The sequence below is a fragment of the Kitasatospora sp. NBC_00070 genome (assembly GCF_045041205.1).
Taxonomy (GTDB): Bacteria; Actinomycetota; Actinomycetes; order Streptomycetales; family Streptomycetaceae; genus Kitasatospora.
Window position 1 is genome coordinate 5356096 of the sequence record NZ_CP108247.1, and the last position, 52332, is coordinate 5408427.

At 71.3% G+C, this 52332-nt stretch carries 73 protein-coding genes (2 of these 73 cut by a window edge); 4 read left to right on the top strand and 69 right to left on the bottom strand.

Going from position 1 to position 52332, the window contains the following annotated elements:
• From OHV05_RS24455 to OHV05_RS24745, 59 genes are all read right to left on the bottom strand, one after another.
• Window positions 1-40, bottom strand: the beginning of a protein-coding gene (locus tag OHV05_RS24455) for a hypothetical protein (RefSeq protein ID WP_405019543.1). It extends 425 nt beyond the left edge of the window; the window shows 40 of its 465 coding nt (coding positions 1-40); its start codon is at window positions 38-40; its stop codon lies off the left edge, out of view.
• Window positions 37-1119 carry a hypothetical protein gene (locus tag OHV05_RS24460; RefSeq protein ID WP_405019544.1) on the bottom strand — a complete coding sequence of 361 codons (1083 nt, stop codon included), beginning with the start codon at window positions 1117-1119 and terminating at the stop codon, window positions 37-39. The genes OHV05_RS24455 and OHV05_RS24460 overlap by 4 nt, the downstream gene beginning before the upstream one ends.
• Complete coding sequence (locus tag OHV05_RS24465; RefSeq protein ID WP_405019545.1) at window positions 1116-2156, bottom strand: hypothetical protein; 1041 nt, start codon at window positions 2154-2156, stop codon at window positions 1116-1118. The genes OHV05_RS24460 and OHV05_RS24465 overlap by 4 nt, the downstream gene beginning before the upstream one ends.
• Before the next feature lie 12 nt (window positions 2157-2168).
• A complete protein-coding gene (locus OHV05_RS24470) occupies window positions 2169-3041 on the bottom strand; it encodes a phage distal tail protein (RefSeq protein ID WP_405019546.1) in 873 nt (290 codons plus the stop codon).
• A gap of 13 nt (window positions 3042-3054) precedes the next feature.
• Window positions 3055-6510, bottom strand: a complete 3456-nt coding sequence (locus OHV05_RS24475) for a phage tail tape measure protein (RefSeq protein WP_405019547.1) — start codon at window positions 6508-6510, stop codon at window positions 3055-3057.
• The gene (locus OHV05_RS24480) at window positions 6480-6773 is read right to left on the bottom strand and encodes a hypothetical protein (protein WP_405019548.1); all 294 of its coding nucleotides are present in this window, start codon (window positions 6771-6773) and stop codon (window positions 6480-6482) included. The genes OHV05_RS24475 and OHV05_RS24480 overlap by 31 nt, the downstream gene beginning before the upstream one ends.
• Window positions 6774-6823: 50 nt before the next feature.
• Entirely contained in the window at window positions 6824-7351 is a 528-nt protein-coding gene (locus tag OHV05_RS24485) for a hypothetical protein (protein ID WP_405019549.1), read from the bottom strand.
• Window positions 7351-7830: a hypothetical protein gene (locus OHV05_RS24490; RefSeq protein WP_405019550.1), complete on the bottom strand. Its 480-nt coding sequence runs from the start codon at window positions 7828-7830 to the stop codon at window positions 7351-7353. The genes OHV05_RS24485 and OHV05_RS24490 overlap by 1 nt, the downstream gene beginning before the upstream one ends.
• 67 nt (window positions 7831-7897) lie before the next feature.
• A complete protein-coding gene (locus tag OHV05_RS24495; RefSeq protein WP_405019551.1) occupies window positions 7898-8227 on the bottom strand; it encodes a hypothetical protein in 330 nt (109 codons plus the stop codon).
• Between the two features lie 14 nt (window positions 8228-8241).
• A complete protein-coding gene (locus OHV05_RS24500) occupies window positions 8242-8646 on the bottom strand; it encodes a hypothetical protein (protein WP_405019552.1) in 405 nt (134 codons plus the stop codon).
• Complete coding sequence (locus OHV05_RS24505) at window positions 8643-9026, bottom strand: hypothetical protein (RefSeq protein ID WP_405019553.1); 384 nt, start codon at window positions 9024-9026, stop codon at window positions 8643-8645. Before OHV05_RS24505 ends, OHV05_RS24500 begins: the two co-directional genes overlap by 4 nt.
• Window positions 9023-9433 carry a DUF6093 family protein gene (locus OHV05_RS24510; RefSeq protein WP_405019554.1) on the bottom strand — a complete coding sequence of 137 codons (411 nt, stop codon included), beginning with the start codon at window positions 9431-9433 and terminating at the stop codon, window positions 9023-9025. The genes OHV05_RS24505 and OHV05_RS24510 overlap by 4 nt, the downstream gene beginning before the upstream one ends.
• Window positions 9430-9999: a hypothetical protein gene (locus tag OHV05_RS24515; RefSeq protein WP_405019555.1), complete on the bottom strand. Its 570-nt coding sequence runs from the start codon at window positions 9997-9999 to the stop codon at window positions 9430-9432. Before OHV05_RS24515 ends, OHV05_RS24510 begins: the two co-directional genes overlap by 4 nt.
• Before the next feature lie 9 nt (window positions 10000-10008).
• Window positions 10009-10317, bottom strand: coding sequence for a hypothetical protein (locus tag OHV05_RS24520; protein WP_405019556.1), 309 nt, complete (start codon window positions 10315-10317; stop codon window positions 10009-10011).
• Complete coding sequence (locus OHV05_RS24525) at window positions 10317-10676, bottom strand: hypothetical protein (protein ID WP_405019557.1); 360 nt, start codon at window positions 10674-10676, stop codon at window positions 10317-10319. Before OHV05_RS24525 ends, OHV05_RS24520 begins: the two co-directional genes overlap by 1 nt.
• Window positions 10677-10691: 15 nt before the next feature.
• Window positions 10692-11552, bottom strand: a complete 861-nt coding sequence (locus OHV05_RS24530) for a P22 coat protein - protein 5 domain protein (RefSeq protein ID WP_405019558.1) — start codon at window positions 11550-11552, stop codon at window positions 10692-10694.
• A 22-nt stretch (window positions 11553-11574) separates the two neighbouring features.
• Window positions 11575-12330 (bottom strand): hypothetical protein, encoded by a 756-nt coding sequence (locus tag OHV05_RS24535; RefSeq protein ID WP_405019559.1) that lies wholly within the window; start codon window positions 12328-12330, stop codon window positions 11575-11577.
• Window positions 12331-12379: 49 nt separating this feature from the next.
• Window positions 12380-13351 carry a hypothetical protein gene (locus tag OHV05_RS24540; protein WP_405019560.1) on the bottom strand — a complete coding sequence of 324 codons (972 nt, stop codon included), beginning with the start codon at window positions 13349-13351 and terminating at the stop codon, window positions 12380-12382.
• Window positions 13352-14809: a phage portal protein gene (locus tag OHV05_RS24545; protein ID WP_405019561.1), complete on the bottom strand. Its 1458-nt coding sequence runs from the start codon at window positions 14807-14809 to the stop codon at window positions 13352-13354.
• 11 nt (window positions 14810-14820) lie between these two features.
• Window positions 14821-16392, bottom strand: coding sequence for a hypothetical protein (locus tag OHV05_RS24550; protein ID WP_405019562.1), 1572 nt, complete (start codon window positions 16390-16392; stop codon window positions 14821-14823).
• Entirely contained in the window at window positions 16373-16987 is a 615-nt protein-coding gene (locus OHV05_RS24555) for a hypothetical protein (protein WP_405019563.1), read from the bottom strand. The genes OHV05_RS24550 and OHV05_RS24555 overlap by 20 nt, the downstream gene beginning before the upstream one ends.
• Before the next feature lie 161 nt (window positions 16988-17148).
• On the bottom strand, window positions 17149-17328 hold the full coding sequence (locus OHV05_RS24560) for a hypothetical protein (protein ID WP_405019564.1): 180 nt from the start codon (window positions 17326-17328) through the stop codon (window positions 17149-17151).
• The gene (locus OHV05_RS24565; RefSeq protein ID WP_405019565.1) at window positions 17325-17633 is read right to left on the bottom strand and encodes a hypothetical protein; all 309 of its coding nucleotides are present in this window, start codon (window positions 17631-17633) and stop codon (window positions 17325-17327) included. The genes OHV05_RS24560 and OHV05_RS24565 overlap by 4 nt, the downstream gene beginning before the upstream one ends.
• Entirely contained in the window at window positions 17630-17986 is a 357-nt protein-coding gene (locus OHV05_RS24570) for a holin (RefSeq protein ID WP_405019566.1), read from the bottom strand. The genes OHV05_RS24565 and OHV05_RS24570 overlap by 4 nt, the downstream gene beginning before the upstream one ends.
• Before the next feature lie 305 nt (window positions 17987-18291).
• Entirely contained in the window at window positions 18292-18960 is a 669-nt protein-coding gene (locus tag OHV05_RS24575) for a DUF4082 domain-containing protein (RefSeq protein ID WP_405019567.1), read from the bottom strand.
• 10 nt (window positions 18961-18970) lie between these two features.
• Window positions 18971-19807: a hypothetical protein gene (locus OHV05_RS24580; protein ID WP_405019568.1), complete on the bottom strand. Its 837-nt coding sequence runs from the start codon at window positions 19805-19807 to the stop codon at window positions 18971-18973.
• A 17-nt stretch (window positions 19808-19824) separates the two neighbouring features.
• Window positions 19825-20592 carry an SGNH/GDSL hydrolase family protein gene (locus tag OHV05_RS24585; protein WP_405019569.1) on the bottom strand — a complete coding sequence of 256 codons (768 nt, stop codon included), beginning with the start codon at window positions 20590-20592 and terminating at the stop codon, window positions 19825-19827.
• Between the two features lie 14 nt (window positions 20593-20606).
• The gene (locus OHV05_RS24590) at window positions 20607-20813 is read right to left on the bottom strand and encodes a MerR family DNA-binding transcriptional regulator (protein ID WP_405019570.1); all 207 of its coding nucleotides are present in this window, start codon (window positions 20811-20813) and stop codon (window positions 20607-20609) included.
• A gap of 763 nt (window positions 20814-21576) precedes the next feature.
• Complete coding sequence (locus OHV05_RS24595; protein ID WP_405019571.1) at window positions 21577-22179, bottom strand: hypothetical protein; 603 nt, start codon at window positions 22177-22179, stop codon at window positions 21577-21579.
• Window positions 22180-22202: 23 nt separating this feature from the next.
• On the bottom strand, window positions 22203-22691 hold the full coding sequence (locus OHV05_RS24600; protein WP_405019572.1) for a hypothetical protein: 489 nt from the start codon (window positions 22689-22691) through the stop codon (window positions 22203-22205).
• A gap of 8 nt (window positions 22692-22699) precedes the next feature.
• A complete protein-coding gene (locus OHV05_RS24605; RefSeq protein ID WP_405019573.1) occupies window positions 22700-22852 on the bottom strand; it encodes a hypothetical protein in 153 nt (50 codons plus the stop codon).
• A gap of 6 nt (window positions 22853-22858) precedes the next feature.
• Window positions 22859-23521 carry a MerR family transcriptional regulator gene (locus OHV05_RS24610; protein ID WP_405019574.1) on the bottom strand — a complete coding sequence of 221 codons (663 nt, stop codon included), beginning with the start codon at window positions 23519-23521 and terminating at the stop codon, window positions 22859-22861.
• Between the two features lie 308 nt (window positions 23522-23829).
• Window positions 23830-24438, bottom strand: a complete 609-nt coding sequence (locus OHV05_RS24615; RefSeq protein ID WP_405019575.1) for a hypothetical protein — start codon at window positions 24436-24438, stop codon at window positions 23830-23832.
• A gap of 23 nt (window positions 24439-24461) precedes the next feature.
• The gene (locus OHV05_RS24620; RefSeq protein ID WP_405019576.1) at window positions 24462-24656 is read right to left on the bottom strand and encodes a hypothetical protein; all 195 of its coding nucleotides are present in this window, start codon (window positions 24654-24656) and stop codon (window positions 24462-24464) included.
• Window positions 24653-25072 (bottom strand): hypothetical protein, encoded by a 420-nt coding sequence (locus tag OHV05_RS24625; RefSeq protein WP_405019577.1) that lies wholly within the window; start codon window positions 25070-25072, stop codon window positions 24653-24655. Before OHV05_RS24625 ends, OHV05_RS24620 begins: the two co-directional genes overlap by 4 nt.
• Window positions 25069-25329, bottom strand: coding sequence for a helix-turn-helix transcriptional regulator (locus tag OHV05_RS24630; RefSeq protein WP_405019578.1), 261 nt, complete (start codon window positions 25327-25329; stop codon window positions 25069-25071). Before OHV05_RS24630 ends, OHV05_RS24625 begins: the two co-directional genes overlap by 4 nt.
• Window positions 25330-25332: 3 nt before the next feature.
• Window positions 25333-25503, bottom strand: a complete 171-nt coding sequence (locus OHV05_RS24635; RefSeq protein WP_405019579.1) for a hypothetical protein — start codon at window positions 25501-25503, stop codon at window positions 25333-25335.
• Window positions 25500-25796, bottom strand: coding sequence for a hypothetical protein (locus tag OHV05_RS24640; protein WP_405019580.1), 297 nt, complete (start codon window positions 25794-25796; stop codon window positions 25500-25502). Before OHV05_RS24640 ends, OHV05_RS24635 begins: the two co-directional genes overlap by 4 nt.
• Window positions 25793-26128 (bottom strand): hypothetical protein, encoded by a 336-nt coding sequence (locus OHV05_RS24645; RefSeq protein WP_405019581.1) that lies wholly within the window; start codon window positions 26126-26128, stop codon window positions 25793-25795. The genes OHV05_RS24640 and OHV05_RS24645 overlap by 4 nt, the downstream gene beginning before the upstream one ends.
• Window positions 26128-26451, bottom strand: a complete 324-nt coding sequence (locus tag OHV05_RS24650) for a hypothetical protein (protein WP_405019582.1) — start codon at window positions 26449-26451, stop codon at window positions 26128-26130. The genes OHV05_RS24645 and OHV05_RS24650 overlap by 1 nt, the downstream gene beginning before the upstream one ends.
• Window positions 26448-26624, bottom strand: a complete 177-nt coding sequence (locus OHV05_RS24655) for a hypothetical protein (protein ID WP_405019583.1) — start codon at window positions 26622-26624, stop codon at window positions 26448-26450. Before OHV05_RS24655 ends, OHV05_RS24650 begins: the two co-directional genes overlap by 4 nt.
• Window positions 26621-26911 (bottom strand): hypothetical protein, encoded by a 291-nt coding sequence (locus OHV05_RS24660; RefSeq protein ID WP_405019584.1) that lies wholly within the window; start codon window positions 26909-26911, stop codon window positions 26621-26623. The genes OHV05_RS24655 and OHV05_RS24660 overlap by 4 nt, the downstream gene beginning before the upstream one ends.
• 73 nt (window positions 26912-26984) lie before the next feature.
• Complete coding sequence (locus tag OHV05_RS24665; RefSeq protein WP_405019585.1) at window positions 26985-27368, bottom strand: hypothetical protein; 384 nt, start codon at window positions 27366-27368, stop codon at window positions 26985-26987.
• Window positions 27369-27397: 29 nt separating this feature from the next.
• A complete protein-coding gene (locus tag OHV05_RS24670) occupies window positions 27398-27919 on the bottom strand; it encodes a hypothetical protein (RefSeq protein WP_405019586.1) in 522 nt (173 codons plus the stop codon).
• 2 nt (window positions 27920-27921) lie between these two features.
• Window positions 27922-28188: a hypothetical protein gene (locus OHV05_RS24675; protein WP_405019587.1), complete on the bottom strand. Its 267-nt coding sequence runs from the start codon at window positions 28186-28188 to the stop codon at window positions 27922-27924.
• Between the two features lie 13 nt (window positions 28189-28201).
• A complete protein-coding gene (locus OHV05_RS24680; RefSeq protein ID WP_405019588.1) occupies window positions 28202-29158 on the bottom strand; it encodes a DNA cytosine methyltransferase in 957 nt (318 codons plus the stop codon).
• A gap of 31 nt (window positions 29159-29189) precedes the next feature.
• Window positions 29190-29393, bottom strand: coding sequence for a hypothetical protein (locus tag OHV05_RS24685; RefSeq protein WP_405019589.1), 204 nt, complete (start codon window positions 29391-29393; stop codon window positions 29190-29192).
• Between the two features lie 16 nt (window positions 29394-29409).
• Window positions 29410-29763: a hypothetical protein gene (locus tag OHV05_RS24690; RefSeq protein WP_405019590.1), complete on the bottom strand. Its 354-nt coding sequence runs from the start codon at window positions 29761-29763 to the stop codon at window positions 29410-29412.
• Window positions 29760-30104 (bottom strand): hypothetical protein, encoded by a 345-nt coding sequence (locus OHV05_RS24695; protein ID WP_405019591.1) that lies wholly within the window; start codon window positions 30102-30104, stop codon window positions 29760-29762. Before OHV05_RS24695 ends, OHV05_RS24690 begins: the two co-directional genes overlap by 4 nt.
• The gene (locus OHV05_RS24700) at window positions 30101-30433 is read right to left on the bottom strand and encodes a hypothetical protein (protein WP_405019592.1); all 333 of its coding nucleotides are present in this window, start codon (window positions 30431-30433) and stop codon (window positions 30101-30103) included. The genes OHV05_RS24695 and OHV05_RS24700 overlap by 4 nt, the downstream gene beginning before the upstream one ends.
• 235 nt (window positions 30434-30668) lie before the next feature.
• Window positions 30669-33197: a phage/plasmid primase, P4 family gene (locus OHV05_RS24705; protein WP_405019593.1), complete on the bottom strand. Its 2529-nt coding sequence runs from the start codon at window positions 33195-33197 to the stop codon at window positions 30669-30671.
• 92 nt (window positions 33198-33289) lie between these two features.
• Complete coding sequence (locus OHV05_RS24710; RefSeq protein WP_405019594.1) at window positions 33290-34087, bottom strand: hypothetical protein; 798 nt, start codon at window positions 34085-34087, stop codon at window positions 33290-33292.
• Window positions 34084-34875, bottom strand: coding sequence for a hypothetical protein (locus OHV05_RS24715; protein ID WP_405019595.1), 792 nt, complete (start codon window positions 34873-34875; stop codon window positions 34084-34086). Before OHV05_RS24715 ends, OHV05_RS24710 begins: the two co-directional genes overlap by 4 nt.
• A complete protein-coding gene (locus tag OHV05_RS24720) occupies window positions 34872-35240 on the bottom strand; it encodes a hypothetical protein (protein ID WP_405019596.1) in 369 nt (122 codons plus the stop codon). The genes OHV05_RS24715 and OHV05_RS24720 overlap by 4 nt, the downstream gene beginning before the upstream one ends.
• A complete protein-coding gene (locus tag OHV05_RS24725) occupies window positions 35240-35440 on the bottom strand; it encodes a hypothetical protein (RefSeq protein ID WP_405019597.1) in 201 nt (66 codons plus the stop codon). The genes OHV05_RS24720 and OHV05_RS24725 overlap by 1 nt, the downstream gene beginning before the upstream one ends.
• On the bottom strand, window positions 35437-35760 hold the full coding sequence (locus OHV05_RS24730; protein WP_405019598.1) for a hypothetical protein: 324 nt from the start codon (window positions 35758-35760) through the stop codon (window positions 35437-35439). The genes OHV05_RS24725 and OHV05_RS24730 overlap by 4 nt, the downstream gene beginning before the upstream one ends.
• Window positions 35757-35939: a hypothetical protein gene (locus OHV05_RS24735; RefSeq protein ID WP_405019599.1), complete on the bottom strand. Its 183-nt coding sequence runs from the start codon at window positions 35937-35939 to the stop codon at window positions 35757-35759. Before OHV05_RS24735 ends, OHV05_RS24730 begins: the two co-directional genes overlap by 4 nt.
• A gap of 89 nt (window positions 35940-36028) precedes the next feature.
• Window positions 36029-36190 carry a hypothetical protein gene (locus OHV05_RS24740; protein WP_405019600.1) on the bottom strand — a complete coding sequence of 54 codons (162 nt, stop codon included), beginning with the start codon at window positions 36188-36190 and terminating at the stop codon, window positions 36029-36031.
• Window positions 36187-36402 (bottom strand): helix-turn-helix domain-containing protein, encoded by a 216-nt coding sequence (locus tag OHV05_RS24745; RefSeq protein ID WP_405019601.1) that lies wholly within the window; start codon window positions 36400-36402, stop codon window positions 36187-36189. The genes OHV05_RS24740 and OHV05_RS24745 overlap by 4 nt, the downstream gene beginning before the upstream one ends.
• Window positions 36403-36637: 235 nt before the next feature.
• On the opposite strand from OHV05_RS24745, the gene OHV05_RS24750 reads away from it, so the two are divergent.
• On the top strand, window positions 36638-37099 hold the full coding sequence (locus tag OHV05_RS24750) for a helix-turn-helix domain-containing protein (protein ID WP_405019602.1): 462 nt from the start codon (window positions 36638-36640) through the stop codon (window positions 37097-37099).
• Window positions 37100-37101: 2 nt separating this feature from the next.
• Window positions 37102-37611 (top strand): hypothetical protein, encoded by a 510-nt coding sequence (locus OHV05_RS24755; protein WP_405019603.1) that lies wholly within the window; start codon window positions 37102-37104, stop codon window positions 37609-37611.
• On the opposite strand, the gene OHV05_RS24760 is transcribed toward OHV05_RS24755, so the two are convergent.
• Window positions 37608-39059 (bottom strand): recombinase family protein, encoded by a 1452-nt coding sequence (locus OHV05_RS24760; RefSeq protein ID WP_405019604.1) that lies wholly within the window; start codon window positions 39057-39059, stop codon window positions 37608-37610. The two genes, OHV05_RS24755 and OHV05_RS24760, sit on opposite strands and share 4 nt — an antisense overlap.
• Window positions 39008-39493 carry an isochorismatase family protein gene (locus tag OHV05_RS24765; RefSeq protein ID WP_405019605.1) on the bottom strand — a complete coding sequence of 162 codons (486 nt, stop codon included), beginning with the start codon at window positions 39491-39493 and terminating at the stop codon, window positions 39008-39010. The genes OHV05_RS24760 and OHV05_RS24765 overlap by 52 nt, the downstream gene beginning before the upstream one ends.
• A 71-nt stretch (window positions 39494-39564) precedes the next feature.
• Here OHV05_RS24765 and OHV05_RS24770 point away from each other — a divergent pair, with 71 nt between their 5' ends.
• Window positions 39565-40509 carry a GlxA family transcriptional regulator gene (locus tag OHV05_RS24770; RefSeq protein ID WP_405019606.1) on the top strand — a complete coding sequence of 315 codons (945 nt, stop codon included), beginning with the start codon at window positions 39565-39567 and terminating at the stop codon, window positions 40507-40509.
• Window positions 40510-40739: 230 nt separating this feature from the next.
• Here OHV05_RS24770 and OHV05_RS24775 read toward each other — a convergent pair whose 3' ends face one another.
• From OHV05_RS24775 to OHV05_RS24805, 7 genes are all read right to left on the bottom strand, one after another.
• Window positions 40740-41759 (bottom strand): N-acetylglucosamine kinase, encoded by a 1020-nt coding sequence (locus tag OHV05_RS24775; RefSeq protein ID WP_405019607.1) that lies wholly within the window; start codon window positions 41757-41759, stop codon window positions 40740-40742.
• Between the two features lie 54 nt (window positions 41760-41813).
• Window positions 41814-43094, bottom strand: a complete 1281-nt coding sequence (locus OHV05_RS24780; RefSeq protein WP_405021534.1) for a 6-phospho-beta-glucosidase — start codon at window positions 43092-43094, stop codon at window positions 41814-41816.
• A gap of 8 nt (window positions 43095-43102) precedes the next feature.
• Entirely contained in the window at window positions 43103-43987 is an 885-nt protein-coding gene (locus tag OHV05_RS24785; protein ID WP_405019608.1) for a carbohydrate ABC transporter permease, read from the bottom strand.
• Between the two features lie 4 nt (window positions 43988-43991).
• A complete protein-coding gene (locus tag OHV05_RS24790) occupies window positions 43992-44951 on the bottom strand; it encodes a carbohydrate ABC transporter permease (RefSeq protein WP_403035947.1) in 960 nt (319 codons plus the stop codon).
• A gap of 7 nt (window positions 44952-44958) precedes the next feature.
• The gene (locus tag OHV05_RS24795; RefSeq protein ID WP_405019609.1) at window positions 44959-46308 is read right to left on the bottom strand and encodes an ABC transporter substrate-binding protein; all 1350 of its coding nucleotides are present in this window, start codon (window positions 46306-46308) and stop codon (window positions 44959-44961) included.
• Between the two features lie 92 nt (window positions 46309-46400).
• Window positions 46401-47588: an ROK family transcriptional regulator gene (locus tag OHV05_RS24800; RefSeq protein WP_405019610.1), complete on the bottom strand. Its 1188-nt coding sequence runs from the start codon at window positions 47586-47588 to the stop codon at window positions 46401-46403.
• 209 nt (window positions 47589-47797) lie between these two features.
• Window positions 47798-48922 (bottom strand): mechanosensitive ion channel family protein, encoded by a 1125-nt coding sequence (locus OHV05_RS24805; RefSeq protein WP_405019611.1) that lies wholly within the window; start codon window positions 48920-48922, stop codon window positions 47798-47800.
• 337 nt (window positions 48923-49259) lie between these two features.
• Between OHV05_RS24805 and OHV05_RS24810 the strand changes: the two genes are divergently transcribed.
• Window positions 49260-49868, top strand: a complete 609-nt coding sequence (locus OHV05_RS24810) for an HNH endonuclease (RefSeq protein WP_403035957.1) — start codon at window positions 49260-49262, stop codon at window positions 49866-49868.
• Between the two features lie 360 nt (window positions 49869-50228).
• Here OHV05_RS24810 and OHV05_RS24815 read toward each other — a convergent pair whose 3' ends face one another.
• On the bottom strand, window positions 50229-52332 hold the 3' portion of the coding sequence (locus OHV05_RS24815) for a beta-N-acetylglucosaminidase domain-containing protein (RefSeq protein ID WP_405019612.1). It continues 1646 nt past the right edge of the window; only the last 2104 of its 3750 coding nucleotides appear in the window; its start codon lies off the right edge, out of view — the gene reads right to left on this strand; the stop codon is at window positions 50229-50231.

Here is a 52332-nt window from a genome sequence, read left to right on the forward strand (position 1 = left end):
GGCTGGAGGGCTCACGGGGCAGTTGGTCGAGGCGGTTCACTCGTCCTCCAGCAGGATCGGCGAGACCCGGTCCGCCTTCGGGTCGAGGCTCCAGGCGTAGGCCCGGGCGACCGCGCTGGCCCCCGCCGGGTGCCGGGGTGAACTGTCGATCTGGACGCGGACGCTGTCACCGAGGGCCCACGCCGAGCCCAGGCGCGGAGCCCGGGAGGCGACGGCCTGCAGGGCCCAGGCGCGGGATCCGGACTGCATGAGGGCGAGGGCCTCGGCGGCGTGCCGGTCGAGCTGGGTGGTGTCGGTGATGCCGGCGGCCGGGGTCTCGCGGTGCTCCCACAGGCACATGCCCGCGGCGATGAGGGCGTCAGCGGTGTGGACGGTGCTGGTGGCGCGGACCCCGTCGGACTGCTCGCCGCGGGCGATGGTGCTGGTGGCGCCGCGGCCCCGCTCGTAGGACTCGGTGAGCGTGTAGTCGGCGATGCAGCCCGGCATGTCGAACACGGCCTCGGGCGAGGAGTCCTGGATGCCGATGGTGGGCCGGATCCGCAGGACCCAGGCGAACTTGGTCTGCGCGGCGTCGCCCCACACGGTGTCGATGGTGAACTCCGGGCCGCCGGACATCCCCATGTTCTCCTGCAGTCCGGACAGGACGGTGCGGTCCTCGCTGTCCAGCATCGAGTAGTCGATGCTCGTGCCTGACGCGGTGACGTCCAGGGTGATGGGCGGGCCCGAGGCCAGGAGGGCCGTGGCCAGGCCGGCCATCACGGTGGACTGGTCGGTGGCGGTGGCCGAGTAGTCGCCAGGGTAGCGCCGTTCGAGATACGCCTCGGGCGTGACGGCGGTGAGCCGGGCGGTCGGCCCCGCCCCGCCTTCGCGGATGAGGGTGTATCCGGACCAGACGGGCAGGCCGGTGGTGGTGTCGACGGCGACCAGGGCGGTGCGGCCCTGGTCGGTCGCGGCCTCCCAGTCGCGAGGGGCGCCCGCGAGCGCCAGCGACATGGATGAGGATGTCGAGGTGCCGAGCTTGCGGGACAGGGGTTGGTCGGGGCTGAGCGCCCGCAGTTCCTCCGCGATGCCGCCGGTGCGCAGGTCGACCCCGTACCAGGCGAGTTCGACCGCGCTCATACGCCCTCGTAGGTGAGATTCCAGGTGACGATGACCCCGGTGCTCGGTGCGACGGGAACGTTGTTGGCGACCGTCCCGGAGAAGTACGTGGTCTGGGTCTTGACCTGCACGGACAAGGTGGTGCCGGAAGGGTCGACGGTCGACGCTCCCAGGTACTCGTTGTCGCCGGGGTTGACGTAGGAGCCGGCACCGCGAACGTAGATCGCCGCGGCGGACGCGACGGGCAGCGAGAACCTCCACAGGCCCGTGCCGACGCTGGTGGTGGATCCCACGGTGAAGTTCCCGGCATAGGTGACCTGCTTGCCGACGCGGGTCCACCGTGCGGCGAAGGTGGCGTTTCCAACGGTGGGAGCGGAGCCGCTGGTCGTCCACGTCGGGGTGTATGCCTGATAGTCGCCCTGCGCCACCCAAGCCGAACCGGACCAGTACTCGGGGCAGCCGCGGACGGTGTTGTAGCGGCACTGCCCGACGTAGACGCCGCTGATGGCCAGGTCGGCGGTGGAGCTGACGGGCAGGATCCCGCCCGGTGCGACGGTGACCTGCCGGGCGACGCTGGAGACGGTCGCGGCGCCGGTGCCGCCGCCGGCGCTGCTGGGCACGGTGATGGTCGCGAGCGGGATGTAGATCTCGGTGCCGCCCGGGGTGGGGGCCGCCGGGCTGCCGGACGGGGTACCGGCGAGGTAGACGGTGTCGGCCTTGCGGAAGCCGGAGGCGTCCACGGCGGTGTCCCACACCCGCAGGTACACCAGGTCGATCCGGCCGAGGGTGGCGTGCGCGGCGGTGAGCGTGCCGGGACTGGTGGCGGCCAGTTGGGCCCGGTAGACGCCCTGCCCGGACCGGCACAGCGCCGCGACGCCACCGGAGACGTTGACGGTGGTGCCGGCCAGGGAGACCGCGAGCCCCGGGTCGCCAGGGCGGACTCCGGGCCGGGCGCCGCGGGCGGTACCGTCCGCCATCAGCAGCTCGAGGTCGAAGGCTCGGAACTCGGCCTCGTCGTAGGTCGTGCTGGGGAGCCAGAGCGGGTCGGTGGCAACCATGGTGACGGCTCCTCAGATCCAGGCCGAGCGGCAGGTGCCGGTCAGCAGGGCGGCGGGGTCGGACGAGGCGGCGGTCCACTGAATGGTGACGCTCGATCCGGGTGGGATCTCCGGCCAGGTGCCGGACAGGTAACGGCGCCTGGACACCTGGCCGTTGAGGGTGGCGGTGTGCGCGTCCGTGTCGATCACCAGGACGTCGCCGGCCCCGAGGGTGTCGGAGTAGGCGAGCTGCTTCACCGTGCCGTCCGGGTACTGGAACGTCACCGCCGGCGTGGTCACCGGCCCGCCGATCGTGATCGTGGGCCGGGCAGCGATGGTGCCGCTGTTGGCGAGGATGATCTGCCCGGATGTGGCGCCAGCCGTGATCGTCAGCGGCAGGGTGATCGGCAGGGTGATGCCGCCGGTGCTGGCTGGCAGGCCGGTGGAGCGGGACTGCAGGGTGGTGCTGTACCGGCGGGGGTCGGTGGCGGTGACCATCAGGCTGTAGGCGGCGATCCGGTCGGTCTCCTGCCGCAGCAGCACCTCCCCGGAGCGGCGAACCATCGCCTGGCGCGGGGTCGTCTCGCTCACGACCAGCAGGGTGTCGGTCAGGCCGGGCGCTGCGGCGAGCTGGTCCATCGCGGTGTCGAGCGTCGCCTGCGTGTCAGCGATGATCTTCCCCGAGATGCTGATGACCCGGGCGGCCAGGTAGGTCGGCCCGGCGTAGGACCCGTGGTCGGCCTCCCGGTCCGAGTATTGGGTCCGTACCGGGGGCCCGTCCCAGCCCTTGAGGCCGTCGGTGTCGATGGTCCAGGCGACGCCGGCGGAGTCCACCGCCCCGAGGGTGACTCCGCCGACCGCCACCTGCTTGCCTGCCAGGACCTGGCCCGGCGTGTATCCGGCCATGGGCCGCCCTCTCTCAGGTCACGAACTCCAGGCGCCTGGCCAGGTCGGCCAGTTGCTCCTGTGAGTTCTGGGCGGCGCCGTACAGGGTGATGGTGGTCGTCCGGCCACCGGCGGGAGCTGGCGCCGGGGCTACCGGGCCGGCCGACTGACGTACCGGCATCAGGTCCCGGCTCACCGGGGTGAGCTGATACCCGAACCGCCCGGCCACCTCGCCCAGGAGGGCAGTGGACCTGGCCCGCCTGGATGCGGACAGCGGGATGTACGCCTCGGGCCCGGCTTCCGCCCACAGGATCGGCCGGTTGGCGACCATGGCCTGCCGGGTGGTGAGCCCGGATGCTGCGGCGGTGACCCCGCCGGAGGCCATGGTGATGACCGACCCTGCGGCCTGCGGCATGGGCAGGGGCTTGCCGCCGTAGGGCCCGACGCCGGTGGTGGAGTAGTCGGTGTTCACCCGGATCGAGACGGACCGGCCCTTGATCTGGTCGATGTAACCCTGGATCGCGGTCGTGCTGTTGAAGGCATCGCTGACCGGCACGGTGACCTTCACCGTGCCGTCCTTCATGTGCTCGACCTTGTAGCCGAGCGCGACCAGGCCCTGCTCGGCCTCGGCCGTGACCGCCTTCATCGTGATGCTCTTGCCGGGTGGGACGCCCTCGACCTTCTGCCGCACGCGCTCCAGGTCGGCGATGACCTGCAGCGCGCCCGGGTCGCTCACCTTCGTCTGCACGGCAGGCGGCAGCTGGGTGTATGCCTTGGTCAACGACTCGATCTGAAGCTCGGTGAACCCGGCCGCCCGCATCGTCGCCTTGAGCATCTCGATGTCGCGGGCCAGCACCGCCTGGCCGGCCTCGACCGAGTCCTGTTGTTTGGAGACGGCCTCGGCGTGGGCCAGCGCCGCTGCGGCGGCCCCGAGGTAAGCGTCTTTCACCTCCCGGCCCTTGGCAGTCGTGATGTCCAGGCCCGTGCCGCTCTCCTTGACCTTGTCGGTCAGGTCCGCCAGTGACCCCTGGAAGGAGATCGCCGCCTTGGCCGCACCAATGTTGCGGCCATTGAGGACGTCGAGCGCGTCGGTGAGCTTCTCCACCGCACTCTTCTGCTCCTCAAGGTCGGCGGTAGTCTTCTGGGCCTCCGTGCCGAGCTTGGCGGTACCGGTGGCGGCCGCCCCGGCCGCGTCCGCCTCGCGCTTGGCAGCGCCCGCGGCTGCGGACACCTTCGGGGTGAGGCTGCCGAGTGCGTCCTCGACGGCCTTCACACCGCCTGTCCACGTGTGAGTCCCTTCGCGGACGTCGAACTGCACGTCCGAGAGGTCATTCAACTGGTCCTTGTACGGGGCCATCTGTCCCCGGACACGGTCGAGTGCCTCCCCGCTGCCGAGGATCGCCTCGGTCAGGTCAGCGGTGGACACACCGACCTTGGCGGCAGCCTTGAGGACGCCATCGGCCTCCAACTTGTGCGCCAGCCACTTCTTGGTGTTCTCCCCGACCGCGCCACTGTCAGCCTGGACCGCACTCGTGAGGTCCTTCACGTCGTCCTTGGCGTCGTCGGCCGCGCCCGCGAACAGAGTGAGGGCGGTGATCCCGGCGGCCAGCGCGATCCCCCATGGACCGAACATGAATCCGGTCGTTGCGGATGCGGCTGCGGCCAGCCGGGGCATGGTGACGGCCAGTTCGGTCACGGCCGCCCGGAAGGCCACGACCCGGGGCAGGATGAGGACGAAGGCGCCGGCCGCGAGGGCGAGCGCGCCGACCAGGCCCATGGTCAGGGTGATAGAGGACTGCAGCTCCGGGGACAGGTTGTTGTAGGCGTCGATCAGGTGGGTGATCCACTGGGCGACCTCCCGGAGCCCGGCGGTAGCCTTGCTGCCGCCTTCGATCAGCGCGGTCTCCAGCGAGCCGCGCAGACGTTCCAGGTCGCCGATGAGGTTGTCGGTCTGCTGCTGGGCGACCCGGGACGCGAAGCCCTGGTCGGTGACGGCGGCGGTCCACTGGCGGACGCCCGCCTCGCCGTTGCGGTAGAGGATGGTGGCGGCTCGGACGGCATCCGATCCGAAGATCACGCCGAACGCGGCGTTCCGTGCCTCTGGGGTGAGGTTCCCGAAGGAGACCGACAGGCGCTTGGCGAGCTCGTTCAGGCCGACAAACTGGCCGGCCGAGTCGTAGGCCGAGAACCCCAGCTTCTGCATGACACCCAGGGCCTCGTCCGATTGCGGAGTCAGCCGCTGGAGCATGGTCTTGAGGGAGGTACCCGCGTCTGAACCCACTAGGGCGTTCTGCGCGAACAGCGCCAGGACGGCGGCGGTGTCCTCCAGGGACAGGCCGGTCTGCTGGGCCACCAGCGCGCTCATCCTGAACGCAAATCCCATGTCGTGGACGTTCGTTGCACTTTTGCCCGCCGCGGCCGCGATGACGTCGGCGATCCTCGCTGTGTCCTTGCCCTTGAGCCCGAACGCGTTCATCGCCTGGGCGGTCAGCACGGCCGACTCGGCGAGGCCGAGCTGACCCGCCGAGGCCAGGTCCAGCGAGGCGCGCAGGGCGCCGCCGGTGATGTCCGCCACCGAGATGCCCGCGCGCGCGAGCTCGGCCTCGGCAGTCGCAGCCTCTCGGGCGGAGAATACGGTGGCCTTGCCCGCCTCGAGCGCGGAGGTGCGGAGCTGGTCGAGCTGGTCGCCGGTGGCACCGGATGCCGCGCCGACCACTGACATGGCCTGCTCGAACCGGGCCGCCGCCAGCACAGCGGCGGCGAACACAGCGAGCAGGGCAACCCCGGCCATGCGGGTGGCCTTCCAGGCGGCGGCCGAGCTGGAGGCGGAGGCGACCATCGCAGCCGAGGCTGCCGCCGCCTGCGCCCGGGTGGTGGCACCGAACCCGATGACTGCGGCCTGGGCACGCGACCAGGCGGTGGTGGTGACAGCCGCTGCCTCAGCCGACGCTGCGGCCGCCGCAGCCGCAGCCGCAGCAGCGGCCTGAGTGGCCGTCATCGTCTCGGCGATCGCCAGGCGGTTCGCGAGGGACAGGCGGCTCGCGCCGGTGGCCGCTGAGGTGGTCGCGGTCGTGATGGCGGTGGTGGTCTGCCCGATCGCCACCGAGGTGCGGACCGCCGCTGTGCTGATCTCGCCGAACGCTCCGACGCCAGCCGCGCCGGAGGCCCGGAATGCGGCCGGAACCTCGGTGAGAGACGCCGTCAGACGAGTGGTCGCACCGGTCGACCGGCTGGCCGCCTCGGTGGTGACCCGCGCGGTGGCCGTGGCCTCCTGTGCGATGCGCGCGAACGCGGCCTGCTGGGCCCGCTGGGCAGCGTTCGCTGCGGCGATCTGCGCCGCTGAGCTGCGGTTGAACGCCTCCTGCGCGGTGGTGGCGGCGCTCTGTGCGGACGCCGCGACCCGCCGGTTGTCCTGCTCGGCCTGCTGGGCTCCCCGGCGGTACCCGGCGGTACCGAGGTTCAGCTGGACGTTGACGACGCGGTCTGCCACGGCAGGTTCTCCCTCCGGATCACGCGCACTTGTGCGCCTCGGGCGTCACCGCCGCCGTGCTGCCAGCCGTCCACCTGCCGGGCGGCCGTCGCGCACCCGTGACACTTGACGATCTCGGCCCGCCACATCTCCTCGAGCTCCGGGTCGAGGGTCTGGGCGAGCGGCTGGCCGCACCCTGAGCAGGACTCCGCCTCGACCGCAGCGAGAGCCAGGGCCCACGCCCGGTCCTCGGGCGTCCACAGCACCTCGCCCGGGCGCGGCATCGGCCGGCCCATGAAGATGGAGTGCGGAACGCCCCAGGCGCGCGCCGCCTCTACTTCGCCGCGGTGCGGGAGGCGTCGATCGCGGAGACGGCCAGCGAGAAAGGGACGGTCGTCGCCTCGTTGTTGACGCGCCAGGCGGCCGCCTCGAGGAGGTCCCGCTGGCCCTTGTTGATGACCTGGCTGAGGGCCTCGTAGTCGTCGGCGCTCATCGCGGGCTCGACGCAGCAGGCCGGGATCAGCGCGGGCAGCAGCGTCTCCGGGTTGAAGCCCTCCTCGGCTTGGCGCCCGGGGTGCTTCAGGAGCAGGGCCGACCACTCGGCGTCCGAGACCGCCTGGAGGGTGAACTCGGCGGCGCTATCACGGATCTGGCCCTGCAGCGCCCGGATCTCGACCACGATGGCCCGCCGCGGATCGACGGCAGCCATGGAGTCCGCCACCCAGCCGGCGTGGTCGGAGAGCTGGGCCTCCAGTACCTCGATCCGGGACGCCACGTCCCCCGCGAGGTACAGGGTGACCGTCGCGGTCCGGGGCTTGGCCGTCGCGATGATGTCGGCGATGGTGCGCTTCTGCTTCGCCATCAGGCCACCGTGACCAGGGTGCCCGGTGCGGTGGTGACCTTCATCGGGCTCTTGAACTTGGCGACTTCGTTAGCGGCCGGGGAGATGTTGGCGGGCTCACCGCACGCCACGTAGTACACCTCGACGATCTGGCCAGCGGCGAACGCCGTCGCGTAGTCCAAGTTCCGGCGGACCACCAGGTAGCCGTGGACGCCGTAGCGCAGGGTCGTGTACGGGAGGTCGTCGCTCGGGGTGGTGCCGCGCTTGAAGGTCAGCTCGGTGTCGTAGCTGACCCTCCCGACCTCCTTGGTGTCGAACGTCGAGGCGAGGGAGCTGGTGTCGACGTCCGCGGTGGTCGGGTCGATCTTCAGGCCGTCGGGGGTGATGCGAGGGGTGTAGTCGCTGCCGGCGGTGCACTCGGCGGCGGTCGGGGCGGCCGGATTGGCGATGGTCGCCACCCAGTGCACGCGGGTCTTGCCGTCGCTGATCGTGTCAGCCATGTCTGCCTCCTGGGCATGCAGGAGGTCCCGGCCGGACGGCGGGACCTGCGAGGGGGTTGAGGTGGCGTCAGATCCGCAGCGCGGCGACGGTGACGCTGGTGGTGGAGGAGTAGGTGATGGCGCACGCTCCGTCGACGGCACCGGCGAACAGCCCCGGAGCGATGGGGCCGATCATCTTGTCGCCGGTGGTGGCCGGGACGGTGACGACGACATCCACAGTCGCCTGACCGAGGGTCACCGCCGTGGAGGTGAGCGTCACCGTCATCGACGAGCCGTTCGTGTTCTTGACGTGCAGCCAGATTCGTTCGCCGCACGGGACGGTCGTGGAGGCGGCGGCAGCACTGTAGGTCGGGGTGAGGCCGGTGCGGCTCACCGCCTGGGGGGTCAGCAGGGCCATGAGGTGTTCTCCGATCAGGCGGTGGTGGATCGCAACCGGTACTGCACCGGCAGGTAGTAAAGAGGCGTCGTCAGGTCGTCGTCGCGTTGCAGCGGCGGCCCGCCGACTTCCTCCGGCTGCCAGGACTGTCGGCCAGCGACGGTGAGCGGGGCGACCAGTGCGGCCCGGGCCCGGTCAGCTGTGCCAAGCGCACCGGCCCAGGTGGTTGCCACGCAGGTCAGTTGCACCAGTGCGTCCAGCCGGGTTCGGTCGTTGGCCAGGCTCGCGGCCGACGCGACGCCGGGGTCTGGGTAGAGCACGATGTACGTCTTGGGCAGCGTGACTGCGGCCGGCGCCCCGCCCGGGTAGACGGTCAGCGCCGCAGCCTCGAGTGCGGCCTGGAACGCCAGGACGTGCGGCAGCATTTCCGGGGCGGTCACAGGAGTTCACCGCCGAGCCGGGCGACCTCAATGAGGAAGCGCGGCTCCTCAGCGAGGAAGGCCCGGCCGCCGTCGTTGTGCGGCGGAGAGCTGGCCGAGCCGTACTCGAGGATGTTCCCGAGCGGGCCCTGCGGCAGGTCCTTGTCGGGCCCGATGACGGCCCGGGCACCGCCGCCGGGCAGGGGGTGCAGGTCGTAGCCGATGCTGGCCGGGTAGATCCGTGCGTGACGGCCGGCCGTCTGCCGGGCGTTGGCCCGCCAGTCGTTCTTTATGTTGAGCGCGCCCCGGGCCACCACGGCGGCCGCCTCGCGCTCAATCTCCGCCCCGGCTCGGGCGATCCGGGCCGAGAGGATGCCCAGCTCGGAGGTGTCCGCGGTCATGACCGGTCCTCTCCGCTGATCCGCCAGGCGGTTGCGGTGGCCGAGTAGCCGACCGAGGTCACCCACAGCGTCAGCCCGGCCAGGCGGGCGTCCGGTGACGCGATGATCTCCACCTGGTCGCCGGGGACGACCCGGTCGACGGCCACCGGCATCGTCGAGAACGGCAAGGCGATCTCGTAGCGCCGCAGGACCACCTGACGCTCGCCCGCATCAACGCCGTGATCCTCGGCCTGGGCGGGCTTCACCCGGCCGGGGCCCTCGTACAGCACCCGGGCGTCCGGCTGGGTGGTGGCGCCGCTGGCCGGGTCGTAGGCGTCCGCCCCCGGGCGCCGGAGTCGGACAGTGTCGAGCATCAGCGCCTCGTGGGCGGCGCGGCCGTGGGCGAGGAGCTCATCCAGGCCGGTCATCTCGACCCCACCACCCAGGCGCGGCCGGGACTGCTGAGCTCCCGTTTCAGGGCGGTCAGTTCGCCGGGGAGGAGATCACCAGCGACGTCCATCTGCTCGACTGCGAAGGTCTCGGAGTAGTCGTCGATGGAGCGCTGCCTGATTCCGATGTCCATGCCTGCCGGGGTGAGTGCCAGGCGGTTGGCGACCTGGCATGTCAGCTCGACGATGCCGTCGGGGGTGATGGCCCAGCCGCGCTGGTAGGTGACGTCGACCCGGTAGACGGAGCAGTCGGGCAGGTGGAGCCGCTCGCCGTCCCACCACCAGCCAGTGACGGTGGTCAGGCTGCCGTCGTCGGGGTCCACGGAGCGGACGGACCCCACGGCCACCACCGGCGGCGCCGGGAGCGTGACGATGCCGTTGTCGGCGTCGAGTTGGGTGGTGACCGTGGAGGGTGTGATGGGCTGGCCAGCCGCGCGCCGGATGCGTACCGACGCGCGGCTGAGCAGTGCGCCGGCGTCCGCCGTGGGCAGCGAGTAGCCCCAGGCGGTCGCGTCTGCGGGGGTAGCCAGAGGGGGCAGGCTCATCAGGGCCTCCTACTCTGCGGCGGCGCCGTACTGGTCGATAAGGTCCGCCTTGGTGAGGGCCTCGGCTTCCTCGGGGTCGGCGCCGTTGGCGACGGCCCAGCCGATCCACTCGGCCTTCGGGGCCGCCTGCGGCGGCGCCTTGTCCGGCGCCGCCGGAATGCCCGGCTCCGGGGTGCTGGCGATGTGGAGCGGACTGCCGTCGGCGTTGACCTGGGTGAGTGCCCCCTTGGTAAGACGCAGGGCGATCTCTTCGGGCAGGGGCAGGTCCATGGCGATGACCATGCCTCCCTCGCCTCGGACGTGGATGGTCTCGGTCATCAGGTGGCCCTCGGGACTCGGAGAGCGGTCAGGGTGACCGTCTGGGTCGTCTCGACGATCAGCGAGCCGTCGGACTGCAGGAAGCGGCCGGACTCGAACGGGCCGAGGAAGACGACACCGTTGGTGCCGACCGCTACGGTCAGGTCTCCCTGGCCGGCGGCGAGGGCGGGCGGGTAGGTGCCCGCCTTGATGACGACGTTCCCGGCCGTGGTGAACACGGCGCGCAGGACGGTCAGCTCCGGGCGGGCCGCGGCGACCTGGCCGCCGTTGCCGGCGCCGGAGGCGATCGAGGTTCCGGCGGGGTCCGCGAGGGAGCTGTTCGCGAGCAGGGGGCTGTACGGGACGGCGGTGCGTGCCATGGGTCAGGTCTCCGATCAGGCCGGGTCGATGAAGGCGCAGGCGAGCATGTCGGGGCGCACGAGCTTGGCGCCGTAGACGCTCAAGCCCTTGATCGCGTCCGAGAACGAGTTCTCCGGGCGGTACGCCTCGGTCTTGGCGATCTGGTCGGCGAAGGTGATCGCCGAGTTGACGCCCGCGAGGATGACCTGGGTGTCGCCCGAGGGGACCGGCGCGTTGTTGGACTCGAAGATGGTGAAGCCTGCGGCGCGGCCGACCAGACCGTTGCGCAGGGCGTCCGGGGTGCCAGCCTCGTTGGCCTTGATGAAGCGGCCGTCCAGGAGCAGGGAGGCCATGAACTCCGGGGTGGCGACAAGGAACCGGCCCTGGGTGGGGACGTTGGCCTTGGCGAGCTTGGTCCGCAGCGGGACGAGGACCTTGTCGTAGGCGTCGGTGGCGGCGGTGAAGGTGTTGATCGGCGCGCCGGTGGAGCCCAGGACGTTGGCGCTCTGGATGCCGGTGTAGAGCCCGGCGATGAACTGGTCCTGGGTGTCGGCCATGCGGTACGCGGCCCGGGACATGGCCTCGGTCATCACGTCGCCCTTGGCCTGCCGCTTGTCGACGTCGTCCACCTTGAAGGCGAAGTACTTCGACTGGTCGATGGGCAGGGTCCGCTGAGCGTCGGTCAGCTCCTCCGGGGTGATGACCGTGCTGTTCGGCGTGTAGGTGGCGACGGTCGGGTCGGAGATGGAGGTGATGCGGACGATGTCACCGGAGTCGGAGATGTCGCCCTCGTAGTCCCTGTTGATGACCAGGGGCCCGCCGTAGACGAGCGCCTTGCGGGAGGCGACGAGGAGCTTGGCGCTCCACACCTCCGGCTTGAATCGGGTGATTGCCACTGGGGTTCCTCTCGGGGAGTGGTTATCCGCCGAGGTAGTCGCGCAGCTGACCCTTGCGGTGAGCCTCGTCGATCTGCTCGGGCGTCATCTTCTTGACGTCGGATTCGGTGAGTTGCCTCGGGCCGGTGGCGCCCTTGCGGGCCCCGCCGTCGCCGGTGCCCTCAAAGCGGGGCTTGCCGCCGGCCCCGGCCGTTGCGGCCAGGTACGGCTTGCGCTGGAGCAGTTCCTCCAGCGCCTCGGTGATCGCCTCGTTGTCGATGGCGTCACCGTCGATGAAGTCCTCGACCCTGCTGGCGAGGTAGGCGCGGGCGTCCTCCGGGTCCGCGAGGAGGCGGGCGGCCTTGGCCTCCAGCCGGTCGAGGGCGCGCTCGCGCAGGGACTCGGCCCGCGCTTCGGTGCGTGCCTGCTCGCGGATGGCCTGCTCGTCCGAAGTGCCTTCAGTGGGCTTGACCTTGAGGGTGGCGTTCTCCGCCTCGGCGGCCTTGCGCCGCTCGCGCTCGGCCTTGAGCTTGGCCTTCATCGCGTCGATGGCACGCTTGCCCTTGTCGCCGAGGTCGTCGGCGGCCTCCTGGTCATCCGCCTCGTCGGTGTCGTCACCGTCCGAGTCGTCGTCCTGGTCGGAGCCGTCGTCGGTGCTGTCCTCGTCCTCGTCATCGCCAGGGGCGCCGCCGAGGATCGGCCAGATGGGCTGGTCGTCGGTCTCGCCGGGGCGGGCCTTGCGCCAACCAACAGCGAGGAGCCCCGTGAGGGAGTGCCGGGGCAGGGTGCGGTGGGTCATCAGTGCTCCTGGTGCAGGAGTCGGGGCACCGCATTGCGCGGTGCCGAGGTCAGAAGAGGTAGCCGTATCGGTGCAGCAGGCGGATGGCGTCGTCCCGATCGGAGGCGAGCTTGTAGATCGCATCCGGGGTCAGTCGCATCCGAGCCGGCGCGCGTCCCGCCGCCTCAAGGGCCTTGAGGCGCTTGAAGGCGAGGCCGCGCTTGGTCATGCCTTCGCGGGTGGCGAGCAGTCGGGTGCCGCCGGGGCGCCCGGCCGCTGTGTAGAGGCTGCGGCGGGCGTTGACGACGGCGCTGATGTCAGCGCCGTCACGGATCGCTCGGGCGCCCGCGACGGTGAACGCCTTGCTCTGCTGGGCCGGGCTGAGCGAGGCGAAGTAGTCGCGGGCGTCCACCGTGGGCGGCCGCAGCTTGCTGTGCCGGGCCACGGGGAGGTGCTGGCAGTGGCAGTGCGGGTGTCTGGCGAAGCCGCGGTTGAACGCGTAGTACTTGCCTGCCAGGAGTGCGCACCGGCCGCACGCGCCGCCGGAGATGACCCGCACGTAGCCGGTCAGGGTCCGGTCTGCGGTGATGCCGACGCCGTCGGCGCCTCGGCCGGCGTCGGCGACCTGGGTGTCGACGAGCAGCCGCAGCTTGCGCTCGCCGATGCAGAGAGCCTCCCGCAGGGAGGAGCCGCTGCCGATGGCCTCCTTGGTGTCGATGACTGGTAGGTACAGCAGCGAGGCCAGGTCCCGGCCGTCGGATGCGAATCCGGCGAAGGCAGCCGGGTTCACGTGGCCCGCCTTGTCTGGGATCGAGCCTTGCGCGATCGTCGCAGCGTCCGTGTAGGACTGGGCGCTGCCCGCGGCGGCAAGCTGGCCAGCACTCACGACGGCGAGCAGGCGGGGCAGTTGGGCCATCCAGGACTCGGACAGGTCAGCCGGGTTGACGGCCCGCCACTCCCGGACCGCACCGAGGACCGTGGCGGCGGCAGTGCGGCGGCGGACAGCGAGGTGTCGGGCGGCCAGCTCGAGGGTGTCCACCACTCACCCTCCGAGCGCGGGGTCAGGCCCGGTCGACAGTCCTGGCGGAGCGGGTGCGGCGTTCATGAGGGCGGCCACGGGGTCGAGGGCGGCCTCGGTCTCCCGCATGTCCATCAGGTCGGAGACCTCGGTGGGGGTCAGTCCGAAGCGGCGGGCCAGGAACTGGAACGGGAAGCCGATCTGCTTGAGCTTCAGGAGGGAGTCGGTGAGCTGGGCGATGTTGCGGGATTCGCTGTCCGCCCACAGGACGCTGCCGCCGGCCACGGCGTCCGCCTTCGCGGTCTGGCCCTGGGCGAGGGCGATCAGTTGGAAGACCTCGCGCAGGGCTTGGCCGAACCAGAGCTGCTTCTCCTGGCACTTCTTCACCAGGCCGGTCTCGGCGGCGATCAGGGCGTCGCCGGACAGGTTGGCCATCTTGCCGACCAGGTAGTGCTGGGGGGTGCGGGTCTGGGCCGCGATGTGGCCGACCGCGACCGTGATGATCTCGGTGTAGGCCGCCAGGTTGGCCGCCGGCCAGGAGTCGACCTTGGCTTCGGGGTTCTCCAGCCACAGCACGCGGTCCTTCTGGAATCGCTTCAGGTCGATCGGCTTCTCGCCGACCTTCTGCCCGTTGCTGTCCAGGATCGGCATCTTGGGCAGCTCGGCGCCGGTGATGACGCGCTGGGCCAGGGAAGCGGCATCGGAGGCGGTGAACAGCTGGGCCCACAGCAGGTTGATGGCGTCCTGCATGGATACCACCCCGGAGACGTCCGAGATCGGCTCCTCGGCCAGCAGCGGGCGGTTCGGCAGTTCGATCATGGGCACCACGCCCATGGGGTTACGCTGCGGGTTCGGCTCGCCCTCCACGTCCCGGGGTGCCCAGGAGTCGACCGCCTCGTCGGCCTCCGCCATCTGCGCGGTCTTCTTCGGCCCCGAGGAGAGCGAGCGTTCGAACTTCCATACCTGGTCGGGCAGGTAGAGGGTGGCGTACTCGCACATCCCGTCCTGCCACGACTTGAGCGCGGCCACCCGGCGCCGGCGGGAGCCCGGTTCGTACTGCACGATCGAGGACGAGGCGTCCTCGAAGGTCACCACCGGCAGGTCCGGATTCTTCGGGTCGCCCCAGACCAGGACGTGGCAGCGGGCTGAGAGAACGGCGCCGAGGAAGCCGAGCTGGCTGTCGGCGTCGAGGCCGTTGCGCTGCCAGACCTGCCACAGCTCCTTGTCGGCCGTGAGCTCCCCGGCGGCCTGGATGCCCGTCACCGTCAGGCGCTCCACCGGGGAGTCGCTGACGGGCTGGACCCAGTTGTCCGCGAAGCCGCTGTACTGCTTGGCGAAGTAGTCCCGGAACTCATCCGAGGCGAAGCGGAGCGGGTGCTTGCCCCGGTAGTAGTTGGAGTTCCTCGTCACCAGGGTGGAGCGGGTGGTGAGTTCGGCCATGAGGATGTCCACCAGCCGACTGGCCTGCTCTTCCGTCGCCATCAGGTGCCTCCTCATCCGGTGTAGACGTAGTACTTCTGCTGACTGGCCAGGCCGGCGGCGATCGCGTCACTGGCCGCCTCGCGGGCGAGGATCGAGCAGACCGCAACGTCGATCTTCTGGTGCACCGCTGCCTTGCGGAGCACGTACTTTCCGCCCGGCCTCGCCGCCTTGCGGGCGTTGCCGACGTGCGCCGAGGCGATCTCGCACCCGTCGTGCCGGAACGAGGTGTCCGCCTTCGTGACGTCGGTGACCAGGCGCTCAGCTGCGGCGTGCATCTGGGTGGTGCGCTGGGTATACCAACGCACCACCCGGTCGCCCCACTTGTCGGCCCAGGCGTCCGTCTCGCTCTCCCAGTACGGCGGGTCGATGTAGGCGCGGACCACGTCGTAGGTGCGCATGACCTCGTCGAAGGCCGCCGCGACCTCCAGGCGCGGGACCTGCCCGCCCCAGTCCGCCGGATTCCACACGCACGGGCGCCGGTCGGGCCCGTAGGTAGGGGTGAACTGGTAGCCGTCCAGGGTCTCGGCCCGGATGCCAGTCCAGTCGTCCAGGTCGGAGCCGTCCACGCCAAGGACGATCCGGGTGCCGCGCGGCACCGCTCGCGGCTGAGCCCGGGTGTCCCAGATCGCACGCTCGAGCCACGTGCCGACCCCGGCGGTGACCCGGTTGCCGAAGAAGCGCTCCGCCTGGGCGATGTCCTTCTCGATCAGCTCGGCTGCCTCGGCCTCGATGGCGTCAAGGTCCACCCAGCCCGTGCGGGGCTTCGCGGAGTCGCCGTAGACCACGCGGTGGATCTTCCGCCGATCCGCCTTGAGCTTGTAGTTCAGGTGCGGGTCGGCCTGGCGGTGGTCCCGGTGGATGTCGCGTACCCGAGACTCGGCGGTGCGCTGAGCCACGCTGTCCTCGGACGGGTCCCAGGAGTTGGTGGTCTCGATCGACCTGCCACCCATGCCGGCCAGGCCCCGGCGCTGGGTCTCGGCGACCTGCACCATGCCGGATGCGACCGTCCAGAGGCCGGTCTCGTCCTGCAGAACGAACGTCACCCGCTGGCCGAGGCGAGAACGCGCCCGGGAGGTGACCGGGTCGATCCGGCCGCCGCCCGGCAGGTTGATCCGGGTCTCCCCGGTGTCCGGGATGAGGTCTGCGAGTGGCCCGAGCTCGATCATCGGCGTGAGCGCCCCGTAGACGTTGGCCGTCTGGTCCTCGGAGTTCGCGGCGATCTGGATCAGCGGGGTTGGCCACGGCCGGCCGACAGGCTCTCCATACGCGTCCCAGCCGTCGAACAGGACCGGCCCCACGGCCTCGGCGCAGATGATCGACCCGGAGAACGGGCCTTTCCCCCACTTCTGCGGGCGGACCAGCTGACTGCGGCGGTAGGCGAACGCCGGCGCGCGCTGGCCGATCGCGGCGGTGAGCCGGAGCCGGTAGTGGTGGGCGAGGAACGTCCACATCTCGTCGGTGAGGATGAAGGGCTGCCCCGCCCGGTCGCCGTCCGGGATGACACAGGCCTCCTCGATCCACTCGCCGACCTGCCAGCCCAACGTGGGGAACTCGCCGCGGTATTCAGCCCCCCGCCAGGGCATCCGGGTCAACCACCTTCAGTCGTTGCCGGGCGCCGACCGGGCGCTTGGCGGTTCGCCCGGCCCGTTGCTCGGCCACCTCGTCCTCGGCGACCTCCCAGCGCAGTCGCAGCATCGCCAACGGGTTCAGGCCGAGACGGTCCGCAAGCTGCCGGGCCTCTTTCGCCGAATCCAGGTCACCGCTCTCCGCCTTGACCTTCCACCGGACGTACTGGGCGACCTCGCGCGTCCAGCCGAGGCGCTCCCAGGCCGCAGCCTGCGGGGTCGCCCAGAGCTCGGCCCACAGCTCTGCCTCGACCTGCTCCTGAGCTTCGAGCATCCGGTCGGCGATGTTCGCCGCCGTGTTCGCGGTGTCGTGCTTGCGCTGAGCGGCGGCCCGAGCCCGGCCCGTCAGCTCGGGCTCCAGCAGCTGGAGTTCGAGCTCGTCAGCCAGGCGGCGGGCGGAGTCCCGGCGCTCGGTGGTGATGATGTCGGCCAGCAGCGGCCAGCGGGGCAGCTCGCCCTGCCTGCCTCCGGCTGGGAGCTTGGTCGTCGCAGTGGTGGCGTTGCGCCGCCGCCGTTCGGCCGCCGGTTTCGGCGCCGGGCCCATGCCTGCCATGTGATCGCCTCCAGGTGTGCCGTTGCGGCACGTCAGCCTCCGGCCGTTGCGGCCGAGAGCGGGTCACACTGCGTCACGTGACGCTCGGCCTGGGATCTCCCAGACCCGTACAGACGGCGAGATGCCTCCCCGGCGGTCCTGGTGACCTGCGGCGTTGGGGGTCACCCCCCAGGGGGGCGGTCACCCTCCGTGGTCGAGCCCCAGACGGTGCCTGCCCTGGGGTGCCGGCCTGCGAGCGCGCACAGGGCCCGGGCGCACTCCTCGTCGGTCAGCGTGTGCTCCTCGGCGACCATCAGGCCACCACCGGGGAGCCTGTACACCTGGACGTTGTGCTCGCTCATGCGAGACCGCCTGCGGTCCGGGGAGCGGGGCGTGCTGACAGTGGCAGGTCAAGCTCCACGATGAGGCTGTTGTGGCACTCGACGACCCAGTGCCGGTTCGGGTCGTCCGGGTCAACCAGGGCGCGTCCTTCGACGGTGCGCTTGATCGCCTTCCATCGAATGATCTTGGATCCGGCGTAGGTCTCGATGGACACCCAGGCGGGATCGACGTCGCACGGGTCGATGTGGTTCGCCGTGAGCCAGTCACAGATGACCTGGCGGTTGCCCTCCAGCTCGTCCCTATACAGGAGCCTGATGACGGTCACGCGTGCCACCCTCCGGGCTGGTGCTGGGCGGTCTCGCTGCTGTGGCAGGGACCGCACAGGCCACGGCCGTGGGCCGGGTCGTCGGGGTCGAGGTGCTGCTCGACCAGCTCGCGCCGGCTGAGCGGGTAGTGGTCGGCATGCTTGCTCGGCCGCTCAGTGCACAGCACGCAGGTGGGGTCACGCTGCAGTACCCCGGCACGGAAGCGGCGTTCGTGCTGGCTGCCGTAGCCGCGCTGCCGTGCGCTGCCTCGGCGCTGCTCTGCCTCTGCCTTGTGCTCGGTGCACCTGCCGCCCTCGGTGTACTCGGGGCAGCCGGGTGTGGAGCAGACGGTGAGTGCGCGACGTCTGGCCATCGTGGTCACCTCGGCCCTACTGTGTCGCCCCTGTCGAAGGGGAGGGGACGTTGGTGTCTCAGGTTGGTGCTGGTGCGCTCGCGGCTGGGTTGACGCTCGCGGTGGGTGGGATCGTGTTCGGCTCGTGGCCGGTGGGCGGCGAGGACTGTGGGTCGGCGTTCGGGCCGAAGGACCAGGGCGGTACAGCGTCCCGCCTCGTGTGCGCTTCGGCGTTGGCCGGCCGCAGCAACACGGCGTGGACGCTGGTGATCGGCGGGGTGGCTGTGACAGTGGGCGGTGTGGCCGTCCGGAGGGGCGCCGAGGAGTCACGCCCAGCTTGATCCGTTCCAGGTCTTGGTCGGCTTGGCCACCCAGGCCGAGCCGTTCCAGGTCTTGAGGGTCTTGGTCTGCCAGGTGCTGCCGTTCCAGACTTTGACGGGACGTCCGGGGCTGGCCGGTGCGGTGTCGTCCACGCTGACGTCGAGCCAGTAGCGGCTGGAGTTGAACGTGTCGGTGGGCAGGCTGAGGGTGTTGGGGCTCTCGCGGTAGGTGTTGGAGCCGTACTTGGCGCTGCCGCTGGCCGGCGCGGTGAGGATGCCGACGGTCCGGTCGGCGGTCATGACGTTCTGGGTGAAGGTGAAGCCGCCGCCGGGGTGGTAGATGACGACCATGTAGCGGGTGGCGTCGGTGCCGTCGTAGGTGGTGAGGGCGAGCGGGGTGGCGAGGCTGACGGAGTTCCAGGCGCCGAGTGTGCCGACGGCACCGAAGCTGGTGTCGGGGGTGAGGAGGGCGCCGTCGGAGAGGCGGTAGATGCCGCCTCGGCGGATGTTGCTGTCGCCGTCGGTGTTGGCCCGCCAGAACCACAGCTTGGTGGCCCAGGCGGGTGCGCTGACGCGGAACTCCATGCCTACGCTGATGCCGTCGTTGGCGGCGGCGCCGTCGTTGGCCCAGTTGGCGGGGCCGGTGAAGGCGTTGTAGACGCGGACCTCGGTCATCGCTCACCGCCTACGTGGTGTCGATCCAGACGTCTCCGGTGGCCGGGGAGCTGGGGGCCGAGCTGGCTACGGTGATCTTCGGCGTGGCCGCCATCTTGATACCCGACCCGGGCCAGCTGCCGCTGGCCTTCGGGCCCCAGACGACGATGAAGCCTGAGCCGCTGGTGTCGATGTAGAAGTCGCCGTTGGCGCCGGTGCCGCTGCTGGGGCTGCCGGAGCCGTTGAGCACCGCGGTGCCGTTCGTGCCGGCGGCGCCGGTTGATCCGGTCGCGCCGGTGGTTCCCGTGTTGCCGGTGTCGCCCTTGGGGCCTTGAGCCCCGGTGGCTCCTGTGGCTCCGGGGTTGCCCTGTGGGCCCTGGGCGCCCGTCGCACCAGCTGTTCCTTGCGGGCCAGTTGCCCCCGTGGCGCCCGGGGGGCCGGTCGCTCCGGTCGCTCCTGCGGGCCCTTGCTCGCCCTGTGGTCCGGGTGGGCCGGCGGCGGGGACCAGGGTGCCGTCGGAGGCGACGACGGGTGCGATCGCTGCGAGGTCGACGTCGGGCTCGGCGGCCGGGAGGGCGATCGGGTAGGAGCGTGAGGGGGCGTCGTACCAGCGCTCCTGGACGGTGTAGGTCCAGTCGATGGGGGTGATGCTGGCGGAGTCGGTGGCGACGAGCACCAGCGGGCCTGGGACGGTGGTGCCGTCGTAGGTCGCGCTGACCGGGCCGGCGAAGACGGCGTTGTCGCCGGAGGTGATGATGGCGGCGGGGGCGGGCGTGATGATGATGCTGCCCCGCCGGGGGGTGCCGTCTGCGTGCAGGGCGTCGTAGAGCCTCAGGGTGACGGTCTCGACTGAGTCGGGCAGCGGCATGGTCACCTCCCGCGTCGTCAGGCCGGAGTCGGCAGCCAGGGGTTGATGGCGTCGGTCCAGCGTTGGGCCATGAGCAGGTAGCCGGCGTCGAGGGGGTGGACGCCGTCGCCGGTCCAGCGCTGGGGGACGGTGGTCATGTCCGCCGAGGCGGCCCGGCCGCCGGTCTTGCGGGCGTTGACGACGGTGTCGACGGCGGCGTCGACTGCGGCCTCGCCGGTGGTGAGCCAGGCGGCGCGGGAGAGCGCGGGGCGGGCCACAACGACGCGGACGGTGGGTGAGCTGGCGAGGATCTGGTCGACGAGCTGCCCGCAGCGGGCCGCCCAGTCCGTGAGGTCGGGCTGCGCGGCGTCGTTGGTGCCGAAGGCGATCAGGACGATGTCGGGGCAGGCGGCGGGCAGCGCGGCGAGGATCGCGGGGGTCATCTCGCGCATCGTCTTGCCGCCTTGGGCGATGACGGTGAACTGGGTGTTGATGCGGCGCTGTACGAGGAGCGAGGCGAGCCAGGGCCGGTATCCGGCGCCGTCGGTGGAGCCGGTGCCCAGCGTGATGGAGTCGCCGGCGCACAGGACCCGCACCGTCGCAGTGGGTGGCAGCAGGGCTCGGTGCAGCGCGGCGATCGCGTCGCGCTGGTACAGGGCGAGGATCGACGCCCGACGGTCGGCTTCCCGCAGGTTGTAGGTGGCGATGTCGTCGTCCCAGGTGGGCCCCGAACCCTCGACGTACCCGGCGGTGGTGGCGCCGATGGCGAGCGCGGTGGCGGTCTCGGGACTGTACGGGGTGGTCACGGTGCCTCCGGGGCTCAGGCGGCGCGCTGACCGGGGACTCGCCTGGCTCGCTGCCGGGTGGCCTTCTCGGCCAGGGCGACGGCGAGTTGGGTGAAGAGGGGGCGGCCGCGCTCGTCGAGGCCGGCGGGGGCGAGCTGGCCGCGTTGGCGCCACTTGCGTATGGCGGCGGGGGTGACGCCGCAGAGCTCGGCGGCCTGGGGGCCTGTCAGCAGGTCTTCCATCGCCGCCTCCTGTCCAACGCCGAAGGGCCCGACCGTGGTGGTCGGGCCCTTCGTGATGTAGGCGCACGTGTAGTGCTGGCATCAGCGTGACACGGGGTGCGGATCACGCGCAAGCAGGATCGCCGCTCAGGCGACCAGCCAGTCTCCGTGGTCATCCTGGATCATGTTGGCACCGCAGCCCGTACATACGCCGGTCGAGCGCGGGTCTCCGATGCCGGTTGTCTCAACTGGCTGGTGGGTGAGGCAGGTCCCGGTTTGGCGGAGTGCGATGGCGAGCGCTGCCATACTGCCGGGCCTGGGCTTGATGCCCAGGAGGTCATTCTCCATAACGGCGATCGCGGTGGGGTTGGGGCGCGTTGGCGGTGTGGCGGCAGGCCGTCGGCGGAAGCGCATGTCCTCATCTTCTCGCGGTTCCGCCTGCCCCGGAAGGTGTCCGGAGCAGGCGGGTTGATCAGCAGCCGTGGCCGGCGCCTTCCACGTACCAGAAGTGGCAGTTCGGGCACTGGAGGGTGCGGGGGACGGGCACGTAGATGTTGGCGAGGACGGCCAGCAGGCGGGTCACTCGGCACCGCCCTGGGGCCAGATGGTGCTGGTGCCGCCGCCGCGCGTGAGGGTGGTGGGCTGCGGGTCGGGTGCCGGAGCGGGTTGGGGCTGCTGGGTTCCGTTGGCGTACGCCATGATGTGGATCTCCCTGCTCGTTGGTGAGTGGTGGAGGGCCCGGGGTGGCCGGCTTGCTGCCAGGCGGTGCGGCCACCCCGGTGGCTCAGGAGGCTTTGCGGGTGGGCTGGTTGACCCAGTGGATCTGGTGCCGGTGGGGGTTGCCGTCGGGGTCGGGGAGGACGACGAACCCCTCTTGGCCGGGGTGTTGCTGTTGCTGTTGCTCGTTCTGACCTGCGGTAACAACGGCAACAGGGGCGGTCGGGGAGATGGCGGGGAGCGGGGGGAGTGAGTCGCGCCGTACGCCGGTTGATACGCCGCGGCCCTTCACGCGGACCCCGCGGCTGATGGTCACGCTCGCCGCGCTGCACTGCTCGCGGACCCGGTCGGTGGCCGTCTCGTCGCCGAGGAGTTCGGCGGCGATCTGGGCGAGGTGCACACCCTTCTGGTCGCCGATCAGGTGGTGCAGGGAGGCGAGGAAGGCGCCGGGATCGTTCTCCTCCTCTTCTGCCTCGTCCTCGGCGACGGCGGCCGGGGTGGCGAACCAGGAGGCGATGAGCCAGACGGCGGCGAGGGGCCACCAGAGGCCGGGGGCGGCGAGGAGCATCCCGGCGCCGAACGCGGCGGCGAGCAGGGTGCCGATGATGCGGGCGATGCCGGACTTGACGCCGTCGGCTGCCCACCAGGCGGTGACTCGGTGGAGGAGCACTCCCCCGCCGGCCGTGAGGCGGTTCACTGGCCGGCGGGGATGAGCGCCCCGAGTGCGTTGACGGCGGAGGCGAGGGGGACGGCGGCGGTGCTGGCGACGCTGCCGACGAGGCCGAGGCAGATCCCGGCGAGGGTGCCGGTGGCGACCTTCCAGATGGGCACGGACTTGGCCCAGACACACAGGCAGACGAGGGCGACGGTCAGCAGGGTGACGACGACGTAGCCGCCTGCGGTGAGGGCGCTCGTGTGGTGGCCGGTGACGGGGTGGGTGGTGCCGCCGACGCCGTAGACGAGGGCGAGGTCGCCGAGGCCGTTGGCTCCCCAGAGTGCGACGTTGAAGATGCCGCCGAGGAGTGCGCCGATGCCGTAGATGGCGGTCATGCCGTAGGCGACGGAGAGGAGGTAGGGGACGAGGGCGCCGATCTTGTGGTTCTCGCGGGTCCACCAGCGGATGCCTTGGACGATGAGGAGTGCGGCGCCGACGGTGAGCCCGCCGAGGGTGACGGTGTTCATGGCGGGTCCTATCGGGTGAGGAGGAGGGGCAGGGCGGCGAAGGTGATGGCGATCCAGAAGGCGGCGGCTTCGAGCAGCACGGCGTTGGCGTTCCGTGGTTCACGGATCGCGAGGAGACCGAGCGCGAGCGCGGCAGGGATCGCCCAGACGAGGGCGTCCACGGTGGGTCAGTTCTGGGACGCTGCGGCGACGGCGAGGTGCGCGAGGTGGGACGGGTCGAAGCGGTTGCGCCCCCGGCTGTCCTTGCTGGCGATGGGCAGAGCCCCGCGGCTGACCCAGCCGCGGACCGTGGACGGATCGACTCCGTAGAGGATGGCGACCTCGGTGGTGCTCAGGAGCGTGGCCTGTCCTGCGGTGTCCTGCGCGGCGGGACGGGTGCCGCATGCGGTGAGCGTGGGCAGCAGCCGGGCGGCGGCCGGGAGGACGGGGGCCGGGGTGGTGGTCACCGGCGCGGGGACGGGGGCCGTCTCGGGCGTCTCGTCCTCGGCGGGGGCGTCCTGCCTGGTGGCCTCGGTGGGTGTGGCGGCGAGGTGCAGGAGGTGGCCGACGACGAGCGGCGGGACGGCGGAGACGATCGCGACGAGGGTGCCGCTGCTGGCCATGTGGCCGGTGGTGAGCCAGTGGCCGACGACCTGGGCGGCCATGGCGAGGCTGAGGGCGAGGCCGGCGCCGATGATGGCGGAGGCGCGTCCTCGGGCGCCCTTGGGGCGGTCGGCTGCGACGACGGCGGCGATGCCGGCGTAGGAGCTGAGGACGAGCGGCATGCCGTAGGCGTAGGGGTCGCCGAATCCGGCGGCCTTCGCGAGGTGGTATTCGGCGGGGGCGCTCATGACGAGTGCGGCGCCGAGGACGACGGGGCGTCCGGTGCTTGTGGTGGCGTTGACCCACCAGGGGCTCGACGTGTCCCGGGTGTTGCGGGGTGCACGGAGCCGCGCGATACGATCGCGGATAGCCATTGGAGATCTCGCAGTCTCTCGATGGTCAGGCCCTCATCGGTGCTCTAACACCGTTGGGGGCCGTTCTTTTTGTTGTTGTACGGGGGACTTTATCAGGGTTCCTGATGGTCTGTCACGACTTTCGCGGCACCGAATTGCGGCGGGACGCCGGGGAGTTGGTCCGTCCCAGGCGTCCCGCAAGGTCACGCCGCTTCGAGCTCGGCGAGGATCTGTTCAACCCGCCAGTCGTAGTCACCGGGACGCATCAGGACACTGCAGCCCGGGGTGACGCACTCGATGTCCCGGCCGTCCTGGCGGACGAGGGAGAGCATGTCGCAGGCGGGACAGGGCATCTGCATGGGCGTCCTGCGGGGGCGGGTGCGGGACAGCCGGGTGGCGTGCTGGTGGACGTCGGCGATCTCGGCGGCGTACTCGTCGGCCCAGGGCTGGAGGATGGCGAAGGCGAAGGCGGGACGCCGGGCGAGGAACTGGAGGTGCCCGCCGACCGTGCCGGTGACGAGGCACTGGCCGGTCTGCTCGGCGATGAGGCGGGCCCAGGAGGCGATGGTGGCGCCGAGCGGGATGATGCCGTCCTGGTCGCCGTGGTCGTCGTGGACGGTGCCGGGGGCGGCCGGCCCGAAGAGGCTGAGCACGTCGACAGGGCACGGCAGGGGCGCCGTGCGGGTGGCGCCGGAGACGCGAGCGCCGCGGGCCCCGGCTCCGGGCAGCAGCGCCAGGTGCGCGAGGACGAGGGCGTCGGGGAGCTCTCGGAGCTGGCGGTCGAGTCGGGCGGCGGTGTGGGTGTCGAGCATGTCCAGCTCCTCGTGCAGGGTGGTCAGGCGGCGCGGTAGGTGGCGCTGTCGGGAAGGTCGGCGATGGTGCGGTAGCGGCGGCCGATCCAGGCGAGGCGGCAGTGGGGGCTGTCGTCGTCGGTGTCGGCGGGCGGCGGCTCGGTGGCCCAGTCGTCGGGCCAGAGCGCTTCCTGCTGGTAGGCGAGGGCCTCGTCGGTGAAGCGGACGTCGGCGGTCATCCGGGCTGACCATTCAGGGCGGCCAGGGCCCGCTCAGCAGCGGCCCGGTAGCCGCGCTGCCAGTCGGTGACGTCGGCTGCGTCCGCGATGTGCAGCGCGTTCCGGACAGCGTCGAGCTTGGCCTCGGCGTCGCACTTCGCCGCGCTTTGGCCGACGGTGCCGAGTGCCCGGTGCAGCGAGCCGACGGTGATCAGGTAGGCGCGCGGGCTGCCCTCGGGGTCTTCCTCGCGGACGTCGTAGGGGGTGGCGTGGGCGTCGATGTCGAGGATCCGCTGCCGGTAGTCCCAGACCTGGGTCTGGAGCAGGTCGGCGCGTTCGATCGCGGCGTTGCGGTCGGCTTCAGCGTTTTCGGCTCGGGCGTACAGCTGGTCGAGTTGGTCGTCGGTCATGTCGTCGAGGCGGATCCGGTCGGTCACGACGCACGCTCCAGGTCGGGGCGGATGTCGCTGCGGGTGACGTGGCCGGCGAGGGCGGCGAGTCCGACGGCGTGGGCGCGGTTGGTGGCGCCGAGCTTGCGGAAGGCGCGCTGCAGGTGGGACTTGACGGTGTCTTCGGAGATGAATGTGGCCCGGCCGATGGCGGCGTTGGAGAGGCCGTTGGCGACGTACCGGAGGATGGTGATCTCGGGCTGGGTGAGGGGCTGGCCGTAGCGGGCGGGGGTCGGACTGCTCATCGTCTACTCCTCGATCTGCTGGGTGATGGCGTCGAACTGGCGGTCGAACGCGTCCTGTTCGGCCTGGTCGCCTCGGTGGGCGGCGCGGCACCACGACAGGGTGATGAGGGTGCCGGTGATGATCCAGGCGGCGATCAGGGCGGCGAGGGTCCACGGGCCCAACGGGCCGGTCACTCGGTCACCCCCAACTGCTCGTGGCACCAGGCGTCGAACGCGGCCCGGTTCTGCAGTCCGGCCTGGTCCCAGGTCGACTTGGCCTGGCTGATGGCCTTGGGCCGCCAGCCGCGACGGAAAGGACGACGGTGGCGCTCGCCGTCGGTCCACGTGTCGCCGCAACCGCAGCACGACCAGGTGGCGCCGTACCAAACCGCGTAGCGCCCGGAGAAGCGCCGTCTGCGCTGGCAGGTGGGGCAGTTGGCGACCCGGCGGAGCAGGTACTCGGCGGGGCTGCAGATGATGGCGCTCACTCGGTCACCTCGCCCTCGGCCGGGCGGGAGTCTCGGCGCCGGACCGGAACGCCCTTCGCGGTGGCGAGCCGCTCGGTGTCAATGTCGATCAGGCCGAGTTCCAGCAGGTGCAGCAGGGCCTGCTCGACGCTGGTGTGGATGATGTCCGCGAGGCTTAGGCCTGGCTGCTTGAAGGCGCCGTTGGGGCCGAGCGCCCAGTCGTCGGCGGCGCCAGTGGCGGTGCGGGTGATGCGACGGAAGGGGCTGCCCTCGGTGGTGTCGACGTGCTGGCGGGGCCACGGGGCGAACAGGTCAGCCGGCAGCGGGGGCTTGGCGGAGAGGCTGTCGGGCATCAGGACTCCTGGACGGTGCGGGTGGGGCACGACGGGTAGTGGCCGGGGTGGGTCGCGGTGACGCAGCCGCAGGAGCTGGTGGATCGGCCCGTGTCCGGTCGGCGGTAACCGGCCAGGACGACGCCCTTCGTGGCGTACGCGGCAGCTCGCCAGCAGGCGTCGCAGGGGGCGCTGGCTCGCTGCGGGTCGAATGCCTCGTCGATGTGCGAGTTGGCGTGCAGCCAGTTCGCGGCGCTCTCCCAGGCAAGGGCGTGCTCGTCGGTGACGATCCACCGCAGGCTCTCCGGGGCGGCGGCGATGCGGTCGCGGAGCTGGTCGGTCACTCGGCCACCTCGGAGTTCCGCTGCTTCACCAGGAAGGACCGGCCGCAGCCATCGTTGGGGCAGTTGAGGACGTCACTCCAGGCGTGTCGGGGGCGTGGCACCTCGGCCAGCTGAACGCCCTTGGGGGTAACGCATTTCTCCGGGCAGTCGATGACCTGCTGGTCGGCGGTCACTCGGTCACCGCCCCGACGCCGATGGGATCGATGTGCTCCAGGCTGATGCCGCCTGCGTAGCCGTCGACCTTGACGACTGGCGATCCGTGGCCGAGGCTCCAGGCGGGGCTTCGGGTGACGGTGGTGAGCTGGCGGTACTCGTCGGCTCGGATCGGGCGCCCGCAGTCGGGGTCGTAGGCGGTCATGCCGAGGGTGGCGCCGAACTCGGGGCGTACCCCGGGGTAGGCGATGACGGGGCTACCTACGGGGTGGTAGCGGTTCCACTGGGCAGCGTTCAGGTCAGTCACTGAGGTGCTCCTCGGTTAGGAGGTGGTTAGGAGGCTGGCCGCCGCCGGGTGGGCGGCGGCCGGTGACAGGCGGTCAGGCATTGGGGCCGTAGACGGCGGTCAGCGTGATGCGGATGCGGGTGTCCCGGCCGCCGTCGGCCAGGTGCCAGGAGCCGTAGACCTTGGTCCAGACGAGCTGGCCGGGCTTCGAGCACTCCTCGTCATCCGGCTCGTTCCGGTACGGGTACTCCTCGTCGGCGTAGGCGACGGCGGCGACCTTCATCGCGGTGTCGAGGTCGGTGTACATCGCCCAGCCGTCCCAGGTGTCGCTGTCCTCCATCCAGGCGTGGAAGAGCTTGCCGGTGTGGATGGCGGTGATCTGGTCGTTAGGGTCGATGGTGACCGGGTCGGGCGCGGGCGGCTGATTGGCCAGCACGTCGGCGTGTGCGGCTTCGAGGGCTGTGGCGAGGTCGGTCATGTCGGGTGTCTCCTGGGTGTGGTGGGTGGTCAGGCGGACGGCCGGGCAGCGGCGTAGCGGACGGTGCGGACCCAGTCGGGCACGGGCAGCGGGTGTTCCCAGCGGGTGGCCTGGCGCTCGGCGGCGTCGCACACCGCGAGGACGGCGTCCAGCTGCTGGCGGGCCTGCTCCAGCTCGGCGCGGAGGCGGTCCAGCTCCGGCTGCACCACGGCGAGCGCCGCGTCCACGAAGGCATCCGTCTCCGGGTCAGTGCCGTACTCGTCGCAGAAGCCGTGGTCGTAGCCCCAGTCGTGGGCGTCGAGCCGGGCAAACGCTGCGGCGACGGCCTTGCGCCGCTCGTGCTGGGCGACCGCGTCAACGGCTTCGGCCGACTCCTCGCGCATGGTGTGCCCGAGGAGCTCCTGGCGCAGGTTGTACTGGGCTCCGAGCGCGTCGGCGCCGGGGTCGGGGTGGTCCTCGATGAGGTAGCCGAGGGCGTGGAGTGCATGCCCGGCGGCGTCGGCGAGGCGCTCGTACCGCGCGGTGAGCTGCTGGTCGGTGAGCTGGTCCACGGTCAGGACTCCTCGGTCGACGGGGTGGTGGCGGTCAGGTGCGGCCAGGGGACGGCCTTGGTGCAGTACTCCCACTCGTCCGTCGTGAACTCGGAGTGGGTGCCGCATGCCTCCTGCGTGGTGACGTGCGAGCACCAGGTGACGCCGGTCGGCTCGCCGTCCTCGGTGACCAGTTCGTCACAGTCGCCTTCCAGGCAGTCGGCCGGGCCGGAGTGCAGGGTGGTTGCGACGCAGGACTCGGGGTTGGCGGTGGGCTGGGTGTTGGTCATCGGGGGCTCCAGGTCAGGCCGCAGCCGCGGCGGTCAGGTGGGTGATGCCTGCGGCCTCAGCCGTGAGTGCGGAGGCAAGCGGGACGGGGAGGGCGTTGCCGATGGCGAGGTGGCGGGCGCCGGCGTTGCCCTGCCAGTCGATGCCGGGCCGGAAGCCCTGCAACGTGGCGCAGTCGGCCGCCGAAGGGCGCCAGCCGCGCGGGCCCGGAACGGCCAGCCCGTGATCGGCGGCGCGGTGCAGCGCCTTCCGGGACCCGTTGCCGAACGGCTCCGCGCCGCCGGTCGCCGTACCGCCGCCCGTCACCGTCGGGGCCGGACGGCCGGTGTAGCCCCAGCCGAGCGCCTGGTGCATCGTCACGTACGGGGCCAGGCCCGGGCCGTGCGTCGGAGCGGGCAGCCGGACGGGGTGCAGCCGGGACGCGACCAGGGCGGCACGCTTGCGGTGCTGCGGCGCCCCGTACGAGGCCGCATCCACCACCCCGGTCGCGACGCTGTAGCCCCAGCCGGCCAGCACGTCCGCGTACAGCTCCCACAGCGGCAGCACTGCGGGGACCTGCTCCAGCACCACCCACTCGGGGCGGAGCGCGGCCAACCAGCGCATCGGCTCAGCGGTCAGCGGGGACCGGGGGTCGGTGCACATCTCGTTGAGCCAGGGGCGGGTATCCGTGCCGCCCGCGAGGTCGCGGATGGTGACGGCGATGTAGTGCATGTCGCCGATGCCGGCCTTGAGCCCGGCCTTGCTGAACGGCGGGCACGGCGGCCCGGCGGTGAACCCGGCGACCCGGCCAGCGAAGGGCTCCACAGGGTACTGGGCGACGTCACAGCGGACCGTGGCGTGCCCGGCGGCGGCCCGGGTCCGGCAGGCCGTCTCGGAGAGTTCCAGGCCGATCTCGGTCCGGCCGTGCCCGCGGAGGGCTTCGGCGAAGCCGATGCCGGCGAACAGGGCGAGATCGGGGCGGGGCTCGGTCACGGTGCTCCTTCGGTGGTGGGCTGACGGGCGGTCAGGGGGTGGGGCGGAGGCTGGTGCAGCCGCTGTCCGTGTCCTCGTACGAGGTCCAGGCGAGGCTGTAGCCGTGCCCCTGGCCGGTGGTGCAGCCGAACGTGGTCCGGCTCCCGAGGGGCTGGTTGCGGGCAAGGATGGTGCAGCCGCAGGTGAGGGTGATGCGGACCGCCATGCGGGGCGGGCGGGGACGACGGGTGGGCATCGGGGACTCCGGGCGGTCAGGCGGTCGCGTCGAGGTCGAACAGGGGCACGTCCAGCGCGGCGCTCTCGGCCTTCGCCTCGCGGGCGGCCTTGCGGCGGGCGCCGTCGTAGCAGGGCGGGCACCAGGCGACGAGTGCCGTCGAGCGCAGGGCCGCGCCGGGGAAGCGCTGCTCGGACAGGTCTGCGGGCGCGGCGATCAGGCGGGACGGCCCGTACTTGGCGAGGTGCTGGCCGTCGATGTGGTCGCAGTGGCCGTGGCTGACCGTGTGACGGGCCCCACAGGCGCCCTTGCACCAGCAGCGATAGTGGGCGGCCTCCATGACGGGCAGCCAGGTCTCGGAGCCGACCAGGGGCGGGGCGGCGGCGCTCATCGCGCACCGCCGGTGGCCTGGGCCAGAAGGCGGGTGAACTGCTCGCCGGTCATCGTCACGTAGCCGTCGGCGGCGCTCGCCTTACCGCGGCGCTTGTGCCACACGACGCCCAGCCAGGCGCCGTCGTGCAGTCGCTCGACCTCCGCCTCGGCGACCCAGGCCGCCAGCTCGGTGCGCGCGGTGTTCTTCGCCTCGATGACCACGCCGGGCACGCCGGCGATGTCGCCGCGGTCCTTCACGGAGCCGGCGAGGCGGCGCTCGGCGTGCGGCCAGGCGGCGCCGCGCAGGTACTCGACGATGGCCCGCTCCCAGGCGGAGCCCTTGTCCTTGTTGGCGCTCATGCGCTGTGTCCCCTCGGGCAGTTGTGGGTGGCGACGACGGTGTGGGTGCAGGTGCCGGCGGCGATGTGCCAGCGGGTCCGGTCGAGCAGGCGGTGCGGGAGGTACGGGCGGATCGCCAGGCAGTAGGTGGTGCGGCCCGCAAGGCGGGCGAGGAGCTCCTCGGCGAGGCCGAGCGGCCGAGGGTCGGCGCGGACGTCCAGAGCGGCGAAGGAGCCCACCAGGGCCCGGATCACGGTCTGCTGGCAGCGCGGGCACTTGGTGACGCGCGCCCGGTCGCTGGTCGGGTTGCGGTCCGCGAGCCACGCAGGCGGCTTCTTGCGGGGCGGCATCAGTGCCTGCGAAGGGATTGCGAAGGGATCTGCGAAGGGATCTGCGAAGGGTCTGACCAGGCATGCGAAGGGATCGAAGGGATCTGCTGACCCTCGAAGCCCATAGGGGTTAGAGAGAAGATGTGTGTTCTCGTATGCGTGAAATGACTTGAAGTTCCCTTCGATCCCTTCGAACCGCAGGTCAAAGCCTTCGCAGATCCCTTCGCAGATCCCTTCGCAATCCCTTCGCAGAGGCTCATGACCCGTTCCAGCCGTTCAGTCGGAGGCCGGTGATCGTCGAGCGCCGGGTCCGCGGGTCCTGGCCGACGGCGATGCCCTGCTCCTTCATCGCGAGCGAGAAGGCGCGCAGGGACATGGGGCGCATGCCCGAGTTCTCCGACCAGAGCTTGTAGTTGGCGTACACCAGCCGGGTCTCGACCACGGAAGTGGCCACCTCGGAGACCTCTTCGCTCATCCACATGGCCAGAGGGCTGGACGAGGTGAGGTGCTCCTGCGTTTTGACCCGCACGGCCTCCGGGACCGCGAGGCCCTGCTGCTGCCAGTCCTGACAGCCGCCGATCGCCCAGTTGAGGATGCCGGCAGCCTCGGTCGCGATGATCTTCTTGTCGAGGTCCGCCACCCGGCTCTCGGGCGGGATGGTGACGTCCCATCCGATGTCCTGGAGCCGACGCGCGATTCCGTGGCCGCCGCCGACGTGCGGCAGGTAGTTGGTGGCCAGGTGGATCTTGCCGACCGGCTCGAACTCGAAGAACTCGGCCCTCATGTACCGGGCGCTGACGGTGTCCTGGCCGGTCAGCTGCTTCACCAGCTCGTCGTCCAGCTTCTTGCCCGCGCTGGTCTCCGTGGTGGACAGCAAGCGCTTGCCCATCATGCGGGCGACGTCGTTGGGGATGCCCTCGCCCTGCTTGGCCAGCAGGGTGGAGCGGGGGACGGTCTGTGCGTAGTCGCCGAGCAGGGCCATCAGGACCCTGATGAAGACGCCCTTGCCGTTCTGGCCGTCGCCGTGGTGGATGAACATCACCTGCTCGCGGGTGGAGCCGGTGAGGGTGTAGCCGACGACGCGGGCAAGGTAGGCCCGGCGCTCCTCGTCGGGCATGACCGAGGCGAGGAACTTCATCCACTGGGGCGCCCGTGCGGCGGGGTCGAAGCGGATGGGCGACTGCTGCATGAGGCACAGCGATCGGTCGTGCGGCAGGATCTGGCCGGTCGTCAGGTCGATGATCCCGTTGGCGACGTTGAGCAGCATCTCGTGCCGGTCGAAGTCGTTCATCAGGCAGTGCACGGCCGGGTGGGCCTGGAGGATCTCGCGCGCGGCGGCCAGCTTGGGGCGCATGCGCTGCTGCTTGGCGAAGATCTCGAAGTTCTCGCGCTCGGTCCGCTTGTCGGCCTTCGTCGGCTTCTCGATCCGGCTGAGGTCCGGCGGCTCCTCGGAGTAGTTGTCGGCCTCGTCCGCCAGGTGGTCGACCGTGGAGACGACGCGGGTCCACATGGCGGTATTGGCGCCGCGCAGGTTCCAGCGGCCCGCCTCGTAGACGGCCCACTGCTCGGTGTCGGTGATCCACCGGACCTCGGTGCCGTACCGGTCGACGACCCGCTGGGCATTGCCGAGGTCGTCCCAGGTGCGGGGCGGCATCGGGACCGGAAGCAGGATGCGCGACTCGGTCGGCTCGGTCCAGGAGGACGTCGGCGCCTGGGTCTTGAGCGCCATGGCGCCGGCCGTGGCATGCTCGGCGGCGCGAGCGGCCGACGGCGCCGGAGGGACGGTCCGCAGGTGCCGGGGGCGCTCGCCGTAGCCGCGCCGCCGGAGCTCCTTCGCGGCGGCGGAGTGGTCGCCTCGGTGCTCCAGCAGGGCGTACGCGCCGAACTTGTTGTACGGCTTCTCCTGCTCGAACTCGGTGCTGGAGGTGAAGACGAACAGCCGGTCCCGCGCCGGGTCGTGGCCGGTGGTGGCGGAGACGCCGATGCTCTTGCCGGGGCGGCGCCAGTAGGAGGTCCGGCCGGAGGTGTGCACGAGCTCCCAGCCGTGCGGCCCTAGGATGTCGGCCCAGTCGGTGCGGGCCTCGAAGTCGTCGCCCGGCTTGATGCCGCCGTCGGTGAACTGCTGGCCGCCGGGCGGGCGCTGGGCCGGGACAGGCGCGGGTTCGGGCTTGGCGGGGGTCTGGTCGAGCATGCGGGCGATGTCGAACAGGGCGTCGCGGTGCTCGGCCTCGATGGTGGCGATGGCGCCCGGGCTGCCGGCGAGCATCGACCACGGCTGGCCGCTGGCGTGCACCGGGCCGTGCGAGGGGGCGACGACCGACTGGCCGCCCTCGCCCCGGGTCTCCATCTGGACGGCCTTGTCAGCGCCCCGGGCGAGCTTGGTGTTGCCGAGGACGGAGCCGCCGGTGACGCGGTAGATCAGGTGGTAGCCGCCGGACGGGGTGCGCTCGCAGTAGCCGGACTTGACGGCGTCCCAGGTCTCGCCGAGGCCGGACGCGGAGGCGATCTCGTTGAACGCCTGCGGCATGCCGGCCTCGACGGCGGTGCCTTCGAACTCCAGCATCTCCAGGTTGCCGCTGACGGCGCCCATGACGATGCCGAGACCGGGGTAGCCGGAGCTGAACCACGAGCGGAGCTGGTCCTCGGTGGCGCGGACGCTCAGGGCGGCCTTCCAGCCGCCCACGGGGCGCTTGGTGCCGTCGAGGGCCACCCGGACGACGCTGGCCCCGGCGGCGTGCCAGGCGAGCGCTGCGGTGAGCGTGTCCGGCGGTGGCGTGGTGCTCAACTGTGCTCCTGGGTCCGTGGCATGAGGGTGGTTGGTGCCGCCCGCCGCCGCGCAGGGGGGACGCTGCGGCGGCGGGCGGAGCTGGGCCGGGACTAGAACGGCGGGGTGGCCACCGGCGCGACCGGGGCGCCCTGCTGGGCCTGGAGCTGGGCGAGCAGGGCGGCCTGGGCCGGGTCAGCCTGGGCGGCGGCCACCTGCTGGGCTGTCAGGCCGGGGACGACGGGGAGCGGCTGCGGTGCGGGTGCGGCGTACGCCTGCTGCGGGACGGCCGCGGCGGGTGCGGGCTGCTGCAGCTCGGCGGTGGCCGGCAGGGTGTACTCCGCGCGGTACTGCTTCGGCGCGTTGAAGGCGTTGTTGGTCTTCTGGCCGTCGTGGGTGTAGGTGACGGCGAGATAGCCGCCGACCTCCAGCCCGGCGCCGCCGACCAGCTTCACCGCGTCCTGGATGGCGTTCTTCATCTGGCCCTTGACGAAGATCCTGCGGCGGCCGTCGTCGTCCTGGATGGCCGGGTCGCGCAGGACAGTCTGGACGGTGACGACCAGCTGCATCATGGGGTTGCCGTCGGTCCAGAACTTCGGCTTGCCGTCCGCCGGGTCGCGCTGCTGCTGGACCGAGGGCTTCTCGGTGATGAAGCCCTCGACGCGGGTGGCGGGCGTCGGGAACTTCGCGGTGGGCGCGCCGCCCCCGCCCATGAGGTAGGCGTCGGCAGACTGCGGGGTGCTCATGCTGGCGTTCTCCTTGGGGATGGGCCGGTCGGTGGGCCGGCAGTTCGTGGTGGCGCAGGGGCACCCCGCCTCGCGGCAGTGGTACGTCCAGCGCTGGTGGCGGCCGCCCTTGGGGAAGGTCGGATGGCGGCAGATCGCGCAGTGGACGGGCCCGGCGGTGGTCATCCGGTCAGTCCCTCGAAGCCGGTGCGGGTGCTGAGGCTGGCGATGCCGGGGCAGCCCTTGGAGAGGTCGGTGCTGCCGGGCAGGAGCCAGTCGCAGAACCGGCACTTGGCCTTCGGGTCCATCGGGATCTCGGACCAGGCGGCGGGGTTGGCCTCGGGGTCGAGGTCAAGGACGCGCTGGCGGATGCGGTCGAGGCGGGCGAGCGCGTCGAGAGCTACCTGCCGGTCGTAGCGCTCCCACCAGACGTGGATGCGGAGCTCGTGGTACCGGCCGACGAAGACGATGGCGACGCGCTCGACCGGCTCGCCGGCGTTCTCCTGGCCGAGGCCGTACAGGTGGGCCTGGATGCGGTACTGCTCGCCGGGCCCGCCGCGCCGGTACTTGTCGAGGGAGCTGACGCCGACGAGCTTCCAGTCGTAGTTGGTGCGGGTGGTCCGGTCGTACAGGTCGCTGGAGCCGCGGACGCGGGCGGCCTCGACCGGGCTGTCCCGGACGGTGACCTTCTCCTCGATCTTGTAGCGGCCCGCCGTGTTGCGAGCGGTGAACTGCTCCTCCATCCAGGCGTGGAACCCGGTGCCGATGACGGGCGCGATGGGGTCCTGCTCGCCGGGCGCCACCGGCCAGTCGAGGACCTTGTACGAGAGCTTGCGCTCGCACGGGTCGCCGATCTCGGACGGGCCGATGGCGGTCTGCAGGGATCTCGGCGAGTGGTTGGCGGCGTTGATGATGAACTGCCCGAGCAGCTCAGCGACTTGCCGTGCCTGCTCGTCCGACCCCGTGGCGATCATCGCGCGGCGACCTCGGTCTTGGCGGCGACCCGGCGGAGGTGCGCGGCCGCGTCCTCGGCGTCGGCGAAGTCGAGCCCGGTGCCGTTGATGTTGTGTTCGATCAGGTCGGCGGCGGCGAGGAGGCCGCAGTCCCGCAGTCGCTTGTTGTCCGCGGCGAGGGCGGCGTGCGCCTCGGCGATGCCGGCCCGGAACTGCGCCAGTGCGCGCTGGGCCTCGTTGCCTCGTCGGTCGGCAGCGACGGCGCGCTGGGCGTACCGCAGGTTGTCGAACCGCACCTCGGCGAGACGGTTGCGCAGGTCAGCGTTCTCGGCGGCAAGTCCGGCATCCCGGCGGCGGGCGATCAGCCTGGCGAGCAAGTTCAGCATCAGTTCTCCTGCGGGGTGCGCTGGCGGGGGAAGCGGGGCCGGTTGTGCTGGCTGGGCGGGTTGCCGCAGCCGCACGGGCACTTCGGGCCGTCCTGGCGGCGGGCCAGGACCCGGCGCAGGCCGCGCCACAGGGCGGCGAGCATCTCCGAGACGGCGACGGACACGAACCCGACGGCGATGTAGGCCGCGACGGTGCTCATCGGGCACCGCCGCCCTGTTCGACCACCAGGTGGGCACTGCCATGTACCGGGACGCCCGCCAGCTCGGCGTTGAGGTAGTGCGCCTCAATGAAGATGCCGTCGCGCTTCATGGGCCCGCTGCAGCTGGTACTGGCGCCGAACGCGGCCGCAACCTGCTCGAACACCACCAGGTCGGTCACCCTCGACGGCAGCGTCACGTGGATGCCGATCCGGTCGTACGACCAATACACGGGCACGGTCGCCAACTCCGGGTGCTTGGCCAGCAGGGCGGTCAGGGCGGCGAACGCCACCAGGGCGTTGTGCTCGGGCTTGTCGCTCATCGCGCACCCCCGATCCGGGCGATGCGCTCGCGGGCCTGGCGGTCGTCGGCGAGCTCCTGCGTGGCGGGGCTCCAGTCGGCGATCGCGGCCTCGGGCGTCCCGGGGACGAGGTGCGGGGGCGGGCAGATGTAGACGCCCGGACGAGCCTTGATGGCGTATTCGGTAGGGTTGTTGCTCACGGTGCTTGCCTCCTTGGGAAGTTGGGGGGCGGGGGCTGTAGGGCTCTCGTCCGGCGGCCACCGGGTGAGGGCCCGCCCCACGGGGTGGGTCAGGCGGCCTTCGGCATCGGCGACTTTCGGCCAGATGCGGCGAAGACGCGACGGAGCTGTTCGATCTGCTCGGGCGACGGCGGTTCATCCGCGGCGGCGTCGAGGCGAGCAATCGCCATGCCCGCCGGGCCGAGGATGCTCAGTCGCTGGTCGCGGGTCATGCCGCCTCGTAGACGAAGTCGTCCAGTCGGGCGCCGTAGGTGCGGGCCAGCAGGGCGGCGGACTCGAACTTGGGCTGCCGGTGGCCCTTGATGATTCGGGACACGGTCCCCTCGGTGAGGCCCGTGCGCTGGGCGATGGCGTACCCAGTGATGTCGCCCCTGGAGGCCGCCGCCTTGAGGAACCTCTTGGCGTCGAACCGGTACTGCGGCACGTGGTGTCACCTCGTCTCTTGTCAGGAGGGTTGCTTGCCTTCTGACAAGAACAATAGTCCTTAGCGTGCTTGCTGGCAAGCAAGATAGGGCGTGAAGTTTTGGTCAAGGTGCCTTCGAACTGGCGTTCATAGTCCGTGGTTGATGGTGTGAACCTGACCGAAAGCGCCTGACCTGGGAGCTTGTCAACTGACAAGCATGTGCCATGGTGCTTGCTGGCAAGCTAACCTCCGGTGCATGGATAACAACCCACGGCCGGATCGCGCGGCGAGACTCCGCGCCTTCGCCGAATACGTCACCAGCGCCGCGCGCAAGGCCGGCTACGACATCGACGGCCCCCGAGGGGGAGGGAAGACGAAGCTGGCACGTGATGCCGGAGTCAGCCTGTCGACCATCAGCAGACTGCTCTCGGGGGAGCGGGCGCCGGATCCCGAGAACTTCGAGGGTCTTGCCCGCGCACTCGGTGTCGATCTGCGAGAGCTGCTCGTACGATCTGGCATCTTTTCGGCCGAATCCATGCACAGCTGGCCTGAAACAGCAGTACGATCCCGACCTATTACCCCACGCGACGCAGCTGATGATCTGGGCATCACGGACCCGGTCGACCGGGAGATGTTCCTTGCGATGGTCAGTCGCCTGAAGCGTCAGCAGTTGGCGCGGCGTCACGAGGGGTCTGGAGGTGCGGCGGCCGAGGCGTAGGGGTGACGAACGTGCAGTCAGGCAAGTCAGTTGTGGCAGCGGGAACGGGCGTACTCTTCGGGACCATCCTGATGGTGGTCGGAGCGGCCAGCGACAACATCGGACTTGCAGTGGTTGGTGCGGCGGCACTCATGGTCGCCGCCATGGTCACCTGCCTGATCATCCTGCTCCGGCAGCTCCGGGACACGTCGGCCGAACGACGAGCACTCCACCAGCAGCTGGAGGGCTACCTCGCTGCCGAGGCCGGCGTAGTCGCGGAACGCGAACGCATCCGCAAGGATCTGGTCGCGAACGCGGCGCTCACCAGAGAAGCCATAGACAGGGAGTGCCGATCGCTTCGGCAGACGTTTGAGGAAGAGCGATTCGAGCTCACCTCTCGCGCCTACCGGCTCGGAGCCGAGGCAGCCATCAGCGGAGCGCTCGATGTGGCTGAGCCACCGACGGCTACGGTCTTCCGTCTGCCGATCCGCCAGGCCCCCGAGGTCAGCGCCCGCGCCGCAGTCGACGACTAACTGGCGCCCTTGGGACCGAGCCTGACGACGATGCGGCCGGGATAGAGGCGTGGGTTGCCGCGCCCCTCGGCCGGGTTGAGCTGAATCGTGGCGACTGCCCGCAGAACTGTTCGTTGCTGCTCAAGCAGGAGGCCGTTCCAGCGCTCATCCGCATCGGGCTGGCCGAGCAGACCCTCCAGCAGGGGAGTCACGGTCTTGATCCTCAGCCGCTCGTCGACTGCGGCGAGCTGAGGGAGCAGGCCAGCCTCGACCGCGATGAGCGATGCGACGGTCAGACGGCCGGCCTTCGCCGCCGACCGGGCCGCCTTCAGTTCACCATCCAGCTCGGCGTGTTCTGCCAGCGCCGCTTCCAGGTCATCATCCAGCGCGGCGATACGGAACACCTCCGCCGACTCGGGCTTGGACAGCCAGCTCACCAGCCGCTCCTCGACGAAGGCGTCCATGACGTCGATGCGGATCGCCGCACAGTACTTCTCGTCGCAGATGTAGCTCGGGTAGACGTCATTGGCGACGGTCCGGATCGTTCCCCCGCACACGCCGCAGGCTGCAATGCCGGACTGTAGGTACTTGGCCGCAGTGTCGTGCATCGACGGCCTCTTCGGGTCCTGGAGGATGGCCTGAGCCCTGTGCCACGTCAGGCTGCTAACCAAGCCAGGCCAGCTCGCTTCGCCGATATCAACACCCTGATGGATCCGACGGCCGTTGTAGCTGGCCCGCCTCAAGAGGGCGATGACGCCAGTGTCCGACCACTCCTTGTTAGTCGCAGTCTTGATCCCTTCGGCCCGCAGGTTCTTGGCGATGGTGTAGGCCGTCAGGCCGCCGACGAAGTCTGCGTAGATCCGCCGGACGATAGGCGCCTGTTCGGGATGGGGGACCTGGTCGATCAGCTCGCCGGTGGCGGAGTCGTAGCGACGTGAGTAGCCATACAGAATCCGCCCATGAGGCTTGCCCGTCTCGGCGTTGAGGCGGACAGTACGGAGGTTCCGATCGCGGATGGCCTCGGCTTCATCCTCGGACTGGATCGCATCGAGCGCCGTGTTCTTGCGGTCGGTCCTTTTCGACATGTCGTACACGGTGCCGTTGTACGAGAGTAGGCACCCGGTCTCGTGGCACAGGTTGCGCAGGCGGACGTAGACCTCCAGGTCGCGCTGGAGCCGACTCGACTCCCAGGCAACGATGATGTCACCTTCGCCAGCGCGGACGCGGCGGACCATTTCGGCATAATCGTCGCGAGCCTTCTTGGCGTGCCGACTGGCAGAGCGGTCGTTGTCGACGAACTCCCCTGCGTTGTCCCAGTCGTTGTCGGCGCATTCGCGGCGGTTCTCCACCATCTGACTCTCAGTGCTACGCGCGCGCTTCTTGGGGTCACGGCTGGCACGGGCATAGAGAAAGGCCCTCAGGCGTACCTGGGGGCCTCGGGCGTATCGGGGCAGGGTGGTGATTGCCATGCATCGAGGCTAGCCCCCAATGCTGCCTTTCGGAAGGTCTCGTTGCACACGTTGGTCATGATGCCGACCGTCACCAGCTGGGTGGCGCCGCGCTCCTGCAGCCAGGCGTGCAGGTCGGGGGTGCCGTAGAACGCGCTGTTCACGGTCTTCGTGATGTACAGGTCGGCGCGCGCCCCGGCCACCACGGGCTTGAGCTCGTAGCCGGGGGTGCCGGGGGCGAGCGGGCTGCGGGCCCCCTGGTGCTGCACCACGACCACCGGACGGTCGGTGCGCTGCCACGCGTCGAGCAGCTCGCCGATCCGCAGCTCGGCCTCCGGGTTGTCCCGGGGCCCCCAGAACGCCTCGTCCTCGAAGCCCTGTTGGACGTCGATCACGATCAGTACGGCGTCGGGGGCGATGGTCAGGGGGGCGTCGAAAGCGCTGGTGTTCGTCATGCCCCCATGCTGTCCGCGGCGGCCGTCCGGGGGTGAGCGGGCGGACCGCCGGTGACCGATAGATTCCTGCCATGAAGACGGTGGGGTGCCTGATCCTGGACGGCGTGCGGGCCTTCGACTTCGCGGTGATCGGCGAGGTGTGGTCCGACCGGCGGAGCCGGCTCGGGTACCCGCCGTTCGAGCTGCGGGTCTGCGGCCCGGCGGACAGCCGGGTCCGGTTCGGCGGCGGCCTGGAACGCGTACCGGACGCCGGTCTCGAGGCGCTGCTGGACTGCGACCTGGTGCTGGTGCCGGGCGTGCAGGAACCCACCGTCCGGGCCCCGGACGACGTGCTGGCCGCACTGCGCGCGGTGCACGCCGCCGGGATACCCATCGCCTCGCTCTGCGCGGGCGCCTTCCTGCTCGCCGACGCGGGCCTGCTGGACGGCCGCCGGGCCACCACGCACTGGCACCTGGCCGCGGACCTGGCCCGCCGTCACCCGGCCGTCCGGGTCGACCCCGAGGTGCTGTTCACCGGCGACGGCCTGATCTGGACCTCGGCCGGGGTGGCCGCCGGGATCGACCTCTGCCTGCACCTGGTCCGGGCGGCGCACGGCCAGCAGGCGGCCGCCGCGATCGCCCGGGCGATGGTCACCGCCCCGTTCCGCTCGGGCGGCCAGGCCCAGTTCATCCCCACCCCGGTCCCGGACGCCACCGCCGACGACCCGCTCTCCGGCCTCCGCAGCACGATCCTCGGAGCCCTCGAACACCCTTGGACGGTACGGGAGTTGGCCCGCCTCGCGACCATGTCCGAACGGTCCTTCGCCCGCCGCTTCACCGAAGCGACGGGCGTCCCCCCGCTGCGCTGGCTCTCCGAACAACGCGTCCTGGCCGCCCAACGCCTGCTGGAGGAGACCGACCTCCCGGTCGACGAGATCGCCGTCCGCTGCGGGTTCGCCTCCGCGGTGTCGCTGCGTCCCGCCTTCACCCGCCGCGTCGGCGTCGCCCCCCGCGACTACCGCCGCACCTGGCGCTAGCGCTCTTGGCAGGTGCTTCAGCTCTACGGTCAGGGGCTCGGGGCTCTGCTGATGTGCGGCTCCGCCGCGTGGGCGACGCCGGCCTCGTACAAGGTGATCGTTGCGTAGGTGGTCAGGGACTTTCGCAGTGACCCGCACGCCAGATCTCCTCGCCCGCGCGGCGGAGCCGCAGATCAGCAGAGCCCCGAGCCCCTGGGTAGTGCAACTGAACGCCCTGCAAGAGCCAGGGTTCAGCGGAGCGCTCCCACTGCGGCCGTGGTCGGGTAGGAGTCCCGCAGGCGGCGCTGGGCGACGGGATCGCCGCCCAGCTGGTCGAGGCCGAGCAGTGCGGCGCCGAGCACCGGCGGCGCCACCACGACCCGGGCCTCCGCCAACGGTGCCGCCAGGGCCAACCGCGCGGTGACGTTGTCGAGCAGCAAAGGCTGCCGGGACGCCAGGACGCCACCGCCCAGCACCACCGGTGCGGCCTCGCCGAGCAGGTCGAGCCGGCCGAGCGCGACCACCGCGAGCCGGACGATCTCGTCGGCCTGACGGTCGATCAGCGCCAGCGCCGTCTCGTCCCCGGTGTCGGCGGCGGCGAACAGCACCGGCACCAGCTCGTGCAGCCGGGCGCCCGGCACCCGGCCGAGGTGGATCTCCTCGGCCAGGGCGGTGGCGGACGGCAGGCCGAAGTGCGCGGCGATCGCGGTGGACAGGGCGGTCGGGCCGCCCCGGCCGTCCTCGGCCCGGACGGCGTGCCACATCGCGGCGCCGGCCAGCCCGGCCCCGCCGCCCCAGTCGCCGCTGAGCTTGCCGAGGGCGAGGAAGCGGGCGGTGCGCCCGTCGGGCAGCAGGCCGGCGCAGTTGATCCCGGCGCCGCAGACCACCGCGACGCCGCGCGGGCCGTCGGTACCGGCCCGCAGCAGGCCGAAGGTGTCGTTGGCGACGGCGTTGCCGACGCCCCAGCCGCGGGCGGTGAGGGCGGCCAGCAGGGCGTCCTCCTCGACCGGCAGGTCGGCGTTGGCGAGGCAGGCGCTGACGAACGAGACCAGCACACCGGCCGTCGGGTCCAGTCCGGCCTGGGCGGCCACCGAGTTCACCAGCGGTGCCAGCCCGGCGATCGCCGCCTCGGCGCCGACGGTCTGCGGCTGGAAGCCGCCGCCCCGGGCGTGACCGAGCACGCTGCCGTCCGCGCCGACCAGCGCGACGTCGGTCTTGCTGTTACCGGCGTCGATGGCGAGGACGCCGGGGAGTTGCTCAAGCTGCTGCATCAGGACCCCGCTCATAAACACCCCGACCGTCCCGGCCGGGAAAGGAGAAGTTGCTCACGCCCACGGCAGGTGGGCTCCGTTGTGCGCGAGCAGACGGTCCGTCAGCTGGTCGGCGAGCTCGATCTGCCCGACCAGCGGGTGGGCCAGCAGGGCGTCGAAGACCCGGTCCCGGCCACCCTTGAGGGCCGCCTCCAGGGCGAGCTGCTCGTACGCGGTGACCGAGGCGATCAGGCCGGCGTACAGCGGCTCGACCGGGCGCTGCGGCAGCGGCCGGACGCCGTTCGCGTCCACCTCGGCGGGCACCTCGATAACCGCGTCGTCCGGCAGGAAGGGGAGCACGCCGTCGTTGCGGGTGTTGACCACCTGCACGCTGGTGCCGCCGTCGGTGCCGAGCAGCGAGGCGATCAGCTGGACGGCGGCCTCGGAGTAGAAGGCGCCGCCGCGCTGGCCGAGCAGCTCCGGCTTGGTGTCCAGGGTGGGGTCGGCGTACATGGTGAGCAGTTCCTGCTCGATCGCCGCGACCTTGGCCGCCCGGGAGCCCTGGACCTTCAGCTCCTCGACCACCTGGTCGTGCTGGTAGAAGTAGCGGAGGTAGTAGGAGGGCACCACGCCGAGCCGCCGGATCACCGGCAGCGGCAGGTGCAGGTCCTCGGAGATCTCCTGGCCGAAGCCGGCCAGCAGCTCCGGCAGCACCTCGCGGCCGGTGGCGGCGTCCGGCGTCTCCAGCAGGGTGACCCCGCGCTCCCAGGTCAGGTGGTTCAGCCCGACGTGGTCCAGCCGGACCAGCTCCGGTGCGACGCCCAGGTGGGCGGCGAACTTGCGCTGGAAGCCGATCGCCACGTTGCACAGGCCGACCGCCTTGTGCCCGGCGGTCTGCAGGGCCCGGGTGACGATGCCGACCGGGTTGGTGAAGTCGACGATCCAGGCGTCCGGGTTGGCCCGGCGGACCTGCTCGGCGATCTCCAACACCACCGGGACGGTGCGCAGCGCCTTGGCCAACCCGCCCGCGCCGGTGGTCTCCTGGCCGACGCAGCCGCACTCCAGCGGCCAGGTCTCGTCCTGGTTGCGGGCGGCCTGCCCGCCGACCCGGAGCTGGAGCAGCACGGCGTCGGCGCCCTGCACCCCGGCGCTCACGTCGGTCGTGGTGGTGACCACCGCGCCGTGGCCCTGCTTGGCGAAGATCCGCCGGGCCAGCCCGCCGATCAGCTCCAGCCGCTCGGCGGCCGGGTCGATCAGCACCAGCTCGCCGATCGGCAGAGTGTCGCGGAGCCGGGCGAAACCGTCGATCAGCTCGGGTGTGTAGGTGGAACCGCCGCCGACGATTGCCAACTTCAGTGCGGACATCAGCCCTTGACCCCTGTCAGTGTCACGCCTTCGATGAAGGCCTTCTGTGCGAAGAAGAAGAGAATGATCACCGGCGCCATCACCAGCAGCGTGGCCGCCATGGTGAGGTTCCAGTTGGTGTGGTGCGCGGCCTTGAACGAGGCCAGGCCGTAACTCAGCGTCCAGGCTTCCTGGTTGTTGCTGGCGTAGATCTGCGGGCCGAAGTAGTCGTTCCAGCAGTAGAAGAACTGGAACAGCGCGACGGCGGCGATCGCGGGCTTCGCCATCGGGACGACGACCTTGAGCAGGGTGCGGAACTCGCCGCAGCCGTCGATCCGGGCCGCCTCGATGTACTCCTTGGGCACCGTCAGCAGGAACTGCCGGAGCAGGAAGATCGAGAACGCGTCGCCGAAGGCCATCGGGATGATCAACGGCCAGAGCGTGCCGGTCAGGTGCAGCTGCTTGGCCCAGAACAGGTACATCGGGATGATGACCACCTGGGGCGGCAGCATCATCATCGAGATCACCGCCATCAGTGCCAGATTCCGGCCGCGGAAGCGGAACTTGGCCATCGCGTAGGCCACCGGCAGGCTGGAGACCACGGTCAGCACGGTGCCCAGGCCCGCGTACAGCAGGGTGTTGCGCCACCAGGTGAGGAAGCCCTCGGTCTGCCAGACCTTGACGAAGTTGTCCCACTGCCAGGTGTGCGGCCACAGGTCGGCGGTGATCGCCTGACGGTCGGTCATCACCGAGGTGAGGAAGACGAAGACGAACGGCAGCACGAAGAACAGCGCGGCGGCGATGGCCAGCGAGTGCACGGCCACCCAGTGCAGCGCGGCCCGGCGGCGGGCCACCTTGGCGGCGGCGCTCCCGCGGGTGAGCGGAAGGGAGATGGTTGCGGTCATGGGTTCAGTCCTCACTCGCCAGCAGACCCGACCTACGGCGCAGCAGCAGCGACGTGAAGGCCATCGAGATCACGAACAGGATCAGCGCGACCACGCAGGCGGAGCCGTAGTTGGACTGCTGGAAGCCCAGGTTGTAGACCATCTGCGGCAGGGTCCAGGTCGAGCCGTTCGGGTAGCCGGGCTCGAACTGCTGGCCGGAGCCGCCGATCACGCCGCTGGCCACCTTCCCGGCCACGATCGCCTGGGTGTAGTACTGCATGGTCTGGATCACGCCGGTGACCACGGCGAACAGCACGATCGGCGCGATGTTCGGCATGGTGACGAAGCGGAACTTCTGGAGCGGGCCCGCCCCGTCCAGCTCGGCTGCCTCGTACTGCTCCCTGGGGACGTCCAGCAGGGCGGCCATGAAGATCACCATCAGGTCGCCGATGCCCCACATCGCCAGCATGGTGAGGGCCGGCTTGGACCAGTCCGGGTCGGTGAACCAGCCCGGCGTCGGCAGCCCGAGGTCGCCGAGCAGGGCGTTGACCGGGCCGGTGCCGGGGTTGAGCAGGAACGCGAAGGCGATCGTCGCGGCCACCGGCGGAGCCAGGTAGGGCAGGTAGAACAGGGTGCGGAGGAGGCCCGCGCCGGTCTTCACCTTGGTGATCAGCAGCCCGATGCCGAGCCCGAAGGCGACCCGCAGGGTGACCATCACGACCACCAGCCAGAGGGTGTTCCCCAGGCCCTGCCAGAACGACGGGTAGTCGTTGAGGACGTAGCTCCAGTTCTGCAGGCCCCGGAAGGTCGGTGCGTTGAAGCCGTCGTACCGCATGAAGGAGAAGTAGGCGGTGGAGAGCAGCGGGTAGGCGAAGAAGACCGCGAAGCCGATCAGCCAGGGGGAGAGGAAGGCGAGCGTCCGGAGCGCCTCCCGGCGGCGCTTGCGCTTCAGTGCCGCCGGGATCGAGGTACCGACAAGTGCCATGGCCGGGTCACTTGGCCTGGGTGACGGCCGCGTCGATCTCCTTGGCCGTGGCGGCGAGCCCGGCCTTGAGGTCGGTCTGCTTGCCGGACTCGTAGTCGAAGCCGAGGTTCTGCAGGCTCACCTGGTAGGCACCGCCGTTCAGGCTGGCCGGGGTGGTGCCGGAGTTCGGGTTCTTGGCGATGTCGATGAAGGTCCGGAAGTTCGGGTCGGTGGTCAGCTTCGGCGAGTCGAGCGCCTCGAAGGTGCTCGGCACGTTGTGGATCGCGTTGGCGAAGCTCACCACGGCGTCCGTGTTGGTGGTCAGGTACTTCACCAGCTCCCAGGCGGCGGTCTGCTTCTGGCTGCCCCGGGCGATGCCGATGATGGTGCCGGTCTGGTAACCGCGGCCGTACGTGGCGGCCTGGTCGTCCGGCACCGGGAACGGCGCGGTGGCCCACTCGAACGGCAGCTTCTCCTCGGCCAGGGCGGCGGTCCGCCACTCGCCGTCCATCGACATCGCGACCTGGCCGGTGTGGAAGGGGTTCTTGGCGCTGAACTCGTCGCCGAAGCCGGTCCGGTACTTCTCCAGCTTCTCGAAGCCGCCGAGCTTGCCGACCAGGCCCTTCTGCCACTCCATCATCGCGCTCACCTTGGGGTCGGTGGCGAGGGTGGACTTGCCCGCGCTGTCGAAGTACGTCGGGCCGTACTGACCCAGCAGGTGCGCGATGCTGCTCTCGTAGCCGTGGTAGTTCGGCATGAAGCCGAGCTGCTTGAAGCCGTCGCCCTCGGCGACGGTCAGCTTGGCCGCGGCCGCCTCGAACTCGCTGAAGGTCTTCGGCGGCGCGGTGATCCCGGCGGCCGCGAAGGCGGTCTTGTTGTAGTACAGGCCGTACGCGTCGCCGAGCAGCGGCAGCGAGCACTGGTTGCCCTCGAACTGGGTGTACTTGAGCATCGCGCCCGGGAAGGTCTTGGCCGGGTCGATGCCGTCCTTCTTGAGGAACGGGTTGAGGTCGGCCCAGACCTTGGCCGAACAGAACTTGCCGACGTTGTCGGTGGTGAACGAGGAGACCACGTCCGGTGCGTCCGGGCCGCCGGCCCGCAGCGCCTGCTCGCTCTTGTCGTCCTCGATCCGCGACACGATCTTGACGTGGATGTTCGGGTGCGCCTTCTCGAAGGCGGCCACGTTGTCCTCGATCGCCTTGGTCTCGCTGTCCTGGCTCCAGCCGTGCCAGAACGTGATGGTCACGTCCTTGCCGGCGGCCGAGTCGTCCTGGCCGCCCTCGGCGTTGGTGCCGGTGCAGGCGGTGGCGAGCAGTGCCAGGACGGCGCCGCCGGTGGCGGCGGCGAGCAGGCGGGACGGTCTGCGGGCGGAAAGCATCGGAGGGTCCTCCTGGGACTGTGGGGGCAGGCGGAATCGCACGGGCGGTGGACGGGCGAGAAGGTGACGGTGGGTCATGGCGGCGGTCGCGGTCAGTGGGTGGAGAACACCGACTCACGGGCCGAGGTGAGGGCGCGTTGCAGGGCGCCGTGCAGGACGGGAGAACCGGGGACGGAGCTGCTGCGGACCTCGGGCCGGGGGATCGAGATCCGGGCCAGCGCGTCCTGGACCGACCCGCGCAGCCGGTCGCCCCCGGCGGTGGCGGTACCGCCGGAGAGCACCACCAGTTCGGGGTCGACCACGGCGACGATCGAGGCGAGCCCGATCGCCAGCCGCTCGGCCAGTTCGTCGAGGAACTCGTCACCGGCGCCCGGGGTCTCCAGTGCGCCGGCCACGGCCGCCTCGGTGGTGGTGCCGCCGAGGCCGTACCGTCGGGCCAGCGACAGCACCGCCTCGGCACCGGCCAGCTCCTGGAAGCCGCCGGAGTTCTTGCGCCGGACGTTGTGCACCACCGGGGCGCCGGGCACCGGCATGTAGCCGACCTCGCCCGCGCCGCCGGTGAAGCCCCGGTGCAGCCGCCCGGCCAGCACGATCGCGGCGCCGAGGCCCTCCTCGGCCCAGAGCAGCACGAAGTCCTCGCTGCCCTGCGCGGAGCCGAAGGCCTGCTCCGCCACGGCGGCCAGGTTCACGTCGTTCTCGATGGTGACCGGGGCGCCGAAGGCGGCCTCCAGGTCGGCCAGCAGCCTGGGCGAGTGCCACCCAGGCAGGTGCGCGGCGTACCGCAGCTTGCCGCTCACCGGGTCGAGCGCACCGGGCACCCCGACCACGATCCCGCGCAGGTCGCCCGGCGTCAGCCCGGCCTCCCGGACGGTCGCGGCCAGCGCCTCGGCGGTCCGCTGCACGGTCTCGGCGGCGGGCCAGCCCTTGGTGGGGGTGATCGCCTCGGCCAGCGTGCTGCCGGTGATGTCGGCGACGGCGGTACGGACGTGGGTGGTCGTCACGTCCAGCCCGGCGACGTATCCGGCGGCCGGATTGACCTGGTACAGCTGGGCGTTCGGGCCGGGGCCGCCGGCCGTGGTGCCGACCGGCAGGACCAGCCCGGCGCTCTCCAGCCGGCCGAGCAGCTGGGACGCGGTGGGCTTGGAGAGCCCGGTCAGGCTGCCGATCTGGGTCCGCGAGAGCGGACCGTGCGCGAGCAGCAGCTCGAGCGCCGCCCGGTCGTTGATCGCCCGGAGCAGGCTGGGGGTACCGGCGATGGGGGTACGGGTGTTGTCGGTCACAGCCCAGATCCTCCCCTCTCACCACCCGGGCGTGCTGGTCGGGGTGGCGCTCCGTGAATAGTTAGGAAACTTTCCAATCGCTGAGAAGGACGGTATGGCGCAGGGTGCGAGAGTGTCAATGGGCCCCCCTCGGGAGGATGCCGAAGCGTTACGTGCGGACAGCGCGGAACCCCGCCCCCGAGGCCGGGGGCGGGGTTCCGGGTCGGCCGCTACTCGCCGGGCTGGGCCGGGATCGGCTTGCTGGTCTGGGTGGCGACGGGGATCGGGTCGGCCGGTGCCGCGGCCACGCCGGCGGCCGCCTCGACGGTCGGCGCCGCCACCGTGACGGCGGCCGGCGCGTCCTCCTTGAGCTTCACGCCCACCTCGTCGAAGGCCGCCTTCAACCGCTGCCGCAGGGTGCGCGCCACCAGCAGCGCCTTGCCCGGCGAGGTGCGCGCCTCGACCCGCAGCACCACCGAGTCGAAGGCCACCGACTCCACCCCGAGCACCTTGACCTGACCCCAGATCAGCTCGTCGTACGGGGTCTCCTTGGCCAGCTGTTCCGCGGTCTCCTTGATCAGCTCCTCGACCCGGACCAGGTCCTCCTTGTAACCGACCTGGACGTCCACCGAGGCGGTCGCCCACCCCTGGCTCATGTTGGCGATCCGCTTCACCTCGCCGTTGCGGATGTACCAGATCTCGCCGTTCGCCCCGCGCAGCTTGGTCACCCGCAGGCCGACCTCCAGCACCGTGCCGGTGGCCACGCCGGTGTCGATCTCGTCGCCGACGCCGTACTGGTCCTCCATGATCATGAAGACCCCGGACAGGAAATCGGTCACCAGGTTCCGCGCGCCGAAACCGATCGCCACACCGGCCACACCGGCACTGGCCAGCAGCGGGGCCAGATTCACCCCGAGGGCGGAGAGCACCATCAGCCCGGCGGTACCCAGAATGGTGAACGAGGTGACGCTGCGCAGCACCGAACCTATCGCCGCCGACCGCTGCTGCCGCCGCTCGGTGTTCACCACCCCGCTGTTCGCCAGCAGCCCGCCGAACCGGCCGAGCTCGGCCTCGCTCTCCGAGGGCCGCACCATCCGGGCTATGAACTTGCTGATCAGCTTCTGCAGCACGGCCCGCAGCACCAGGGCCAGCACCATGATCAGCAGGATCCGCAGACCGTTCTCCAGCCAGCCCTGCCAACTGCTGCTCAACCAGCCCGCGGCCTGTCTGGTCGCCTCGGCCGCCTCGGACGGGGAGGTCGGCAGCCTGGACAGCGGATCGTCGGACGGCCCCGACGAAGGGGAGGGCGTGGACGAGGCGTCGGCGAGGAGGCCGAAAGCGCCGGAGCTGGACACGAGCGGAGTCCTTCCTGCTGGGGACCACTGACCGCCTGCGGGTCACTGATCAGGACGAACTGCCACCCTAGCGTCGCGCACCACCCGGACGGACGACCCGTCAGGCTCCCGGAATGGGCCGAAGGGGCCGGTTACCAGCGACGAATGGTGCATCGTGGCCACCTGCTGGGCATATCGGATATGACGGAACCCACATCGGCTCCGTTTCGCAGGATTGGTGGCGCCCTACAACGGCGTAAGGCGACACTGGTGGAGATCGCGTCGGGCGGACAACCCCGCGCGGTCACCCGCTCGTCCCGGCGCGAGCCACGCGCCGCAGGCGTCCAAGGAGGCCTCCGTGCCGCATGTCCTGGTCCTCAACGCGTCGTACGAACCACTCGGTGTCGTCTCGATGCGCCGCGCTCTCATCCTGGTCCTCAACCACAAGGCGGTCAGCCTGGAGGATTCCGGAATCACTCTGCACAGCGCCACCAGCGCCGTCTCGGCGCCGTCCGTCGTCCGACTGACCCGCTTCGTCCGGGTCCCCTTCTGCGGGCCCGTCCCGCTCACCCGCCGCGCCCTGTTCGCCCGCGATCAGGGCCGTTGCGTCTACTGCGGGGCCGCCGCAACCAGCGTCGACCACGTCATCCCGCGCAGCAGGGGTGGCCAGCACCGGTGGGACAACGTGGTGGCGGCCTGCCGCCGCTGCAACCACACCAAGGCCGACCGCCATCTCGCCGACCTCGGCTGGCGGATGAAACGTCCCCCCGCCCCGCCCAGCGGCCTGGCCTGGCGCATCATCGGCACCGGCATCAAGGACCCGCGCTGGCGGCCCTACCTGGAGCCGTACGGCGCGACCGAACAGTTCCGCGAGTACGAGCACCACGACCATCCCGACCACGGCGCCACCTTCCCGGCCCCGCACGGACGGACCCACCGCGGCGAGCACGAACCGCTCTCCGCCTGACAGACAGGGCCTGCCAGCCAATCCTCGGTACGCCTCATGGGCCGCCGCCACCCCCTCCGGGAGTGCCGGCGGCCCGCCGCATTTTCGCTGACGCTCAGCCTTTGGCAGGTGCTCAGCCCGCTACGGTCCAGGGGCTCGAGGCTCAGCGTTCCAGGTTCAGCCACCAGGGGCTCGGGGAACTGCGACGCCGGCCTCCGAAAAGGTCACCGTTGCGTAGGCGGTCAGGCACTTTCGCAGTGACCCGCACGCCAGATCTCCTCGCCCACGCGGCGGAGCCGCAGATCAGCAGAGCCCCGAGCCCCTGGGTAGTGCAACTGAACGCCCTGCCTAGAGTGCAGCCCCAGCCCCTCGGGCGCCGGCCTAGCCCGCGGCGTAGAGCTCGAGGGCGGTGAGGGAGTAGCCGTACGGGGTGGCCCGGGTGAGGCCCTGGAGGCGGAGGTACTGGGTGTCGGGGGCGTCGAAGCGGAGGGTCTCGGTGCCGCCCCGGCCGTCCTCGACGGTGGCCGCGGTGGTCCAGTGCACGCCGTCGGGGGAGGTCTCCAGCCGGTAGGCGGAGGCGTAGGCGGGTTGCCAGGTGAGCACCGCCGAGCCCAGCCGGGTGGCGGCCGGGAGCCGGAGCTGGACCCAGGCGTCGTCCTTGGCGGGGGCGGTCCACCGGGTCTTCGGGTCGCGGTCGTTCACGGCGGAGGCGGGCGTCTTGGCGGAGTCGTCCCCGGAGGACGAGGCGACCGCGCCGGGTGCCAGGTCGGGCCCGGTGGTCGGCGGGACCACCCGGACCTGGAGCACCTGGCGGACCGTCAGCCCGCCGGCCGTGAAGGCGACCGGGACCAGGTACGTGCCGGTGGGCGTCCCGGCCGCTGCGGTGACCTGGAGCGGGGCGGCCACCCGGCCGCCGCGCGGGACCGCCAGGGCGGGCACCGGAGCGACCGTCAGGCCCTTGGCCACCAACGGGACCTCGGCCTTCAGTTCGCCGGTGATCACGTCGGGGCGGCCGGACTCGACCACGGCCCTGGTCTGCGCGGGCGCGGTGGCGCCGACGATCACGTCCAGCACGGGGGAGGCCAGGCCGAGCCGCGCGGCGGGGGTGTCGGCGTACCAGGGGATGATCTGGTTCACCACCGGCGGCTCGCCGCCGGGGGCCCAGCTCAGCCGGATCGCGCCGACCGGGCGGCCCTGGGCGGGCAGCTCGTTCCAGCCGGGGCGGACGGCGCCGATCGTCGCCCAACTGCCGTCGGCCTGCTGGACCTCCACCGTGCCGGTGGCCCGGACGGTCGGGTCGGTGAGCACGGTGACCCGGTCCAGCGGCCGGGGTGCGCCGAGTTCGACGGTGAGCGGGGCGTCGTTGCTGCCGGGGGCGCTGGCGGCCCGGTAGGCGGTGTCCGGGTTGCCGTCCAGGACGGCGGCGGCCGAGGAGCCGGGGGCGGCGACCGGACCGCCGGTCACGGAGGCCGGGGTCTCGCCGGGGGCCGCGATGCTGAACTCGCGGACCGCGACGGCCGTCTTCTGGCCGCTGGTGGCCCGCAGTCGGACGGCCTTGGCCACCACCCCGGCGGGCGCCGTCGCGGTGATGTCCTGGCGGCCGCGGACCTTGGTCAGTTCCTTCCAGCCGCCCTCGCCGGTGGTGTACTCGAGCACGCCCTCGTGCAGGAAGTCGCCCGACGCGCTGCGGGCGTCCGGACCGTCGCCCCAACTGCCCATCAGCACCGTGACGGTGCCCAGCGGGCGGCCGGAGCCGAGGTCGAGGCCGATCGCGTCGCCGGGCTGCGGCGGGGCGGAGGTCCAGTAGAAGGTGTCGGCGGAGTCGTCGGTCATCAGGGCGGGCCGGTGGTCGTGCGCGGTGCCCAGCGTGGTGGTCGCGCCGATCGCCCCGGCCCGGACCCCGGACCAGCTGTCGGCGGCCTTCGCGGCCCGGTCCAGGAACGGGTCCAGCACACCGGCGCCGACCACCGCGCCGCCCTGGGCCAGCTGGTCGCGCTCGCTGCGCAGGGTGACCCGGTGCTGCCAGGCCGCCGTGCCGTCGCCGCCGCGCTGGGCCAGCAGCATGTCGACCGCCGCCACCCCGGCCCGGCCGTATCCGGCGAGCTGGGTGAGCCAGGGGTCGGCCTCCGCGCCCAGCGCCTCGGCGGCCAGCGCCTGCCGGGCACCCGCCATGGTGGCGAAGGCGTCCCGCAGCGGGGCGGCGGCCTCGGCCAGCCGGGCCGGGTCGGGCGTGCTGCCGCCGGTCGGCTCCACGGCCGCCCAGAACCGTTCGGCCAGCGGGGTCAGGTAGCCGGACTCGGCCCGGGCCAGTGGGGAGGAGGTGCTGTTGCCCGCCAGCGCGGTGACCGCGGCCAGGCCGGCGTCGGTGCCGGCCAGCGGCCGGAGCGCGGACCGCCAGGACTCGGCGGGCCGGTAGCCGGCCGGGTTCCAGGCGAAGTCGGCGGCAGTGGCCAGCGGGATCCGGGACAGCACCGGCTGGGTCATC

What these genes read in the sequence shown, in the direction of transcription:
- OHV05_RS24720 (WP_405019596.1), bottom strand. Translation starts at nt 35,240, where the DNA reads ATGCTGAACTTGCTCGCCAGGCTGATCGCCCGCCGCCGGGATGCCGGA.
- OHV05_RS24580 (WP_405019568.1), bottom strand. Translation starts at nt 19,807, where the DNA reads ATGCCGCTGCCCGACTCAGTCGAGACCGTCACCCTGAGGCTCTACGAC.
- OHV05_RS24740 (WP_405019600.1), bottom strand. Translation starts at nt 36,190, where the DNA reads ATGACCCGCGACCAGCGACTGAGCATCCTCGGCCCGGCGGGCATGGCG.
- OHV05_RS24535 (WP_405019559.1), bottom strand. Translation starts at nt 12,330, where the DNA reads ATGACCCACCGCACCCTGCCCCGGCACTCCCTCACGGGGCTCCTCGCT.
- OHV05_RS24785 (WP_405019608.1), bottom strand. Translation starts at nt 43,987, where the DNA reads ATGACCGCAACCATCTCCCTTCCGCTCACCCGCGGGAGCGCCGCCGCC.
- OHV05_RS24765 (WP_405019605.1), bottom strand. Translation starts at nt 39,493, where the DNA reads ATGACGAACACCAGCGCTTTCGACGCCCCCCTGACCATCGCCCCCGAC.
- OHV05_RS24630 (WP_405019578.1), bottom strand. Translation starts at nt 25,329, where the DNA reads ATGAGCAGTCCGACCCCCGCCCGCTACGGCCAGCCCCTCACCCAGCCC.
- OHV05_RS24685 (WP_405019589.1), bottom strand. Translation starts at nt 29,393, where the DNA reads ATGCCCACCCGTCGTCCCCGCCCGCCCCGCATGGCGGTCCGCATCACC.
- OHV05_RS24495 (WP_405019551.1), bottom strand. Translation starts at nt 8,227, where the DNA reads ATGGCCCTGCTGACCCCCCAGGCGGTGAGCCGCACCGGCCTCACCCCG.
- OHV05_RS24555 (WP_405019563.1), bottom strand. Translation starts at nt 16,987, where the DNA reads ATGGCAGGCATGGGCCCGGCGCCGAAACCGGCGGCCGAACGGCGGCGG.
- OHV05_RS24715 (WP_405019595.1), bottom strand. Translation starts at nt 34,875, where the DNA reads ATGATCGCCACGGGGTCGGACGAGCAGGCACGGCAAGTCGCTGAGCTG.
- OHV05_RS24700 (WP_405019592.1), bottom strand. Translation starts at nt 30,433, where the DNA reads ATGCCGCCCCGCAAGAAGCCGCCTGCGTGGCTCGCGGACCGCAACCCG.
- OHV05_RS24510 (WP_405019554.1), bottom strand. Translation starts at nt 9,433, where the DNA reads ATGACCGGCCTGGATGAGCTCCTCGCCCACGGCCGCGCCGCCCACGAG.
- OHV05_RS24690 (WP_405019590.1), bottom strand. Translation starts at nt 29,763, where the DNA reads ATGAGCGCCGCCGCCCCGCCCCTGGTCGGCTCCGAGACCTGGCTGCCC.
- OHV05_RS24490 (WP_405019550.1), bottom strand. Translation starts at nt 7,830, where the DNA reads ATGGCTGACACGATCAGCGACGGCAAGACCCGCGTGCACTGGGTGGCG.
- OHV05_RS24645 (WP_405019581.1), bottom strand. Translation starts at nt 26,128, where the DNA reads ATGCCCGACAGCCTCTCCGCCAAGCCCCCGCTGCCGGCTGACCTGTTC.
- OHV05_RS24675 (WP_405019587.1), bottom strand. Translation starts at nt 28,188, where the DNA reads ATGACCAACACCCAGCCCACCGCCAACCCCGAGTCCTGCGTCGCAACC.
- OHV05_RS24465 (WP_405019545.1), bottom strand. Translation starts at nt 2,156, where the DNA reads ATGGTTGCCACCGACCCGCTCTGGCTCCCCAGCACGACCTACGACGAG.
- OHV05_RS24710 (WP_405019594.1), bottom strand. Translation starts at nt 34,087, where the DNA reads ATGACCACCGCCGGGCCCGTCCACTGCGCGATCTGCCGCCATCCGACC.
- OHV05_RS24760 (WP_405019604.1), bottom strand. Translation starts at nt 39,059, where the DNA reads ATGGCAATCACCACCCTGCCCCGATACGCCCGAGGCCCCCAGGTACGC.
- OHV05_RS24695 (WP_405019591.1), bottom strand. Translation starts at nt 30,104, where the DNA reads ATGAGCGCCAACAAGGACAAGGGCTCCGCCTGGGAGCGGGCCATCGTC.
- OHV05_RS24795 (WP_405019609.1), bottom strand. Translation starts at nt 46,308, where the DNA reads ATGCTTTCCGCCCGCAGACCGTCCCGCCTGCTCGCCGCCGCCACCGGC.
- OHV05_RS24600 (WP_405019572.1), bottom strand. Translation starts at nt 22,691, where the DNA reads ATGAACACCGTCACCCTCGGCGGGCTCACCGTCGGCGCCGCACTCCTC.
- OHV05_RS24505 (WP_405019553.1), bottom strand. Translation starts at nt 9,026, where the DNA reads ATGACCGCGGACACCTCCGAGCTGGGCATCCTCTCGGCCCGGATCGCC.
- OHV05_RS24730 (WP_405019598.1), bottom strand. Translation starts at nt 35,760, where the DNA reads ATGAGCGACAAGCCCGAGCACAACGCCCTGGTGGCGTTCGCCGCCCTG.
- OHV05_RS24775 (WP_405019607.1), bottom strand. Translation starts at nt 41,759, where the DNA reads ATGCAGCAGCTTGAGCAACTCCCCGGCGTCCTCGCCATCGACGCCGGT.
- OHV05_RS24550 (WP_405019562.1), bottom strand. Translation starts at nt 16,392, where the DNA reads ATGCCCTGGCGGGGGGCTGAATACCGCGGCGAGTTCCCCACGTTGGGC.
- OHV05_RS24615 (WP_405019575.1), bottom strand. Translation starts at nt 24,438, where the DNA reads ATGCTCGACACCCACACCGCCGCCCGACTCGACCGCCAGCTCCGAGAG.
- OHV05_RS24570 (WP_405019566.1), bottom strand. Translation starts at nt 17,986, where the DNA reads ATGGCCAGACGTCGCGCACTCACCGTCTGCTCCACACCCGGCTGCCCC.
- OHV05_RS24470 (WP_405019546.1), bottom strand. Translation starts at nt 3,041, where the DNA reads ATGGCCGGATACACGCCGGGCCAGGTCCTGGCAGGCAAGCAGGTGGCG.
- OHV05_RS24770 (WP_405019606.1), top strand. Translation starts at nt 39,565, where the DNA reads ATGAAGACGGTGGGGTGCCTGATCCTGGACGGCGTGCGGGCCTTCGAC.
- OHV05_RS24620 (WP_405019576.1), bottom strand. Translation starts at nt 24,656, where the DNA reads ATGACCGCCGACGTCCGCTTCACCGACGAGGCCCTCGCCTACCAGCAG.
- OHV05_RS24790 (WP_403035947.1), bottom strand. Translation starts at nt 44,951, where the DNA reads ATGGCACTTGTCGGTACCTCGATCCCGGCGGCACTGAAGCGCAAGCGC.
- OHV05_RS24515 (WP_405019555.1), bottom strand. Translation starts at nt 9,999, where the DNA reads ATGAGCCTGCCCCCTCTGGCTACCCCCGCAGACGCGACCGCCTGGGGC.
- OHV05_RS24590 (WP_405019570.1), bottom strand. Translation starts at nt 20,813, where the DNA reads ATGGAAGACCTGCTGACAGGCCCCCAGGCCGCCGAGCTCTGCGGCGTC.
- OHV05_RS24545 (WP_405019561.1), bottom strand. Translation starts at nt 14,809, where the DNA reads ATGGCGACGGAAGAGCAGGCCAGTCGGCTGGTGGACATCCTCATGGCC.
- OHV05_RS24485 (WP_405019549.1), bottom strand. Translation starts at nt 7,351, where the DNA reads ATGGCGAAGCAGAAGCGCACCATCGCCGACATCATCGCGACGGCCAAG.
- OHV05_RS24525 (WP_405019557.1), bottom strand. Translation starts at nt 10,676, where the DNA reads ATGGCACGCACCGCCGTCCCGTACAGCCCCCTGCTCGCGAACAGCTCC.
- OHV05_RS24750 (WP_405019602.1), top strand. Translation starts at nt 36,638, where the DNA reads ATGGATAACAACCCACGGCCGGATCGCGCGGCGAGACTCCGCGCCTTC.
- OHV05_RS24460 (WP_405019544.1), bottom strand. Translation starts at nt 1,119, where the DNA reads ATGAGCGCGGTCGAACTCGCCTGGTACGGGGTCGACCTGCGCACCGGC.
- OHV05_RS24725 (WP_405019597.1), bottom strand. Translation starts at nt 35,440, where the DNA reads ATGAGCACCGTCGCGGCCTACATCGCCGTCGGGTTCGTGTCCGTCGCC.
- OHV05_RS24610 (WP_405019574.1), bottom strand. Translation starts at nt 23,521, where the DNA reads ATGAGCGCCCCCGCCGAATACCACCTCGCGAAGGCCGCCGGATTCGGC.
- OHV05_RS24575 (WP_405019567.1), bottom strand. Translation starts at nt 18,960, where the DNA reads ATGACCGAGGTCCGCGTCTACAACGCCTTCACCGGCCCCGCCAACTGG.
- OHV05_RS24480 (WP_405019548.1), bottom strand. Translation starts at nt 6,773, where the DNA reads ATGCCGCGCCCGGGCGAGGTGCTGTGGACGCCCGAGGACCGGGCGTGG.
- OHV05_RS24520 (WP_405019556.1), bottom strand. Translation starts at nt 10,317, where the DNA reads ATGACCGAGACCATCCACGTCCGAGGCGAGGGAGGCATGGTCATCGCC.
- OHV05_RS24665 (WP_405019585.1), bottom strand. Translation starts at nt 27,368, where the DNA reads ATGACCGACCTCGCCACAGCCCTCGAAGCCGCACACGCCGACGTGCTG.
- OHV05_RS24560 (WP_405019564.1), bottom strand. Translation starts at nt 17,328, where the DNA reads ATGAGCGAGCACAACGTCCAGGTGTACAGGCTCCCCGGTGGTGGCCTG.